55 protein-coding genes, 3 tRNA genes and 2 CRISPR repeat arrays are annotated in these 47,139 nt (G+C 49.8%); of the genes, 13 read left to right on the top strand and 45 right to left on the bottom strand.

Annotation, left to right across the window (positions count from 1 at the left end; translation table 11 throughout):
- From QXT17_RS08830 to QXT17_RS08745, 18 genes are all read right to left on the bottom strand, one after another.
- Positions 1–656 (bottom strand): putative RNA uridine N3 methyltransferase (locus QXT17_RS08830; protein WP_342815817.1); only part of this gene is annotated, 656 nt, incomplete at its 3' end.
- Positions 657–825: 169 nt separating this feature from the next.
- Positions 826–1,038, bottom strand: a complete 213-nt coding sequence (locus QXT17_RS08825; RefSeq protein WP_020962108.1) for a FaeA/PapI family transcriptional regulator — start codon at positions 1,036–1,038, stop codon at positions 826–828.
- Positions 1,039–1,137: 99 nt separating this feature from the next.
- A complete protein-coding gene (gene secY / locus QXT17_RS08820; RefSeq protein WP_020962109.1) occupies positions 1,138–2,568 on the bottom strand; it encodes a preprotein translocase subunit SecY in 1,431 nt (476 codons plus the stop codon).
- Positions 2,569–2,570: 2 nt separating this feature from the next.
- Positions 2,571–3,035, bottom strand: a complete 465-nt coding sequence (locus tag QXT17_RS08815) for an uL15 family ribosomal protein (RefSeq protein WP_052885619.1) — start codon at positions 3,033–3,035, stop codon at positions 2,571–2,573.
- A gap of 267 nt (positions 3,036–3,302) precedes the next feature.
- Positions 3,303–3,773 carry a 50S ribosomal protein L30 gene (locus tag QXT17_RS08810; protein WP_052885620.1) on the bottom strand — a complete coding sequence of 157 codons (471 nt, stop codon included), beginning with the start codon at positions 3,771–3,773 and terminating at the stop codon, positions 3,303–3,305.
- 5 nt (positions 3,774–3,778) lie between these two features.
- Complete coding sequence (locus QXT17_RS08805) at positions 3,779–4,387, bottom strand: 30S ribosomal protein S5 (RefSeq protein ID WP_020962112.1); 609 nt, start codon at positions 4,385–4,387, stop codon at positions 3,779–3,781.
- A 43-nt stretch (positions 4,388–4,430) separates the two neighbouring features.
- Positions 4,431–5,021: a 50S ribosomal protein L18 gene (locus QXT17_RS08800; protein WP_020962113.1), complete on the bottom strand. Its 591-nt coding sequence runs from the start codon at positions 5,019–5,021 to the stop codon at positions 4,431–4,433.
- Positions 5,014–5,466 carry a 50S ribosomal protein L19e gene (locus QXT17_RS08795; protein ID WP_052885621.1) on the bottom strand — a complete coding sequence of 151 codons (453 nt, stop codon included), beginning with the start codon at positions 5,464–5,466 and terminating at the stop codon, positions 5,014–5,016. Before QXT17_RS08795 ends, QXT17_RS08800 begins: the two co-directional genes overlap by 8 nt.
- A gap of 5 nt (positions 5,467–5,471) precedes the next feature.
- A complete protein-coding gene (locus QXT17_RS08790) occupies positions 5,472–5,969 on the bottom strand; it encodes a 50S ribosomal protein L32e (protein WP_020962115.1) in 498 nt (165 codons plus the stop codon).
- On the bottom strand, positions 5,959–6,348 hold the full coding sequence (locus QXT17_RS08785; protein WP_020962116.1) for a 30S ribosomal protein S8: 390 nt from the start codon (positions 6,346–6,348) through the stop codon (positions 5,959–5,961). Before QXT17_RS08785 ends, QXT17_RS08790 begins: the two co-directional genes overlap by 11 nt.
- A gap of 13 nt (positions 6,349–6,361) precedes the next feature.
- Positions 6,362–6,526, bottom strand: a complete 165-nt coding sequence (locus QXT17_RS08780) for a 30S ribosomal protein S14 (RefSeq protein ID WP_148681979.1) — start codon at positions 6,524–6,526, stop codon at positions 6,362–6,364.
- Positions 6,527–6,531: 5 nt separating this feature from the next.
- Positions 6,532–7,080 carry a 50S ribosomal protein L5 gene (locus QXT17_RS08775; RefSeq protein WP_020962117.1) on the bottom strand — a complete coding sequence of 183 codons (549 nt, stop codon included), beginning with the start codon at positions 7,078–7,080 and terminating at the stop codon, positions 6,532–6,534.
- Positions 7,080–7,835: a 30S ribosomal protein S4e gene (locus tag QXT17_RS08770; protein WP_020962118.1), complete on the bottom strand. Its 756-nt coding sequence runs from the start codon at positions 7,833–7,835 to the stop codon at positions 7,080–7,082. Before QXT17_RS08770 ends, QXT17_RS08775 begins: the two co-directional genes overlap by 1 nt.
- Positions 7,819–8,217 (bottom strand): 50S ribosomal protein L24, encoded by a 399-nt coding sequence (gene rplX / locus QXT17_RS08765; protein WP_020962119.1) that lies wholly within the window; start codon positions 8,215–8,217, stop codon positions 7,819–7,821. The genes QXT17_RS08770 and rplX overlap by 17 nt, the downstream gene beginning before the upstream one ends.
- Positions 8,218–8,349: 132 nt before the next feature.
- On the bottom strand, positions 8,350–8,745 hold the full coding sequence (locus tag QXT17_RS08760; RefSeq protein ID WP_020962120.1) for a hypothetical protein: 396 nt from the start codon (positions 8,743–8,745) through the stop codon (positions 8,350–8,352).
- A gap of 87 nt (positions 8,746–8,832) precedes the next feature.
- Complete coding sequence (gene mtnA / locus QXT17_RS08755; RefSeq protein ID WP_020962121.1) at positions 8,833–9,876, bottom strand: S-methyl-5-thioribose-1-phosphate isomerase; 1,044 nt, start codon at positions 9,874–9,876, stop codon at positions 8,833–8,835.
- A gap of 23 nt (positions 9,877–9,899) precedes the next feature.
- The gene (locus tag QXT17_RS08750) at positions 9,900–10,529 is read right to left on the bottom strand and encodes a DUF99 family protein (RefSeq protein ID WP_020962122.1); all 630 of its coding nucleotides are present in this window, start codon (positions 10,527–10,529) and stop codon (positions 9,900–9,902) included.
- Positions 10,530–10,535: 6 nt separating this feature from the next.
- Entirely contained in the window at positions 10,536–11,633 is a 1,098-nt protein-coding gene (locus QXT17_RS08745; protein ID WP_020962123.1) for an aminopeptidase P family protein, read from the bottom strand.
- Between the two features lie 144 nt (positions 11,634–11,777).
- On the opposite strand from QXT17_RS08745, the gene QXT17_RS08740 reads away from it, so the two are divergent.
- The 6 genes from QXT17_RS08740 (at position 11,778) to QXT17_RS08715 (ending at position 16,573) form a co-directional block, all read left to right on the top strand.
- Positions 11,778–13,142 (top strand): hypothetical protein, encoded by a 1,365-nt coding sequence (locus QXT17_RS08740; protein WP_020962124.1) that lies wholly within the window; start codon positions 11,778–11,780, stop codon positions 13,140–13,142.
- Positions 13,143–13,147: 5 nt separating this feature from the next.
- Positions 13,148–14,344, top strand: coding sequence for an HIT domain-containing protein (locus tag QXT17_RS08735; protein ID WP_342814497.1), 1,197 nt, complete (start codon positions 13,148–13,150; stop codon positions 14,342–14,344).
- A 37-nt stretch (positions 14,345–14,381) separates the two neighbouring features.
- Positions 14,382–15,149 carry a hypothetical protein gene (locus QXT17_RS08730; protein ID WP_148681983.1) on the top strand — a complete coding sequence of 256 codons (768 nt, stop codon included), beginning with the start codon at positions 14,382–14,384 and terminating at the stop codon, positions 15,147–15,149.
- Positions 15,150–15,174: 25 nt separating this feature from the next.
- Complete coding sequence (locus QXT17_RS08725; protein WP_020962127.1) at positions 15,175–15,591, top strand: hypothetical protein; 417 nt, start codon at positions 15,175–15,177, stop codon at positions 15,589–15,591.
- On the top strand, positions 15,554–16,105 hold the full coding sequence (locus QXT17_RS08720; RefSeq protein WP_020962128.1) for an ATP/GTP-binding protein: 552 nt from the start codon (positions 15,554–15,556) through the stop codon (positions 16,103–16,105). The genes QXT17_RS08725 and QXT17_RS08720 overlap by 38 nt, the downstream gene beginning before the upstream one ends.
- Before the next feature lie 105 nt (positions 16,106–16,210).
- Positions 16,211–16,573 (top strand): roadblock/LC7 domain-containing protein, encoded by a 363-nt coding sequence (locus QXT17_RS08715; RefSeq protein ID WP_187147043.1) that lies wholly within the window; start codon positions 16,211–16,213, stop codon positions 16,571–16,573.
- A gap of 42 nt (positions 16,574–16,615) precedes the next feature.
- On the opposite strand, the gene QXT17_RS08710 is transcribed toward QXT17_RS08715, so the two are convergent.
- The 6 genes from QXT17_RS08710 to QXT17_RS08685 form a co-directional block, all read right to left on the bottom strand.
- Positions 16,616–17,821 carry a pyridoxal phosphate-dependent aminotransferase gene (locus tag QXT17_RS08710; RefSeq protein ID WP_020962130.1) on the bottom strand — a complete coding sequence of 402 codons (1,206 nt, stop codon included), beginning with the start codon at positions 17,819–17,821 and terminating at the stop codon, positions 16,616–16,618.
- 83 nt (positions 17,822–17,904) lie between these two features.
- The gene (locus QXT17_RS08705; RefSeq protein ID WP_020962131.1) at positions 17,905–18,726 is read right to left on the bottom strand and encodes a hypothetical protein; all 822 of its coding nucleotides are present in this window, start codon (positions 18,724–18,726) and stop codon (positions 17,905–17,907) included.
- A 232-nt stretch (positions 18,727–18,958) separates the two neighbouring features.
- On the bottom strand, positions 18,959–19,447 hold the full coding sequence (locus QXT17_RS08700) for a 30S ribosomal protein S11 (RefSeq protein WP_020962132.1): 489 nt from the start codon (positions 19,445–19,447) through the stop codon (positions 18,959–18,961).
- 2 nt (positions 19,448–19,449) lie between these two features.
- Positions 19,450–19,959, bottom strand: a complete 510-nt coding sequence (locus QXT17_RS08695; protein WP_020962133.1) for a 30S ribosomal protein S4 — start codon at positions 19,957–19,959, stop codon at positions 19,450–19,452.
- A 2-nt stretch (positions 19,960–19,961) separates the two neighbouring features.
- Complete coding sequence (locus QXT17_RS08690) at positions 19,962–20,438, bottom strand: 30S ribosomal protein S13 (protein WP_228649193.1); 477 nt, start codon at positions 20,436–20,438, stop codon at positions 19,962–19,964.
- A 140-nt stretch (positions 20,439–20,578) separates the two neighbouring features.
- A tRNA-Ser gene (locus QXT17_RS08685) sits at positions 20,579–20,666 on the bottom strand.
- 104 nt (positions 20,667–20,770) lie between these two features.
- Between QXT17_RS08685 and QXT17_RS08680 the strand changes: the two genes are divergently transcribed.
- From QXT17_RS08680 to QXT17_RS08665, 4 genes are all read left to right on the top strand, one after another.
- Positions 20,771–21,643 (top strand): GNAT family N-acetyltransferase, encoded by an 873-nt coding sequence (locus tag QXT17_RS08680; RefSeq protein ID WP_342783236.1) that lies wholly within the window; start codon positions 20,771–20,773, stop codon positions 21,641–21,643.
- A complete protein-coding gene (gene menC, locus QXT17_RS08675; RefSeq protein ID WP_052887111.1) occupies positions 21,634–22,746 on the top strand; it encodes an o-succinylbenzoate synthase in 1,113 nt (370 codons plus the stop codon). Before QXT17_RS08680 ends, menC begins: the two co-directional genes overlap by 10 nt.
- The gene (locus QXT17_RS08670) at positions 22,728–23,213 is read left to right on the top strand and encodes a hypothetical protein (protein WP_052887112.1); all 486 of its coding nucleotides are present in this window, start codon (positions 22,728–22,730) and stop codon (positions 23,211–23,213) included. Before menC ends, QXT17_RS08670 begins: the two co-directional genes overlap by 19 nt.
- A gap of 89 nt (positions 23,214–23,302) precedes the next feature.
- On the top strand, positions 23,303–24,613 hold the full coding sequence (locus QXT17_RS08665; RefSeq protein ID WP_020962138.1) for a Cdc6/Cdc18 family protein: 1,311 nt from the start codon (positions 23,303–23,305) through the stop codon (positions 24,611–24,613).
- Here QXT17_RS08665 and QXT17_RS08660 read toward each other — a convergent pair.
- From QXT17_RS08660 to QXT17_RS08645, 4 genes are all read right to left on the bottom strand, one after another.
- On the bottom strand, positions 24,604–25,869 hold the full coding sequence (locus QXT17_RS08660) for a replication factor C large subunit (protein ID WP_020962139.1): 1,266 nt from the start codon (positions 25,867–25,869) through the stop codon (positions 24,604–24,606). The genes QXT17_RS08665 and QXT17_RS08660 overlap by 10 nt on opposite strands.
- 6 nt (positions 25,870–25,875) lie before the next feature.
- The gene (locus QXT17_RS08655) at positions 25,876–26,853 is read right to left on the bottom strand and encodes a replication factor C small subunit (RefSeq protein ID WP_052887113.1); all 978 of its coding nucleotides are present in this window, start codon (positions 26,851–26,853) and stop codon (positions 25,876–25,878) included.
- Between the two features lie 80 nt (positions 26,854–26,933).
- On the bottom strand, positions 26,934–27,536 hold the full coding sequence (locus QXT17_RS08650; protein ID WP_342814498.1) for a 30S ribosomal protein S7: 603 nt from the start codon (positions 27,534–27,536) through the stop codon (positions 26,934–26,936).
- Positions 27,537–27,593: 57 nt separating this feature from the next.
- Positions 27,594–29,042 (bottom strand): RtcB family protein, encoded by a 1,449-nt coding sequence (locus QXT17_RS08645; RefSeq protein ID WP_020962142.1) that lies wholly within the window; start codon positions 29,040–29,042, stop codon positions 27,594–27,596.
- Positions 29,043–29,115: 73 nt separating this feature from the next.
- On the opposite strand from QXT17_RS08645, the gene QXT17_RS08640 reads away from it, so the two are divergent.
- Positions 29,116–29,505 (top strand): helix-turn-helix domain-containing protein, encoded by a 390-nt coding sequence (locus QXT17_RS08640; RefSeq protein ID WP_288006524.1) that lies wholly within the window; start codon positions 29,116–29,118, stop codon positions 29,503–29,505.
- Positions 29,506–29,511: 6 nt separating this feature from the next.
- Here QXT17_RS08640 and QXT17_RS08635 read toward each other — a convergent pair whose 3' ends face one another.
- From QXT17_RS08635 to rpsB, 4 genes are all read right to left on the bottom strand, one after another.
- On the bottom strand, positions 29,512–29,949 hold the full coding sequence (locus QXT17_RS08635; RefSeq protein WP_020962144.1) for an archease: 438 nt from the start codon (positions 29,947–29,949) through the stop codon (positions 29,512–29,514).
- A gap of 18 nt (positions 29,950–29,967) precedes the next feature.
- Positions 29,968–31,062 carry a type 2 isopentenyl-diphosphate Delta-isomerase gene (gene fni, locus QXT17_RS08630; protein WP_342783235.1) on the bottom strand — a complete coding sequence of 365 codons (1,095 nt, stop codon included), beginning with the start codon at positions 31,060–31,062 and terminating at the stop codon, positions 29,968–29,970.
- An 18-nt stretch (positions 31,063–31,080) separates the two neighbouring features.
- On the bottom strand, positions 31,081–31,950 hold the full coding sequence (amrB, locus tag QXT17_RS08625) for an AmmeMemoRadiSam system protein B (protein ID WP_342783234.1): 870 nt from the start codon (positions 31,948–31,950) through the stop codon (positions 31,081–31,083).
- 61 nt (positions 31,951–32,011) lie between these two features.
- Positions 32,012–32,656, bottom strand: coding sequence for a 30S ribosomal protein S2 (gene rpsB / locus QXT17_RS08620; RefSeq protein ID WP_342765591.1), 645 nt, complete (start codon positions 32,654–32,656; stop codon positions 32,012–32,014).
- Positions 32,657–32,826: 170 nt separating this feature from the next.
- Positions 32,827–33,182: direct repeats of the CRISPR family, unit length 25 nt; unit sequence CTTTCAATTCTTTCTGAGTTGCATC.
- 394 nt (positions 33,183–33,576) lie between these two features.
- Here rpsB and QXT17_RS08615 point away from each other — a divergent pair.
- Positions 33,577–33,651: transfer RNA gene (locus tag QXT17_RS08615), tRNA-Val, on the top strand.
- 20 nt (positions 33,652–33,671) lie between these two features.
- Here QXT17_RS08615 and QXT17_RS08610 read toward each other — a convergent pair.
- Positions 33,672–34,418: a hypothetical protein gene (locus QXT17_RS08610; protein WP_342783233.1), complete on the bottom strand. Its 747-nt coding sequence runs from the start codon at positions 34,416–34,418 to the stop codon at positions 33,672–33,674.
- 61 nt (positions 34,419–34,479) lie between these two features.
- Between QXT17_RS08610 and QXT17_RS08605 the strand changes: the two genes are divergently transcribed.
- Positions 34,480–34,722 carry a DNA-directed RNA polymerase subunit N gene (locus tag QXT17_RS08605; RefSeq protein ID WP_342783232.1) on the top strand — a complete coding sequence of 81 codons (243 nt, stop codon included), beginning with the start codon at positions 34,480–34,482 and terminating at the stop codon, positions 34,720–34,722.
- A 178-nt stretch (positions 34,723–34,900) separates the two neighbouring features.
- On the opposite strand, the gene QXT17_RS08600 is transcribed toward QXT17_RS08605, so the two are convergent.
- The 12 genes from QXT17_RS08600 to QXT17_RS08545 form a co-directional block, all read right to left on the bottom strand.
- Entirely contained in the window at positions 34,901–35,299 is a 399-nt protein-coding gene (locus tag QXT17_RS08600; RefSeq protein WP_020962150.1) for a 30S ribosomal protein S9, read from the bottom strand.
- 6 nt (positions 35,300–35,305) lie between these two features.
- Positions 35,306–35,764, bottom strand: coding sequence for a 50S ribosomal protein L13 (locus QXT17_RS08595; protein ID WP_342783231.1), 459 nt, complete (start codon positions 35,762–35,764; stop codon positions 35,306–35,308).
- Between the two features lie 14 nt (positions 35,765–35,778).
- Entirely contained in the window at positions 35,779–36,141 is a 363-nt protein-coding gene (locus QXT17_RS08590; RefSeq protein ID WP_020962152.1) for a 50S ribosomal protein L18e, read from the bottom strand.
- A 45-nt stretch (positions 36,142–36,186) separates the two neighbouring features.
- Complete coding sequence (locus QXT17_RS08585) at positions 36,187–37,059, bottom strand: DNA-directed RNA polymerase subunit D (RefSeq protein WP_342783230.1); 873 nt, start codon at positions 37,057–37,059, stop codon at positions 36,187–36,189.
- 6 nt (positions 37,060–37,065) lie between these two features.
- Complete coding sequence (locus QXT17_RS08580) at positions 37,066–37,509, bottom strand: 30S ribosomal protein S12 (RefSeq protein WP_148681985.1); 444 nt, start codon at positions 37,507–37,509, stop codon at positions 37,066–37,068.
- A gap of 91 nt (positions 37,510–37,600) precedes the next feature.
- A complete protein-coding gene (locus QXT17_RS08575) occupies positions 37,601–38,050 on the bottom strand; it encodes a NusA-like transcription termination signal-binding factor (protein ID WP_020962155.1) in 450 nt (149 codons plus the stop codon).
- Positions 38,047–38,358 (bottom strand): 50S ribosomal protein L30e, encoded by a 312-nt coding sequence (locus QXT17_RS08570; RefSeq protein ID WP_020962156.1) that lies wholly within the window; start codon positions 38,356–38,358, stop codon positions 38,047–38,049. The genes QXT17_RS08575 and QXT17_RS08570 overlap by 4 nt, the downstream gene beginning before the upstream one ends.
- A 5-nt stretch (positions 38,359–38,363) precedes the next feature.
- A complete protein-coding gene (gene rpoA2, locus QXT17_RS08565; RefSeq protein WP_342783229.1) occupies positions 38,364–39,566 on the bottom strand; it encodes a DNA-directed RNA polymerase subunit A'' in 1,203 nt (400 codons plus the stop codon).
- Complete coding sequence (locus QXT17_RS08560) at positions 39,559–42,225, bottom strand: DNA-directed RNA polymerase subunit A' (RefSeq protein ID WP_342783228.1); 2,667 nt, start codon at positions 42,223–42,225, stop codon at positions 39,559–39,561. Before QXT17_RS08560 ends, rpoA2 begins: the two co-directional genes overlap by 8 nt.
- A 9-nt stretch (positions 42,226–42,234) precedes the next feature.
- Positions 42,235–45,624: a DNA-directed RNA polymerase subunit B gene (locus tag QXT17_RS08555; RefSeq protein ID WP_342783775.1), complete on the bottom strand. Its 3,390-nt coding sequence runs from the start codon at positions 45,622–45,624 to the stop codon at positions 42,235–42,237.
- The gene (locus QXT17_RS08550) at positions 45,621–45,863 is read right to left on the bottom strand and encodes a DNA-directed RNA polymerase subunit H (RefSeq protein ID WP_020962160.1); all 243 of its coding nucleotides are present in this window, start codon (positions 45,861–45,863) and stop codon (positions 45,621–45,623) included. The genes QXT17_RS08555 and QXT17_RS08550 overlap by 4 nt, the downstream gene beginning before the upstream one ends.
- A gap of 82 nt (positions 45,864–45,945) precedes the next feature.
- A tRNA-Lys gene (locus QXT17_RS08545) sits at positions 45,946–46,038 on the bottom strand.
- 220 nt (positions 46,039–46,258) lie between these two features.
- Positions 46,259–47,139: direct repeats of the CRISPR family, unit length 25 nt; unit sequence CTTTCAATTCTTTCTTAGTTGCATC.

Genomic DNA, 47,139 nt, shown 5'->3' with positions numbered 1-47,139 from the left:
CCGAAGAGTACTAGGAGTGTTTCTGCTGTGGCTATTTTTGTTTTTAGCTGGGTGGCTAGGGTGTTTATTGGTGTGCCTTTTCTGGATGTTGCTATGACGAGTGTTTTTGGGGTGGTGTGGTTTTGGAGTGTTTGTTTTAGTGATTGTTGGCAGGTTACTGTGTAGCCCCAGTAGACTGGTATTTGTTCTCGGTCTATGTATTGCCAGTGACCTTGTTTTTGTGTGAGTGTTACTCGTGGCCCGAGGCCTGGTGGTACCTTTGCTTGGACTGGCTTTTCTAGGCCTATGTCTACTATTGCCTTGTCTCCTGTGCGCCTCAATATGTAGCCTTCGCGGTATGGGCTTTGCTCGTCTCTGAGTAGGTGGCTTGGGGAGCGTAGGGGCGGGGCAGCTCCGATGTAGCGCAGGTGCCTGGACTTTGGAACTAGGTATTTTCTCAGGTACTGTGGTGCTTCTAGGGCTTCGAGGACTGTCTTTATTGGTGTGCAGGGCTTGTTTGACTCTTTGTAGATTATGATTTGTTCTACGCGGAAGATGGTTGCGGCCCGGGCTAGGAGTGCTATATGTAGTGTCCTTGCTGGCTCTTTGAGGTTGGAGAAGTTAGAGGAGGCTATTGCTATTATTCTTTTGGGCTTGGGTTTTGGGGGAGGCCACATTAGAGAAAACCGTCTGGGGGACTAAAAAACTACTTTGTTTGTGATTCTTTGCCCTTTTTCTCTCTTAGCTCCTTTTTCTTTTCTAGGAAGATTGATGTCCTCTGTCTTCCGCCCATTTGTTTTCACCTGTGTCTTGTAGGTTGCCTTTGTTTATATGTTTTTGCCACGCTTATTCGAGGGCGACCCAGTAGGCCATTTTGCCTCTTCTTTCTTCTTTTACTTTGCCCTCCCTGAGGAGGAGCCTGAGTATGTAGAAGACTTGGCTGTGTGAGAGGCCGAGCTCTCTTACGAGTTCGACTGTGGGCATTGGGCCGTGTTTTTTGAGGAAGTCGTGGATGAGCTTTTTCCTCTCGATTATTTTGTCTGTTACCTTTCTGGGCATATTTGGTCAATGTATTTTAAATTGTGAGTTATTAAAATTTTATCCATTTTATTGTGTAAAAATGTAGATAGACTAAAAGGTTTTTCGTTAAAAATAAAACTATTCTCCTATGAGCCTCGCTAGGGACGGGTACATTTCTAGTGCTCTTTCACTGGCGAGTATCGAGTAGTACTGTATTATGATGCCTACGAGGAGGAGGATTCCTGTGCCTCCGCCCATCACCCTGAGTAGGTCGCTTAGCACTGCTATTACTCCTATAATGATGCTACTGAGAATGGTTAAGCCCCAGATGTAGCGCCTGAGCATCGACGCTATGACTTTTTCGCTTTTCCTGAAGCCTGGTATCTGGAGCTGTGCTTCTACTAGCTGCTCTGCCTGTGTCTCGGGGTCCATTCCCGAGGTGAGGATCCATGCGACTCCGAAGAGGACTGCTAGCCCAATGTAGAGCAACGCGTAGACAACTAGGTGGACGGGGTCGTGTAGAGCGGATGCGAGGGATCTTGGGGGCGAGATGTAGTAGACGAGTGAGCCTGGCAAGGGGACGGGGCCGTACTCTGTGTAGTTGTATCTTGCTATGATGTTTAGCCAGGGGTTCTGGTTTCCCGGGTTGACCCTCGGCCATAGAACCTGGGTGAACATTGCTATGTTTGCGTATAGGGCGCCGACCAAGATGACTGGCATGACTGAGACGTAGAGGAACTTTAGGGGTATGCGTGTCTTTACTCCTCCGAACCTGGTGCTGGAGACTGGTATGAGTATCTTCATTGACTCCATGTAGGTTAATACGAGTAGCATGGCGATCATTCCTAGGAAGCCTACGAGGTCTGGGTATCCTGCGGGCCTAGAGATAGCGTACATTATGAGTGTAGAGTTTCCACGGGCGAGCGCGACTACGAGGGACGGGAAGAATCCGTAATATAGCCCGTCGGCTAGGGGGCCGATGGGGCTGAAGAGTTCCCAGAATATTTGCTGTGCCACGCCAGCGGCTATGAAAAGGGAGACGGCGCTTCCAATGCCCCAGCCTTTTTCTAGCATGTCGTTCATTAGGATAATGAATGTGCTTGCTATGAAGAGCTGTATGAAGACTAGTATTTGTTGTTGCTGTGTTAGTGCACCGTATACGCCGCCCCATATGTAGGCGAGTGCTTCAATGGCAGCGAAGAGGAAGGCTGTGAGCTTTTGGAGTCCCGCGAATGTTTTTCGTCCTTCTGGGGTTGTGAGGTCTAGGTTTATGAGTTTGCTTCCTACTAGTAGTTCCCACACGATGCCTGCTGTTACTATGGGCCCGATGCCTAGCTCGATTAGGGTTCCTCTTTTGGACGCCATTACTATTCTCAGGAACTCTAGTGCACCTATGCCTCCCTGGGTTTGTCTTGGTATGCCGTAGAGTGGTACTTGTCCCATTATGAAGTAGATTATCAGGATGACGCCTGTCCAGAGCAGTCTTTCGCTTAGGCTTGGCTTCCTGGCAGGCCTCGTGACTTCTGGCAGGATTCTAAAGAAGCTGTTGAGTGAGTCTTGGAGGCTCAACCTTATTCACCGGTTGCTGGTTTTTCTGCGAGCAGTATGACGTCGCCTCCGGCCTGCTTGATTTTTTGGACTGCGTTTTGTGTGGCGAATGGCACTTTAACGATTATCTTGTTTCTGACTTGTCCTGTGCCTGTTAGCTTGTTTATGCCTATCTTTGTTAGGTCGACTACGTAGGCGTCGCCCTCGCGTGTAGCTATGCCTTTCTGGTACAGGTCAGCTATCTTCGAGTCAAGTACGCCGACGTTGATAATGTTGAATTGTGTGACGAGTGAGGGGTGGCGTGTGAAGCCGTGTTGACCGTACCAGTCCGGGGCATATTTTACTGTCCACGACCACTTGTGCTTGTGGTATCCTACGTATCCCCTTCCGCCCCTGCTTCCAGACTTCCTGTGTTGCCCCGTGCGTCCATAGCCGTGAGTCCTGCTTCCACGGTAGGATCTAGACTTCTTTTCGCGCCTTATGACCAATGTTGACACCTTTTCGGCTTATAGACATTCGACTTTAAAAAAATTTCTGAAGGGTTTTCTGGCCGATGCAGTGAATTGACAGGCGTTTTTCTTTTTTGTACCTCGGCGTATAAGTAGAGTCTGCAGAAGGAGTGTCAAGTTTGAAATCTGCAGGGCTGTTAACTAGGATTCTGGGCAAGAATATAATGGATGTATAAGAGACTCTGGCATAATTTGGGGTTGTTGAGAAACAAGCCAAATAAGGTAATAGTAAAGAAATGTGTTGGTCTAGAGCATTTTTCTTATGAGCTCGTTGATTTTTGGCCCCCTGTAGCCTGCTTCGCCTCCGGCTTTGACGTTTTTCCTTATTGTCCCCCTGAATCCGCCGCTTGGGGGCCTTAGCCTGAATACGGGCTTTACGCCGGGTAGCTGGTCTAGCGTCACTTTACCTGCTAGTAGGGCGTCTGCTAGCTCGTCGAAGCTGTTGTAGCCTAGTTTTTTGAGATCTTCCTCGGTTATCTTCTTGTTCCCGGTCATTCTGCCGCGTTTCTGTAGGAGCTGGACTAGTGTTTCTTTGTCTATTTCTCCCCATGTTACGACTGTGGAGAGGGTTTGGGTCAGCATGCCCCTAATTGATGGCGTGTCTTGGACGAGTGTAGCGTGGTAGGTCTTGTGGAGTCTTAGTAGTTCGAGGGCTTTTTCTTGTTCTGGCGTCCTGTCGGGGGAGCCTCTGAGCCTTAATACGAATAATAGTGTCATCTCAATCACCAGTCGGACGGTGGGTAGAATTCATATGTCTTTTTGAGTGCATTGTAGACTGCTTTTGCCATGTTGTGGGTTGTCCTTGTCTCGCCGTAGGACCTTGACCACACATCGCTTATTCCTGCTAGCCTGAGGACTGTTTTTGCCACGTCGCTTGCAACGATTCCTACTCCCCTCGGGGCGGGTATGAGCTCGATCTTGACGCTGCCTGCTTTTCCTTCCACCTTGTATGGAATGCTGTGTGGCTTGCCGCAGAGGCACTCCCAGCTTCCGCATCCCCTCCTGACTGGTATGATGTTTAGTTTGGCTCTCCTGGTTGCCTTCTCGATTGCTATTCCGATCTGCCTGGATTTGCCCATGCCTACGCCGACGTAGCCGTTCTCGTTTCCCACGACAACTGTTACCTGATACTGCGAGACTTCGCCCGAGTCTGTCTGGCGCTGTACGAATCCGACGCTTATGACTTCTGATTTGAGGTCTGGGAGGAGCGTGTCAATTATTTCTACTTCTTTTATTGGGATGTTTTTGGCGAATATCTCGTCTATGGACTTGATTTTGCCTTCTAGCACCATTTTTCCCAGGAGTGTTCTTGGTTGCCATTCCGACGCCATACGTCTCACCCATCTAATTTACAGGCATATTAAAACCTTCATGCTACTTGACTGACTCCTCGATTTTCTTCTTTATCTCTTCGAAGTGGGATGGCAGGTCTTCAGGCTTTAGCCCGTTTTGTAGGTACTGGGAAAAGAACGCCTTGTAGGCCTCTGGATCCTGCTCGGACATCTGCTTCGCGTAGGACGCTATGTGTTCTCCCTTTATTCTCTCTTCGCTTGGAAGCATCTCTTCGCCGACTGGCACCTCTAGCCCAGCGTCTATCGCGCCTTTTACCGCCGCGAACACGCGTGAGCCCTTGACGGGCCTGTGTAGCCCTATGTCTAGGACGGCTTCCTTTATGCCCTTCTTTGCCGCCTTTAGGCCTGCGAGGTATCCTAGGAGGTAGAGGGCAGTGGTGTTGCGTCCGTATCCTTTCCAGCCGAGCTTCTTTAGCTCGTTTGAGTGTGCAGAGACCAATATTATGTCTCCTTTGGGCGCCGGGATCGCTACCTGTACAATTGCCGTCTTGGAGAGTACCCTGACTACTAGTCTAGGCTTCTTTGAGAGGATTAGCTTTCTACGCTTGTAATAGTTTGTCTTGCCTTCGCGTCTCCTCTTCAACGCGACCCTATAGTGTGAGCCTCTAGCCATGCTGTTCCACCTTTAGTATCTTGTGCTGCGTCATGTATAGCTTGAGGTGTGCAAGGCTCCTGAACATTCCTCCTTTGACTAGCCTGTATAGCTGGCGGAAAGTCTTGGGGTCGATTTGTCCCTTTTCCTTTAGGTACTTGAGGTAGCGGCGCTGAACCCTGACTTTAGCTATCCAGGCCCTCTTCTCGTCTGTCCTGGGCCCCTTCTTGCTTCCTGGGCCGCGCCCCCTACCCTTCTTTCTTTTCTCCCTCTTGATTCTTATTCTCCCCCTAGACGGGGTGCTCGGCGGGAGGACCTTTATGACTCCACTCTTGATAAGCCTCCTAACATCGCTACGGCTTATGGCTGTTGATACCTCGTCGAGTTTTTCGGGGTCTATCCAGATCCGGCTCTCGCCTACTCCAAGGACTTCGGCCGCGAGCCTCCTAGCTACAGATACGTCCACATTTATCACCCGTTAAGGACCCTTACACCTATTTCTTCGGCCTTTTTAATTATTTCTGCCCTCTTGCGTCTGCCTACCGTGCGGGCTATGCGCACGGCGTGGCGTTTTGGGTCGACGTTCTGGAGGTCTTCTACGTTGTAGACAACTACTTCTTCGAAGCCGGATGGGTGGAGACCCCTGACGAGCTTGGGGCCCCTGTAGCCGATCTTGACCAATGGTGGGAAGCCTTTCAGCTGTTTCCTTATTTGGTTGTCTATGGATGTTCTCGGGCTTCTCCAGGTGTCTTCCAGTCTCTTGATGCGCCAGGAGTTCATGCGTATGAATCTGGGCCTGTACCTAGATATTAGCTGTCGTAGCTTCAGCATCTTCTGTTGCTCGGCTGTGAGGGTAGGCTTGTATATTTTCTTCTTTTCTTCTGTGCTGGCTTGTGCTTCTGTTGTTGGGGCTGTGGCTTCTTCTTTTGGGACGTTTTCAGTATTTACCTGTTTTTCCTCAGTAGACATATGCGAGTAACACCCCTCCTATACCTTTTTGTTTTGCCTCTATATGTGACATTACTCCTTGTGGTGTAGAGACTATGAGTAGCCCTATTTCTCTTGAGGGCAGGTATTCCCTCTCCCATGCCTCAAACTCGTCCTTTTTAACTGGGAACCTGGGCTTTATCACGCCGACCTTGTTTATCTTGCCTAGTAGCTTGACTACGACTTTTCCTCCTTTTCCATCGTTGATTAGCTCGTAGTCCCCTATGTATCCGGCCTTCTTCATTGTGTTGAGGACTGCTATGATTAGCTTTGAGGACGGGTAGATGACGCATTCCGTTTTTCCGCGAGACTCGTTGTTCATTATTGTTGCGAGGGCGTTTGCCAGAGTGTCGAACATCATTTTGTCATCACCCCTAGCTGTACTTTATGAATCCTATTTCTTCTGCGACTTCGCGGAAGCATCTCCTGCACAGGTTTAGCCCATATGCGCGTATGACCGCCTCGTGTGTGCCGCAACGAACACATCTCCTGCTGCCTTTACCGTATTTCCTCTTTTTTGGTGGATGAATCTTCGCCATTCACATCACCTGCGTGTCTTAATGACTTTTACACCTAACACCTTTTCTAAAAACATTATTGTTTCCTCTTTTGTGACCCTGTGCCTGTTGGGTATCTTGGACTTTTTGCGGCGCCTCCTTGCCACCCTGTAGCCCGGCCTCTCCATCGCGATAATGACGTCGAAGCCGAAGATTCCCACTTCTGGGTCGTACTTGACTCCGGGGAGGAGTATGTGTTCCTTGATACCAAAAGAGACGTTGCCGTGCTTGTCTATGCTTTTCTCGGGGATCTTGTAGTCTATGGCTGCGAGCGCCCTCTTCAGGAAGTCTATGGCCTTTTGGCCCCTAAGTGTGACCATTACGCCTATGTTTTCTCCCTTTCTCACTCCGAATTCGCGGACAGTCTTCTTTGCCCTCCTAAGGGAAGGCTTCTGGCCCGTGAGCTCTTCTAGTAGCTTGGCGGCGCGTGCCAGCCTTTCACCGCCCTCGCCGATGCCCATGTTTACTACTACTTTGCCTATGAATACTCTCCGCATTGGGTGGTCTGTTTCCAGGACGAGCTTTGTCTTCGCCATTAGACCTTCACCGTTACGAGTGGTTTTTCTGTTCCTACTGGGAGCACGTACTGGAGGATCGTCCTAGAGATTTCTCCCTCTGGGGACTTTAGCTCTACGAGTGAGCGCGCCCTCTTGAAGACCTGCTGTATAGACTGTATTGTTCCAAGGAAGCCGACGTTTCGCCCCTCGTATACGATGGCAAGTGTGCCTTTGTCGAGTGGTATGTGGGTCTGTAGTGTTTGCTGGGGTATGGTTATTAGTAGGGCGTCGTATGTCTTAAAGGAGAGGGCCTTCTGGTATAGGTCTGAGTCCTTTTTGACAAGAATGTTCCTTCCGTCGTGTAGCGTGAACTGTAGGTTCCCATTGCTTACAGTCATTTTCCTCCTGATCTGGGCTATCTTGAGGCCGGCCTCATCCGGCTTTATCTCTGCCAGCCTGAGCTTCCTGGCCGGGTCGGGTATCACCCTAAAGTATTTGTCTTCAGCTGGAACATGGATCACGTCCATTAGCCCAACTGGGAACTTGTAGTCCTTTACTGGCTTTCCGTCGACGATGATTTTTCCGGAGGAAATTATTCTCCTTGCCTCCTTCATTGTCTGAGCGTAGCCGAGGACGTCCCTGACGATTATTCCTAGTGGTATCGAGTTGTCTAGAGGGTGTGGGCCTGGGGAGGGCTTAACTGTCCAAGTGTATTCTTTTCGCTTTATTGGCCAGAAGGGCGGCGCTACGCTTCGTCTCAAGTGTCTAAGTGAGGCTTTAACTCGTCTGACCACTTACCACCACCTGTTTCTTTCTTTCTACTAGTTCTTTTCTCCTGGGGTCAGATAGGTCCAGTTCTAGGACAACGACCTTTGATGGATGTATTGGGTATGGCACCTCTGTGCCGTCTGCTTTTCTGAGCATTGCACCCTCCACGTGTATCCTGCCCCTTTTAACGTCAACCGAGGTGATTTTTCCCTCGTGTCCCTTAAAAGAACCGCGAACAATGAGGACCCTGTCGCCCTTCCTTACACGTATTCTTTTCAATCCGAGCTTTTGGGACAGCTCTTTGGATAGAGGGGCGACTAGCCTCTTAGACCGGACGTGTAGCTGGGCTGTATATATTTCACGCTTTCGTACTTTTCTCGGCTGCGAGGATACCTTATCACTACTCATATAGCACTACACCAACGCGAAGTTAAGGGTAAGTAGGGCAATATAAAAACATTTTTTCAGAAAGAGCAATCAAATTTGGCAAGGGAGGCCTGGGAAGACTCTCTGCGTAAAAATGCAGTAATTATAAGACAATTACTGGCTTTGTTCCTCTTTAATTATGGATTTTTTCTCTTTTTCACGCTTCTCTTTTGCATGCTGGTTTCTAAGCTCGCTGAGGAGCTGTTTCTCGGGGAACACGTTCTGGTACTCCACGTCAATTATCGGGATTATTGTGAAGCGTGTGTCAGATGTCCATTTGTCTGTGATGTCTACTTCTCCTGTGAAGTTGTTGAAGAGGAGGAATTTTCCTTCGAGTCTGCGTTCGTTCTCGTAGAAGTATATTATGCTGGAGTCTGTACTGAGAAAGAATGGTATAAAGTAGATGTGCCTCGAGTCTAGTGCGAGGTGATGCACTATGGGGACCTGTACCACGTTTAGGACGTGGATCAGGTCTTCGAGCCGTTTTAGCCTTATCAGCCTGATGTCCATCACGGAGCCACTGTTAGGGATATATCGTTTCTGGTTAAAATTTGAATCGTTTGTTTTGTAGGGTGCGAGAAATTCTAAATTTTAAGTTTAATTTTTCCCAATGATTCTTTTTATATTCTTCTCGTAGGGCGGATATATTATGCCCTTCTCTGTGAGTATACCTGTAACGAGTTGCGGCGGGGTAATGTCGAAGGCATAGTATATCGCCTTCACGTTTTCAGGGGTTATCCTCATGTTTCCAATGTAGACTACCTCGTCTGAGCTACGGATCTCTATTTCTATGTCCTCGGGGCCCCTGGCTTTAAGGTCGAATGAGCTTGACGGGGCCGCCACGTAGAAGGGTATGTTGTGTACACGCGACATGAGCGCTAGGGGGTATGTGCCGAGCTTGTTTGCCACGTATCCTATGCTTGTTATCCTGTCGGCCCCAGTGATTGCGAGGTTTATCTTTTCTTTCATGGCCAAAATGCCTATGCTGTTGTCGGTAGCCACGACGACGTCTATGCCGGCCATGCTTAGCTCCCAGGCCGTCAGCCTCGCCCCCTGGAGGTAGGGCCGGGTCTCGAGCGCTATAACGCGGAAGCTTTTACCCTTTTCTTTTGCCACGTAGAGTGGGGCTGTAGCAGTGCCCCAGTAGCTCGTGGCAAGGGAGCCGGCGTTGCATACCGTTATGACCGTGTCTCCGTCCTCTATGAGTGGCTCGCCTAGTTCGCCTATCTTCCTGTTTGCCTCCTCGTCCTCCCTCTGTATTTTTAGGGCTTCATCTAGGATGAGCCTCCTCGCCTCCTCGACGCTTGTCGCTGTTTTTGCAACGTTTTTTACCCTTTCTACTGCCCATGAAAGGTTTACCGCAGTCGGCCTGGCAGTTGCAACTATCCTGGAGACTTTTTCCAGGTCCTGCATGAATTTTTCTAGGTTTTCTCCGTCATACTTGTTTGCGAAGAGGGCTACCGCGAAGGCGCCTGCAACCCCTATTGCGGGTGCGCCTCTAATCTCCATGTCCTTTATTGATTTTACGACTCTTTCCCAGTTGTCCGTCTCGATATATTCGAGCTTGTGTGGCAAAAGCTTCTGGTTGATAAGTTTGACCCTGCCATTTTCCCAGACAATTGTCTTGGGTAGGTTCAACATAGTGATTTCTAAGCTGTCTGGATTCAAATATTCTTTTCGTGCATGCCTGTGTCTGGGGGCTGTATTCCTAGTAGAAGGGGGTCAGCCGCTTCTAGGAACGTGTGGACGGCTCTGGCTATCATCTGGGATATCCTTAGGGGCTCTGGAACCTTGCCTGTCTTCGTTGTGGCGTCGAGTATTTGTCTAGCCTCCTCTAGGGATAGCCCCTCAGCTCTGACATAGACATATGACCGTGTAGGCCTGACGTAGACGAGCTGTCTTTGCCCGAGCTCCCGGTAGGCTTTTATTCTCTGTGTGTCGCCTGGGAAGTATTCCCTTATGTATTTTTCTATCCCCTTGGACTCCTCGTAGCTTACACATATAACTGGGAGGCCTGTTTCTTTGTTTAGCCTCTTTAGGTCGACAATATTGAACCAGGAAATAATGCACCCGTTAAGCATTATCACATTGATGTCTTTCCTGTTCATGGACTTGTAGAGGCCTAGGATCGAGTCTGTTGCATCCATGCCTCCTATACTTGTAAATGTAAAATAGACCCCGTCCAGATAGCCGTCCCGACGATAGACAATGGCTGCCAATACAGACTTCTTTGCACGTTTCCTGAAACACTCCGAGATTCCTAGAACCCTGAAGGCCGGCTTTGAAATAAGCATGGCGCACTATAGGGCTATGTCCTTGGTAAAGAATGTCAGTGTCCTGCTTGTTCCACGCTGAACCAGCAACATGTCCTCTATTCTGACACCGCCGTACCCAGCCAGGTAGACGCCCGGCTCTATCGTGACCACGTCTCCGACTATGAGTTCTGTTTCGCTCTGCGAGTTTAGGTAGGGCTCCTCGTGTATGTCTATGCCTACCCCGTGGCCCAGACCGTGGTTAAAGTATGCAGAGAGGCCTTCCTCCTTTAGGACATTATATGCAATCATGTGTATGTCTTTAGCCTTTACACCCTCCTTTACAGCGTCGATGGAGGCTTCTTGCGCCCTTAGAACAGCCCTATAGATCTTTTTCTGTTTCTCGGACGGGTCTCCATACACGAATGTTCTAGTCATGTCGGAACAATACCCCTGGTACTTTGCACCGAGGTCTATCTTTACTAGGTCTCCTCTCATGAGTTTTTTGAGGCTTGGCTTTGCATGTGGGTGTGCAGAGTGCTCTCCAAAGGCAACTATTGGCGGGAACGAGGGCTCTGCGCCTGACGAGACTATTACCCTTAGTATTTCTCCGGCGAGTTCTGACTCGGTTACTCCGGGCTCGATCAGGTCTATTGCTCTTCTCAGCGCCTGTTCAGCTATTCTAGAGGCTTGCTCCATAAGTCTTACTTCTTCGTCGTCTTTAGAGCGCCTCAGAAGGTAGAATTCCTTTGTATAGTCTGCTAGCTCTCTGTTTAGCTTGCCTTTGAGCTGGTCTTTTAGCTCGAGGCTACCGCCAACTATTCCTATCTTCTCGCCACTGCCAACGATTTGGGCTATGGCTTCGTACAAGTCTCCCTTTATTATCTTCTCGTACTCGCTTACCTCGTCCTGCTTCGTGAATGCATATGCCTCTCCTAGCCTCATTTCGGATACTGCCCGAACATATTCGAGCCTAGTGACCAGCGCAGAGACTTCCCCGTTTTGAGATATCACCAGTGCTGAAGGCGCATCGGAGCCTGTTACATAGAAAATGTTGGAAGGCGAGAATACTAGGAGAAATGACAAGCCATTTTTATGAAGAATCGACTCGATAACATTTTCCAAGTGCTTTTTGTAGTTGATCACGACTTTTAAACCGGGGGTCATCTTAATAAATAATACTCTTTTATCCCCCTAGGCATGTGCCAATTCGACATTAAGATTAAGGAGACAAAGTAACCAGCGATACCCTTTTACATTGGTGTGTACCTTTCCACTATTAGTGAAGCTATGAGTAGGGTCGTGGCTAGAAACCTCCTGGCTGGGGTCAGCACCTATATAGCAGTGACACTTTTCCTCAAATTAATCGAGGAGCCCCCTAGTCCATTTTCTCTTGTCCCACTTATAGCTTCTCTTGGGAGCCCAACGCTGGGCGTAGCCTTTGCCACGCTTTTGCCGGTTCTGGTCAGCTACCTTAACGGTAAATATGCATACGCCTTGATTTTTCTCCCTGCATCGCTTTTCATCCTTTTCAAAAATGTCCAGAATTGGCGCGGGGCCGTTCTGATACTGTTGTCTTCTCTTTTGGCTGTGCTTGCTCCAGTAACTCTCCCCTTTGTTTTGGGTGTTTTGCTTAGCCAGGTCGCGGGGGAAGATTACCGGGAGGCTGTTTCCTCTGGACTAGTTTTCTCCTTGGTGTTGTTTGTTTTCTCGGGGGTCAGGGCTGAAAATACATTTGTTGATTACTTTCTCCTATTGCCTGGCGGTATATACTCGAGTGTTTCTTCCAATAATCCCATAAGCGCGGCGAGCCTTTTTTACCTTGTGCTCTTCGAAGAGATAATGAAGAACCCCTTCCTTCTGGCAAGCCTGCTCGGCCTTATCTCGGGTTTCATCGTCGCCTCTGTTTCTGGCAAGAGCGGGAGGCTAAGAGGCATAACGTTGGGAAGCCTAGTTGTCTTCGTTCCCTCTTTCGCGTACACTTTAAACTATGTGAGCTCAGTTGCTGGCCTGCTCTTTATGGCTGGGACTGGTCTAGGTATAGCTCTTCTTGGAGGATTCTCTATTCCAAGAATTTCATTTTCTACGCGAAGAAAGAAGGGGGAGGAGAAAAGACCTAGGCCCGCTGTAGACATTGTATTTAGGGATATTTCAGCTATATTGAGGGGGGCCGAATCCGAGGGCATACTTAGGAATATTTCCAATGTAGTAGTGATGGGTCTCTGTTTGAAAGACGAGGAGTACGTAGCGGGTTTAGTCAGGAGGATGATTGGTGAAAATGTGCATGTTTACTTGCTTCACCGCGAAGACAAGGAAAGGATTGTTTCTTTGCCGAAGGACCAGACAATTGTTGTATATGTTTCGCCGTTTTCGCCAGAAGAATACAGAAGTGTTCTGGCACAGTTGACCCGTTTCCCCCCAGAAGTCTTTGAAACAACAACGCCAAGCATAAGAATGACTGTGCCACGTATGTGCAGGTCGCAGTTTGTAGAGGTTGCCTATACAATGCTGTCTCTGGTCGAAAAGGGTTATACAGCTAGGAGGGCGTTTGAAACAGCTATGAGTAGTCAGAGGCCCTCAGTTGGTGAGGAATTCTTTTATTTGCTTGAATATTTATCAAGTGAATACGTGGTGTTAGGCTTCAGGCAAAGGTGAATAATGTGGCCAGATTGGCAATGAGCTATGAAGATATTCCCTTCATGCATTGGGGCATAGTTTCGAGGTTCAACTTTTCCGATGACAAGGCTAGATACGTGCCTAGGAAGAGGTGGGACCCCTTATCTGCGGCCGAGATAAGGCTTGTCGACGAGAAAACTGGGAAAGTTGTAGCTATCGGGAAGTGGAAAGGCCACTTTAGCTACGTTAGCCCTGTTAGGTCGTATAGGCCAGGCGAGTCTAGAGAATCAATTGTTAAGGACGCTTTCAAGGATATATTGGAGGGAAAAGACTACGTTATCCCAGTAACGCTGAATGACCAGCCTCTGGACTCGCCTTTCAGTGTTGAGCCTATCCTCTGTGACACTCTTAAAAACTACACCGCAGTCACGATAATTAACCGTTTCCCGGCGATGGTCCGCCACATAGACCCGGAAATAAAAGAAAGAGTCGAAAGGATGGTTGAAGACAGGTACACAAAGATAGCGCTTGGGATAAACCTGGTTACTTTTCCTACGGGGTACTATGAGACCCTAAGAGATGTCCCAGTTGAAGTCCTAGCCGCTATGCTTAGCTCGATGAAGAAAGCTATACAGTTTTCTGTGGAGGAAAGCTTCAGGAGGGGCTTTCGGCTGATACCTGTCTACCCGTTCTTCAACATCGGTAGGCTGGCGGGAGGGAGCCAGCCGCGTCTCCACTCTCAGGTATACTTTGACCTCAACGAGGACGGCCACGGCGCATTCATGGAGTCTATTCTTCAAGCCTTTGAGGAGATGCGTAAAGAAAACGACTGCCACCTCTGCACGTCGCGCCATGACGGGAGAATGTTTTACGAGAACTCTACTTGGATAGCTTGGGCTACATCGTCTCCCCGCCGCAACTACCATGTGAGACTTGCACCGAAGAGGCACGTAGCTAGGTTTACTGACTTGACGAGTGACGAGATTAGGGGACTTGCTGAGACATTGAAGCTTGTTTCAATAGCCATGGACAAGGTAGGAATAGCACGTGACCGCAACGTGTTGTTCTACAGCTTGCCCTTTGGCTACAGCTCCTATTTCCACCTCTTTGTAGACGTGATCCCGTTTGAAAGCATAGGGGGGATAGAGATGCTGGACTCTGTACGTGTAGCCCGTGTGGTTCCAGAGGAGGCGGCTAGCCAGCTTCGAGAAGCACTTTCCTCTCTACAGCCTGGTTTTTAGCAATAGTGATAAATATTTCATAAGCAAGTGTTTCTTGATGATGTCTCTAGCTACAAGTCCTTTGACGCTTTATCAATTACCCCTGGACAGTTTGATCCTAGTTTTCATAGCTGTTGGTTCTCTCGGCCTGTCGATTGGTTTACTGATTTCATTTATTTATTTTTTGAAAACTTTTTCTGGGAGGGTTCCAAAAGAGAAAGAACACGAAAAAGAAGAAATTTTCCTTAAGATTTCAGCAGAAGTAAACAGTATCGAGGAGAAAGTTTCCCAGTTACAGAAAGAAATCGAAACTCTCAAAAAAGAAATACTTCCCCCGTTGCAGGACAACATTGTCCAACTTACTACAAAAGCGTCTCAGCTCGAGACAAAGGTTCTTATACTCGAAAAAAGAGTATCACGTGAACCCACCCTACCCAGACCCGTACAGCCGGCCGTACGACCGACACCCACCGTGGTAAAAGAGGTTGAATTGTCAAGCCTTTCCGATATACCTCTTCATTTCCCAGAAGTCAAGTTTGCCTGTATCATCACGTCTCAGGGCTACACTGTTGAAACATTTGGAAAAAGTAGTGAAGAGCCGGCTGTCCTTTTGGATGTTTTAAAGCTCTATAATTCTCAAAACGTGTCGCTTGTGAGGGGTGGAAGGAAGGCTGAGGTCTTTTACTTGGGCGAGGTTAAGGATCTATCTGTCTACGGCATCCTAGAGTTCTCTGACGCCGAGGAAGTCCCTAAGGAAACCGTAGAAGCCGCTAAAAAAGCGATAAGCAAATATTTCGCGAATGTTGTAAGCAAGAAAAGCTTTTAAAAATATGTGAAAATGGTGTAGTCGAATGAGTGAAGTAACTAGAGAGCAACTTAGAGGTGTGCTGGCAAAAATAGTAAAGGAGACACATGACGCAATAGTTTCTATTGTCTTTGCTTGGAGAGATGGTATACCAGTTGCATTTATAGCTCCTGACCAGCCCCAAGCAGAGTTTTTGGCGGTAGCCTCTGCCGCGGCCCTAGGCTCGCTTGACGCTCTTGGAGACATCTTCAACTCGAAGGTAAAGAGGGTCGACGTGGAGTTTGAGAATGGAGAACATATCGTGATTTCTTCTATTAACGGCTCCTTTATTGCGCTTTCGACCTCACCCAAGCCTAACCTTGGACTAATACACCTTGTTCTTAGAAAATACGAGGAAGACGTAGTTAAGACTGCCGGTGTTGGGTATGTTGGGCCATCAAGGCTATCTCAAAATCCTGGTTAGCGGCGCGTATGCAAGCGGCAAGACCACGTTTGTGAAGACAGTCTCCGAGACCATTCTCACGACAGAGGTTCCAGTAACCTCGCCAGGGGAACAAAAGGTAAAAGAATACACCACAGTGGCCTTCGACTATGGAAAAGTAACAGTGGACGGAATGCCTGTCTATTTGTTTGGGACTCCTGGACAGACAAGGCTACAGTTCATGTGGAGAGTACTAAGCTATGGAATGCATGGCTACATTTTCCTTGTAGATGGAAGCAACATGATGGAAGTCTACAGGGCGAAGCCATTGTACTTGTATATGAAGAGCCTCGGCAATTACCCACACATTATAGCTGTGAACAAGCAGGACGTTAAAGGCGCAGTACCGCCACGCCAAGTTGCGCAGATACTTAGTGTTAGTCCAGAAATTGTCTATCCACTCGTTGCACGAGACAAAATAGTAGCTCTGGGAGTCCTGAAACAGCTAGTAAACCTTATAGTAACTACAAAGCCCAGCATAAAAACAGACCATTGATAAAGAAAAATTGTTTCCATAACAAATTGTATCATCTTATCGCTATTTTAAACGAATAAAAAATATACCCGGAAAAATACATTATCTATTGAAAAGGTGAGAACATTGAGCTTAGATGTAGAAGCTATTAGACGTGTTGTTGAGGGTGTTACTAGGGTTAGCGGTGTTGAGGGTTTTGTTGTTTCGAGTAGTGATGGTTTGCCTTTGTTTAGTAGCCTTGCTGACAAGGAGCTTGAGGAGAAGGTCGCAGCTTTGACTGCTGTGCTAAGCGAGGTCGGCAACAGGGCTAGCACGGAGCTGGGAAAGGGAGAGGCAGAATGGATCACGGTCAACGCCCCAGACGGCTCAGGAATAATATACACCAAGCTAGGCCAAATAGGATACCTAGCAGTCCTATTCAACAAAGACACACGTCTAGGAGTACTACTATACACACTAAGAGACATAAAGAAGAAAATTGGGGGATAAACCCCAATAGCAAATGCTTAGCGAAAAAATGTTTAACAGTTTTTACATATAGCTGTAGACGTACGCGTTCATTCTCTTTAATCCTTCCTCTATTCTCTCTTCCGGTTCCGAGACAAAGGTCATCCTAACGTGGCCCTTACCCATTTCTCCAAAGTATTTGCCTGGAATAACTACGACGCTTTTTCTGTAGAGGAGCCTGTTTGCGAATTCCTCGTCGTCGCGCTCCATAGCCTTTAGATATTCCTCCAGGTTTACGAAGAAGTAGAATGCTCCCTCTGGGAGTGATGTCTTGGCCTCTGGCAAGTATTCCTGTATGCATTTATACATAAAGTCGCGTCTTCTCTTGTAGGTCGGTAATACTATCTCGTTGAGGTACCTATCCTTTATACCGCTTTCCAGGAACTTTATCATAGCTATTTGCCCGGGTGTGTCCGGCGCAAGCGAAACGTACTGTTTTAGCTTTTCCATGACCTCAATTGCCTCGGGGGGACCCGTGATGTATCCTAGTCGGAACCCTGGAATAGAGGCTTCCTTGCTGAAGCTGTTAATTGTGATCGTTCTTTCCCGGGCACCCTTAAATGAGTCTACCCATGGCGTAGGCCTGCCATAGCTTATATGCTTGTAGACCGCGTCGAAAATAATCCAGAAGTCGTGCTCCACGGCTAAGTCTACGAGGTCCCTCACGAATTCCTCTGTGACCACTCTGCCCGTCGGGTTGTCTGGGCTAAGAAGGATAAAGGCCTTCGTTAGTGGAGAGATTACCTTCTTGACGTCTTCTATTTTTGGCTGGTACCCGTTTTCCACGCTGACTGGGACTGTGCGGACTCTCCCCCCGAAGAGCTTGATTGGCTCGTGGTAGCCGAGGTATGTTGGATCTAGGACGATTACCTCTTCGTCTTTTTCGAGTATTGCTCCCAGCGCTAGGTAAATGCCCTCGGTTCCCCCGTTGACGATCATTATTTCTTCCTTTGGATCATAGCTTACGTTCCAGTATTTCTTTAGGTCTTCAGCTATTAGCTCCCTAAGCTCTATCATCCCCCTAGTTGCGCCGTAGCCTACGGCCTTTTGCGGGTAGCTCTTTATGTAGTTGATTAGGTGATCTATAACTTCTTGTGGTGGGGGCAGGGAGGGGGCACCACCTCCAAAGCTGATTATGTCACTTTTTCTACGTGCTTCGTCTAATAGAGTAGCTATTCGCCTAATCGGAGAAGCGGTTATTGTTTGGGGTTTACTTGCTAATCTGGGCATTGTCTCTCGATTAATTTATGCGTCTAACTCATAAATATATTTTTAGCTATCAATCTTTAAAAACATAAAATCAGCACGAAAGATTAGTTAGGGGCGATACCAATGTCTCTAAAAAGTTTTTCGAGCGCTTCTTTCTCTTGCCTGTTAGCCTTTTTGAACTCGTAGTACTCGAGTAGAGATTCTTTAAGCTTCTTTTTAAGGGGTTCAGGCGCCGAGCTATACACTTCTTTTATCTGTTCATACATTTTTTCCTCCGCGAGTAGAATAACGAGCCGGGGGATGGTTACTGTTTGCAATTTGTTGCCTACCATTACTATTGCTAGTCCCGCGTCGTAGTCAACCTCGTATTTTATTTCTTTTTTCTCTTTTTCTAGGAGCTTTTCTCGGACTTCACTGGATAGTATTTTTGTGACTCCGTAGACTGACGCTGCTTTCTCGACTTTTTCTATGTATTTTTTACCCATCTTTTCGATTTTTGCTAAGTCTTCTAGTGTTAGTGGTAGGTCGAAGATGTTTCCAGCGATAATTATCTGGCCTTTTAGCCCTTTGACCTTGTTTGTTGGCATCCGGACGTCTAAAAAAGCGTCAAACGTGTAGATTGGAATTATTCGCTGAGAACCGTCTGGAAAGATAATTTTAGCACCCTCGTCCCACAGTTTAGCGGAAATCTCTCCGAGAACCAAGTGGGGGCCGCTTTCGAGAGAGAGGCAATTAAAAGTATGTGACATTTCCTCTGCGAAGCCTTCTATCATCCCGAGAACCTCGAAGACAAGGAATGGTACCCATTCGTCTCCGACTTGTACCTCTAGCTCAATTTTTCTTACGTAATGGATGCCATTTTCCATTAGATATTTCTCGATATCTTTTTCCTCTACGCATCCCTTGCGAAGCCCGATCCAAGGCACTTTTCTACACCACGAACTATGACAGCTAATTATAATGTGCCAAGAGTATATAAAAGGATACCCATCTTTTCTTCGGGAACAATAGGCACAAGATTTAAAATCCACGAAGAGGAAAACATGTATAGAAATGATGACCCATTGCAGCACAGATAGATGAAGAAAAGGTTTCCGGCCTGATCCCTGCAAAAATATTCTCAATAAAAAGAAAAAGGACTTTGAGAAACAACGGCGGCTAGACGCGTCTTCCTCTTCTGCCGCCAGGCTTCCTAATGCTGTCCGTGGGTAGCGGCGTGACGTCCTCTATCCTGTCTACCATTAGCCCAGCTCTTACAAGAGCCCTTATTGCTGGCCCAGCGCCTGGTCCAGGTGTCTTGGGGCCGTAGCCTCCTGGAGCCTTTATCTTTACGTGTACAACTTTTATGCCCTTGTCAAGCGCGGTCTTAGCCGCCTTGATGGCCGCCTGCATTGCTGCCCACGGGGAGGGCTTGTCCCTGTCTGCCTTTGCAACCATTCCTCCAGATGCGAAGGCAATTGTCTCAGAACCAGAGAGGTCGGTAATGTGGATAATGGTGTTGTTGTAGCTTGCATAGATCCAAGCTATGCCGACGTCTCCCCTTACCTGTTTTGAAGAGCGCTCTTCGCGTTTTTCTTTTTTCTCCTGCTTCTCGGCTGTTTCCTCTACTTTTTCAGTAGTTTTCTCGACTTCTTTTTCTTCGGCCATAGTTACGCACCTGCCTGAACCTGTTTAGCTATTGGTGAACCCTCATAATAGCCTATTAGGTTTTCTTCTTCCCTACTGACGAGGTAGCCTGGGCTCCTCACGCGGCGCGAGTTTATAGCAATGTGACCGTGCGTAATCAATTGGCGGGCCTGCCTGATTGTCTTTGCAAGCCCCTTCCTGTAGACTATTGTTTGGAGCCTGCGCTCCAGAACATCGCGGACAGTTAGGCTCAGGACGTCGTCCAGGCTGGCGTCTTCGCTTGGAACCAGGCCCATTTTGTATAGCCTCGAGATCAATGGTTTCTCGAGCTGTATCCTTTCTTCTTGTGGAAGTGCAAGAAGCCTTCTTGCCTTTGCCCTTATCTCCCTGAGCAACGAGCGGGCTATCCAGAGCTCCTTTTTGTTCCTGAGGCCGTACTCACCTACTAGTTGCATTTCTTCCATTAGGGTTTCTTTTCTCCATGGATGTGTTGGTCCCTGCCACTTCTTCCTTGATTTCTTAGGGTCACCCATACCTACTCACCTTTCTTCTGCTGTTGTGGGGTTTCTTTTCCACGCTTTACACCCACTGTTAGACCCGTCCTACCAGTTGTCCTTGTCCTCTGTCCTCTAACCTTCAAGCCGAGCATGTGCCTTGTGCCTTTATAGCTCTTGATCTTCTTCATGAACTCGATGTCGTTTCTAACTGTTATGAGGAGATCCGAGGTTATTAGGTGCCTGTCTACCCCGAGGAACGGGTCTTTCCTACGGTTAAGCATCCAGGCCGGTAGTCCAAGCTTCTCGATTTCCCTTAGTGCATTGGACAGTTTCTCTATTTCCTCGTCGGAGAGCGTTCCAAGAAGCCTCTTGGGGTCTAATCCAAGCTTTATGGCGACTGCTTGTGCGGTTGACACGCCTATACCTTTTATGTCGGCTAGCGCATACGCTAACGCCTTGTCTCCTGGGAGGTCTACCCCAGCAACACGGACTATGTATTTGAACTCACTAGACATACATTCCCTTAGCTTTGATTTATCTATAAATAAAAATTTTTCTTTTTCTTTTGTCTTCCCTGGGAAACTGCTCTATGGAAAAAGTCCTGAAAATTAGTCTAGGAGTGAAGCGTTGAGCCAAACATTTGGGAGGACAAGAGTGGCGCCGGGGCCGGGATTCGAACCCGGGCACCCTTTTGGGGTAGTGGATCTCAAGTCCACCGCCTTGGTCCACTCGGCCACCCCGGCTATGAATAAGCTTTCTCTGGATACTTATTAAGTTTATCGCGTCTGTATGTTTTTCAGTGTCTGGCGGGAAACATTTATCCAGCTCGACGCCATAGCTAGATGCAATGGAAAACGTGGTATTCCGCAGGACATCCACCATTGAGGACTACAAAGGCGTCGTCGAAGTTATGCGTGAGGCATGGTCCATGGAGACAAGCGAGATCGTCCCGGTACATGTTCTTAAGGCTGTAGACGAGAGTGGAGGATTTTTGCTCCTGGCAGAATCCAATGGAAAAGTCGTTGGCTTCGCTCTGGGGTTTATAGGGTACAGCGAGGAATATGGATACTATCTATACTCGCACATGCTCGGCGTTTTGCCCGAGTATAGGGGGACGGGTATTGCCAAACAACTAAAATTGTTACAGAGAGAGTGGGCATTGTCGAGAAAATATGACCTCGTCACTTGGACATTTGACCCTCACCAGGGCAGAAACGCCAGGTTTAACTTTGGGAAGCTCGGTGTCATTGCACGGAAATTTTACGTGAACTATTATGGCGAGCTAAATGACGAGCTTAACCGTGGATTGCCGACTGACAGGTTTATGGTGGAGTGGTGGATTAATAGTAGGAGGGTTAGGGAGAGGCTAAGTGGAAAGTATACGCCTCCATCTTTTGATGAGATTGCTGGGGAAGCATATTTTCCCATAAAAACGGCTAGAAATGGCGTGGTGAGGAATGCGACCAGCGTCGAGGCTACGGAAAGAGACCTTGTTGCACTAGAGTTCCCATACGACATTAACAAGCTTAGGGACATTGACCTGGAGTCTGCCATAAAGTGGAAGCTCCTTTTTAGGGACGCTGTCCGCTTCTATCTTTCCCGGGGATACATAATCTGTGAACATGTTCTGGGAAACATAGACGGCGAACCACGTAACTTTTATCTTGCAGTAAAGTCTAGTCTAGACGAGGTTTTAGAGGGGAATTGTCTGTGGAGATAAGGAGGCTGGAACTATTTTATCTCAGGATGAAGCTCCGAGACGAATTTAGGACCAGTTTCGGAAGTGTCCAGGAGAGGCCCGTTGTACTTGTACGTGTGGAGGAGAAGGGGGGCGAGGAGGGCTGGGGCGAGCTCGTCGCAGACCATGGGCCATGGTATAGCTATGAAACATACGACACATCGTCAACTATTATCCGCAACTTTATTGCTCCAATCGTCCTCCAGAGAGAAATCCAAGACGTCTACGATTTTCACGCGGCAGTGTCGAGGATAAGGGGCTACCCGATGGCTAAGACGGCTGTCGAGGAGGCTCTCCTCGACCTTTATGGCAGGCTTGAGGGGAAAAGCATTGCAGATATCGTTGGTGGGGTTCGGAAAGAGATAGTCTCAGGTGTAAGTATAGGCATAAAGAGGAGCATTGGCCAGCTCGTCTCAGAAGTTGAGACTAGGCTTGAGGAGGGCTACAGGCGTATCAAGATAAAGATAGAGCCCGGCCACGACGTTGAGCCAGTAAAGGCCATCAGGGATAGGTTCGGAGACATACCTCTACAGGTCGACGCCAATGGGGCCTACACGTTGAGGGACGTGCAGGTCTTAAGAAAGCTTGACAACTATGGTTTACTCATGATTGAACAGCCCCTTGCATGGGACGACCTGGTAGAACACAGCATCCTAAGCCGCAAGCTCACTACACCTATCTGCCTAGATGAAAGCATCAAGACGCTGGGAGACCTCCTAGTAGCATACAAGCTGGGCTCATGCGAAATAGTTAACGTAAAGCCTGCAAGGGTAGGCGGGATACTGAGGGCAAAAGAAATCCTAGAAACCGCGGCGAGGCTGGGCATCGGTGCGTGGATAGGCGGAATGCTGGAAACAGGAGTGGGGAGAGCTTTCCTAGTGGCGCTAGCATCCCACCCGGCAGTCAATTACCCCAACGACATCTCTGCCTCAGACAGGTACTGGGAAGAAGACATCGTTGAGCCCCCGTGGAAACTGACAAGCAATGGGACACTGGAAGTCCCAAGACAGAAGGGAATAGGTGTAGAGGTTAGAACAGACCTTATTGAAAAATACTTGGTGGAGAAATGGTCTGCCACGAAGTAATCGTCAGCGTTGAAAGTGGCCACGAAAACAGGGTTGCAAGAGACTTGTTAGACTTGTTATTCCCATACGACACGTCGGTCAATCTCAAGGAAAAAAAGGCCGGAAAAATAATCCTAAACACATGTATAGACGCAGAGGCTCTAGCTAGTGTTCTCAAGAAATATCCAGTTAGACATTTACTCAAGGTAAAATTCGTAGTTAGGCGGATAGCGGGTAGCGACATCAACAAGGTTGTCGAAGAGATAGTGTCTTTCTTTATACAAAACAGGGTTCCTGTTGGGAAGATATCCGTAAGGCTTGGGAAACTAGAAGGGTGGAAACAAGAATTTTACACACAGATAATGGAAAAACTAAGAAAGGCTGGACTCCTAAACACGAACAAGGATACCTATACCATCGAAGTAGATGAACACGGCGACGTCCTGCTCACAGAAGTGGTATACACACGCCAGAGTCCAAAAACATAGGAGCTCCTCTAGATTCTCTCGTACCAAAACATTAATTATCCTATGCATTCCTTTTTTCTGGGAAATATCTGTTTAGGAGAGACGGATAGATGTCTATGAGTTTCAATGGCTACTTTAACGGTAGAAGGATAATACTAGACGAGCGAAAACTTAGCAATGAGTATGTCCCAGTCAAGCTTCCACACAGAAGGACACAGATCGAGGAAACATTGAGTATTCTCCAGGACGTGTATAGGGGGCAGAAGAAAATCCTAAGGACGGTTATCTATTCGGGACCCTCGGGTACGGGGAAGACAGCCGTTGCGAGAAGCATAGGTAAAGAGATCAAGGAGAAATCTGACCAGGGAAAAATGCCTCCAATACTTGTAAGCTACATAAATGCGCATGAATATCGAACAAAGTTCCAAGTATTGAGGAAGCTTGGAAACGATAGTGGTCTAGATATCCCGAGAAGGGGATTCTCATCTGAAGAGCTAACACAGTATGTCTTAAATTTCATCGATAGGCGCGGCCACAACTTAATCATTATACTCGACGAGGCCGACATTATCGCAAAACTGGGGGACGGAAACGACTTGCTATATGTCTTTTCACGTCTAAACGAGATACTGCCAGAAATAAGAATGGGGGTGGGTCTAATAGTTATCTTTAGGCAACTAGAGGAAAGCCTCGAATACCTCGACAAGGCAGTTGTTAGCTCCTTGTCTGCAAGGGTAGTCCGTTTCGACCCGTATACTTCGAGCCAGCTCGAAGACATACTGTGGTCCAGGATACAGGCTGACAAGGCGATCAAAGAAGAGGCCGTCTCGGAGGAAATCATATCCATGATTGCGGATACCGTTGGATACGTTCCAGAGACAAAGACGGGTCTAGGCGACGCGAGGATATCGCTAAAGATCCTGTATTATGCCGCACTCAAGGCAGAGGAAGAGGGCAAAGACGTAATCCTGCCTGAACACGTTAGATACGTTATGAATAAGGGTGTTCTCCCTAGCTATATAGACGAAGAGATGATAGAGAAATTGTCTCTACACGAAAAATTGATCCTCCTAGCTGTAACTGAGCTCCTCTTGGCCGAAAAAGAAAAAGCATACGTAAACATGGGAACCGTGGTTCTCCAATACGAGGACGTATGTAATAGGTTTGGCGAAAAACCATTGAAATATACCAGGGTATGGGAAACCGTTCAGATGCTCAAGAAGCTGGGATTCATAGATGCTAGGATCGGCAGGAGCACGTATAGGGGCAAAACCACGCTGATTTCGATTCCAAACGCCAGCGAGAATAGCGAGGTCGGGATAAACAGGATTCCTCTAAGCGTACTAGAAAAGATACTCAGAGATTCTATCAGTAGAGAACTCAATGCGAGGCAACGGGGAGAAAAGCCTCCTCAAGAATGAGCCTTTTCCTCTGTTTTGAAAACAACGTTTATCTTGTTTTCTGGGATGCCTAGGCTTCTCAGAATCATTTTTCCTTCTTCTTCGTCTTCCTCTAAAATTACCTGGAGATATGGCTGGACTTCTGTCCGGAACTTTGAAGTGGACACATGTAGCCTGCTAGACGCCTCCCTTACTACTTTTCTGTACTCTTCAAACTTCTCTTTTTGACGCGCAAGGATCCTTATTTTTTCTGGAAAAGAGTACTTGACAAACTTGAATGGTGGGCGTTCCCTAGAGCTAGACACTCCGGCTGTCATAAGTTCAAGCGCATATGAGAGGAGGGACCACTGTTGTTCACGTTTCATCCTTGACAACATTATATCTGCCCACGAGAGTGCATTGTAGGCGTCTGCAATGGCTTGGAGGCTTTGTTCGTACTGGTATGGGATGTTTTCGCTTAGCCACTGGAGGAGCATTTCATAGTCAAGAGACGGCAACCTCGTCACGCTTAGAGCCTGTTCAGGGCTCTTAGCTGTTAGGACGGTCCTAACTATCTCGAACATGTTTTCCTGTTCAGCCCTGTCGCCCAAAACCTGTAGGTCTGCAACGCTTAGGGTTTTCTTGCCTAGCGCTATAGACTGCAAGTCATTGATTGCAGCCCTTAGGTCGCCCTTAGAGTTGTCGGCTATAGCTGAGAGAACCTCTTTGGGGCACTCGATTTTTTCCTTTTGGCATATCGATTCGAGAACCTTTACCACGTCTCTCTTCCCAATCTTCTTGAACTCAATGAGCTCGCATGCGTCGCGGAGTGTCCTGAGCTTGGGGTCCCAGGGGTCATTGGCTGTCAGAACGATGGGCCACCTTGTTTTCTCTATTAGCTCTAGGATGGCCTGTAGCCCCCCAGCGTCTTCCCGGGTGGATATGCCGTCAACCTCGTCTAGGAGTATGATTTTTCCCTGGTAGCCGAAGACGGAGCCCGTGTCTAGGGCTCCCGAGACCCTTTGCCTCAGAGCCTCCCTGGACCTTACGTCGCTTGCATTTAGCTCGATTAGTTCCCAGTTGAATTCGCGTGCCGTCGCGTGGACTATGCTTGTTTTGCCGCTTCCAGGCGGCCCATAGAGTAGGGCGGCTTTCTTCTGGGGCTTGCCTCTAAGCCAGGCATTAATCCATGCCACATATTTCTTTTTGGCGTCCTCGTTGTTTACTACTTCGGCTATCTTGCTTGGACGATACTTCTCGACCCATGGAACCTCTAGTCGAGGCTCACTGGTAGACATCTCGGCTTATCCCTTCTTGGACTTGTTTGCAAGAACTGCAAGCTTTGACAGCAACGCCATTAATTGTATCTCGTCATCTGAGCCCTCGACAATCCTGTAGTTTGCCTCGGCAACTAGGACGAGCAGATCTGCTAGTGTTGCCTCGTCGAGCTTGATTGATTTCTGTGAGAGAACCTCCCTATGTATATACCTTATGATGTCGATTCCCGACAATCCGTAGTTGTAGAGGAGCACCCTTAGCTTGTCTCTGGCACCTATAATGTCTCCCCTCAGGGCGCTTTCGATCATTTCCTTGACTTCCCTAGGCTTTACACGGCCCAGCGCCGCGTATACAACTTCCTCGGTGACGTTCTTGCTTATCGCTGACGCCGCCTGTAGCGTGTTTATCGCTTTGCGTAGGTCTCCCTGGCTCTCCTCCCATATCGCTTCAAGGGCCTGCTCGTCGACTGTTATCCCCTCATTCTTCGCTATCCATTTCAGCCTGTTGAAGGCGTCGCCCTTGGGCAGTGGCTGGAAGCGGAAAACCGCGCATCTCGACTGTATAGGCTCAATAATTTTGGACGCATAGTTGGCTATCAGTATGAAGCGAGTGTTCTTCGAGAAAAGCTCCATTGTCCGCCTGAGTGCCTGCTGGGCGTCCCCAGTCATGTTGTCGGCTTCGTCAAGTATGACGAGCTTGAATGGGACGTCTCCTAGTGGGAGTGTACGCGCATAGTCCTTGATCCTGCTCCGGATCACGTCTATGCCTCTCTCGTCGCTCGCGTTGAGCTCGAGGGTATTGTCGCGCCAATAGTCCCCGTAGAGGTCGTGGGCCAGCGCGAGGGCGGCAGTGGTTTTTCCAGTACCAGGCGGGCCGGCAAAAAGGAGGTGCGGCATGTTTTTCTGTTTGACAAATTCTTTCAGCCTCTTCACGATTTCTTCTTGGTCGACAATTTCGTCGAGACTTCTCGGCCTATATTTTTCTACCCAAAGCTCTTCAACCATAAACGCTCACACTGATACGTATGTTGGTGAAAAATATAAGTATATTACACAAAAAAAGGCTGAAACTCCTGGAGAAGCTTTTACCTTGCGGCTAGTGCTACACGCTCGATTTCTTCCTTCTTGCGTATCGCGTAGCTGTTGGCATCTCCGTATGCCGCGGCGACAATCTCGTCGGCTAGACACTCTTCAATTGTTTTGGGATTGTTCATTGAGCAGGCCCTTGCGCCTTCAGAGATAAATCTTAGCGCTAGGTCTACCCTTCTCTGCGGCGAGACGTCTACTGACACGTGGTAGAGGATACCACCGTAAACAACTCTGGTTGTTTCTTCGCGTGGCGACGCGTTCTCAATTGCCCATACAAGGACCTGTATGGGGTTCTTGCCCGTCTTTAGTTCGATGATTTCAAAAGCCCTTTTCACAATGTTGAGCGCGAGCATCTTTTTGCCTGCGTTTCTCCCGGGCCTCATCAGGTTGTTGGCAAGCCTCTCGACAACTGATACCCTCGACTTTGCGAATCTCTTCTTTGCGTGTCTTCCCTTTGTGTGGGGGACAAGGACAGGCTTCAGTGATAGGTACCTCTTTAGGCTTTGGTCCCTAATTTCTACGTCACGCGTGCTCCACTTGTCAAATATCTTGATTTCCTCGCCGTCAAGCGTTGATATGAACTGGTCGCCTTCAGCCATTTACTCTCCCACCACTTGCATTTTGAGAAAAATATAACTTTTTCGCTTTGACGCACGTTACCCCTTAACCACAGCTATCGGCGTCATCCTCACTACTTTCTTTACGAACCCAACAGCGTCTGCAACGGCGACAACCCTGTCCACATCCTTGTATGCGTCTGGCGCCTCTTCCGCAACGACGGCCAGGCTCGCAGCCCTAACGACTATGCCCCTGTTCTCGAGCTCGGCCTTGATCTCTTGTCCCCTGACCTGCCTCCTAGCCTCTGCCCTGCTCTGCATCCTGCCGGCCCCGTGCGGCGAAGAGCCGAAAGTCAGCTCCATGGCTTTGGGCGTCCCAACAAGTATGTAGCTAGCTGTGCCCATTGATCCAGGGATAAGGACTGGCTGGCCTATAGTCTTGTAGTCCTGTGGGATCTCCGGGTGACCGGGCGGGAAGGCGCGGGTCGCCCCCTTCCTGTGGACGTAGACCTTTACACGTTTCCCATCGACAACGTGTTCCTCGAGCTTAGCAATGTTGTGTGCAACGTCGTATATGATTTTTAGTCCGAGCTTGTCTGGATCAGTCTTGAAGACCTGCCTAAAGCTTTCACGCACCCAGTGAGTGATCACCTGCCTGTTTGTCCAAGCGAAGTTGGCGGCTGCCTTCATTGCCGCGAAGTATTTTTCGGCCTCGGGAGCGGTTGCGGGGACAGAGACTAGCTCCCTGTCTGGGAGCGGCATGTTGTATTTCCTGACGAGCCTCTCCATTATCTTGAGGTAGTCGCTGGCTACCTGGTGCCCTAGGCCCCTCGAACCAGTATGGATCATCACTGTTACTTGTCCCTCTCTCTCGATGCCAAAGTATTTCGCGACCTCGGGGTCGTAAATCTTGTCTACCCTTTGGACTTCGAGGAAGTGGTTGCCACTACCCAGGGTTCCAAGCTGGTTGTTGCCCCTCTCCTTTGCCTCGTTTGAGACCGCGCCGGCGTCTGCACCCTCCATTCTGCCGCGCTCCTCTATGTGTTCGGGATCCTCTGGCCAGCCATAGCCCCTCTCTATGGCCCATTCTACTCCCTCTTCTAGAACCCTGTCTAGCTCTGAAAAGCTGAGCCTCAAGCCACTTGTGCTTCCCAGACCAGATGGGATCTTCCTGAAAAGTGTCTCTGCCAGCTCGCGTAGCTTTGGCCTAACCTCCTGCTCCATTAGGTTTGTCGCGAGAACCCTCACTCCACAGTTTATGTCGTATCCGACTCCTCCCGGGCTCAACACGCCCTCGTTCGCGTCGAATGCCGCTACGCCCCCAATGGGGAACCCGTAGCCCTGGTGGCCGTCTGGCAGAACAATCGAATACTTGTATATGCCCGGCAAGACGGCCACGTTTGCCACTTGTTCGAGTGTGAGGTCTTCCTTCATTTTGCCTATTAGCACTTCGTCAGCTATTACGAGACCTGGGACCCTCATTCCAGGCTTGTACTTCTGGGGGATCTCCCACAAGTAGTCAGTTATCTTTCTTAATGGTGGAGCCATATTTTTCACCTAGTATCTCTAGCTGGCAATAAACATAAACATTTTTATCCTGACATGATAAATTTTTCCTATAATGATAAAGGTCTACCTCGAGAGAAAAATTACACGGGACGACCTTGCCCCCGGAAACCTCGAGAAACACCCTGAACTACGAGAGCTGTACTCCCTCTACGAGGAGGAGGGGGACTTCACTTATACACGGTACATAAGGGAAGAGCTACCTCCACACGTCGCAAGAAAGATTCTAAACACGAGAATCCTCGAGCTTCTAGATTTCCTGTCGAAGAACAAGGACATAGGGGTAAGCGAGCTTGCTAGAAGCCTCGGGAGGTCTGCGCCAAACGTTTCCCGGGATCTAAGGTTCCTCGCAAGGTGGAAACTGGTAAGGCTGAACGAGCAGGGAAAAAAGAAAACAGTCGAAATCACAGCTAGAAGAATCGAGATACTTTTCGCAGAGAAATAGATACCCCTAGATGTCGGGTGTATACTCGACTACGTAGAGGCCGCCTTCTTGATAGATACGCATCCCGTGGTAGGTAATGGCCTTTACGAGTACCCTGGACTCGTGCCTCTCTGGGTCGAAGCGCTCCCCCGAAACAGTGGCCTTGACAATGTATCCGTCCGGTTGGGGCTCTATGGCTATGTTGTCTACGCGGGAAACAAGGAACTGCTCCGTGTCGAACAGGAAAAGGATTTTTTCGAGAAAATTGTAGAGCAGGTTTTCTAGGTCGAAGCCTTCTGCTGTGACCTCTCGTTTTTCCCGGGGCTCGATGCTCTCCACGTTTGTCATTACCCCGAATAGCCCTATGACCGCGTAGGCGAAGGCCTCCTCTAGGCTCCTTCCAACCGCTCTCACAGTTATGTCGGCAGTGTGAGGCAACAGCTCGAAGCCGATTTTTTTCTCCATGGCGCGCATGCCCCCTGCCTATTCACTTCTAATTATGAGTTCACGCTGTATAATCCAGTCCTTGAGTTTCCCAGTCACGATTATTGGCGCCTTCTTTAAGTCTTTGAGATCTTTTCCCCCGACGAGGTAGACCGCTATCCTTAGCTCCTTCAGGGTTTTGTCCAGGAACCTTCTGCCCCCTGGGACACCGCCTGAGTAGACGCTCCTAACCACTGGCAGGGCCATGCCTGCAAAGTCTGCCCCTAGCCTAATCACTTTGGCTACTTCTACGCCGTTCCTGACGCCACCGGTGGCTATGAGCAAGATGTCTGGGAAAACCGACCTGACCTCGAGTATGCTGGCGGCCGTCGGTACACCCCAGTCGGCAAAATCTCTAGCAATCTCCTCGAGAACATCTAGCCCCATGAGCCTCGCCCTCAGGCCCTCTATCACGGCGAAGGACGTGCCCCCCGTGCCGCCCACATCTATACCCTTTATGCCGATACCAACGAGCTTCCTCGCTGACTCCCTCGCGAAGCCTTCCCCGGTCTGCTTCAGGATAACTGGGACACTGACAGAGCTGACAAGTTTTTCGAGGCCTGCCAGGAAGCTTCTAAACACTGGCTCGCCTTCGGGCTGTAGAACTTCTTGGAGTGGGTTCAGGTGGACGGCAAGGACGTCTGCGTCGATCATCTCGATGAGCTTCTCTGCGTCGCCCACAGATAGACCCATGGATACCTGGCTCGCGCCTATGTTAGCGATCCTGGGAACGTCGGGCGCCTTTTCCTTTACAACCCTGAACGTGTCTGCGGCTGATGGGTCCTTGAGGCCCGCCCTCTGGCTGCCGACACCTATTGGTATATGGAACTCCTCGGCCAGCTCGGCGAGCATGGAGTTTATTTTTCCGGAGAGAGGTGTGCCGCCTGTCATACCGCTTATCACTAGTGGGGCGTTTACCTTGTGGCCAAAAAACTGGGTGGACACGTCTACTTCGGAAAAGTCGTGGTCTAGTATCGTCTGGTGGACAAATTTCACGTCTTCGAGCATAGTAGTGGCCGTGGACTCTACTTTTTCTTTTACAGCGAAGATTAGGTGCTGGTCCTTGCGCGAGAAAATCAGTTCCTCGTTATTCATTCTATATCCACCATACCCCTATTTTTCAAACGAAAGAGACGCATAGGCAACAACACTGCTCTTGTCCCCAGTAACCTCGCCGGAGTCCGCGTACTTGAGAAGCCTCACATTCGTATATCCTAGTTCACGTGCAACCTGCATCAAGACCATTACTGGGCCGGGCCCACACATCGATATGTCCTCCTCTATAACAGTGTCGTACAGCCCCTCTACGTCTAGGGCCTTTATCTTCTCTATTGCCTTGAAGTCCTTCTCCCTCGCTATCCTGGCCTCGACATAGTGGCTCATGTCGCTACTCGCGATAACATACGCCTTCAGCCCCTTGTTCTTGATAAGGCTTGCAATCGCCTTTCCAACCCTGACAGCAGCCTCGGGAGTCTGGAGCATCATCGAGATCGGTACAATCCTCGGCGTCTCTGGAAAAGTGAACTGTAGAAATGGGATCTGGACCTCTATCGAGTGTTCGTAGAAATGCGCCTGATAGTCGAACAGGACTATGCGTTCCAGCGAGGAGAGCTCCTTCGCCAATTCCTTGTCGACCATTACCTGGCCGAGCGGGGTCTCCCAGGCGTCATTCTCGTCGACAGCGATTGGAACCCCAAGCGCGTGGTGGTTAGGCCCCAAAATGAATACAACGTCTGGCCTGCCGGCGTCTGAAAGCTCGAGATACGAGTGGGCTGCGACGTGACCAGAATAGACATAGCCCGCGTGGGGCGCAACGACCCCTATCACTCTACCAGTGTATTCACGTGGAGCCTTCTCCGGCAACCTTCCCGGGCCGAGCCTATGTAGGAAGCTGGCCCTGAGAGTCTCGGCGAGCTCGCCTGGGTTTGCGGGGTAAAAATAGCCAGCGTTAACTGGGGAGCGTACCCTCACTCCTGAAGCCATACCACTCCATGAAAATGGGGACTCCGAGCTATAAAAACTTACACTAAAAACTGTGGACAGCCTAGACTACTTCTCCGGTCGTCAGGATTCTGGCCTCAAAGTCTGAAAGAGGCACTGGCAACTCGGCTGTAGGGGCAAGTTCGCCCCTCGCCCTGAGAACCTCCCTAGCGAGCAACCAGAATACGAGGGCAAGCGCCTTGCGGCCCCTATTATTCGTCGGAATAATCAGGTCGACATAGGATATGGGCGAGTCCGTGTCGCAAAGCGCAACAACAGGGATACCCATCTGGCCTGCCTCAGTAACGGCCTGCTCGTCCACGCGGGGGTCAGTGACGACCAAGAGGTCTGCCTCAGTGAAGTGTGCTAGAGCCGGGTTTGTGAATGTCCCAGGCAGAACCCTTCCAAGAATAGGTTTACAGCCAACAAGCCCACAGAACTTCTTGACAGGCCTGTGACCATACTGGCGCCCAGAAACCACGACGACCTTAGCCGGGTCATACCTCGCGATAAACTTCGCGGCTATCCTTATACGCTCGTCAGTCTTCTTCACGTCGAGCAGGTAGAGCCCGTCAGGCCTAGCACTATAGATAAAAGGCTTCATGAACTTGCTCTTCACCTTCGTGCCAATCCTTATACCCGCTGCCAAGTACATCTCCAAGGGTATCAGCAACTGTCCCTCAAGAGACTTCAACTCCTCCAGACTCATCAGCAACGCCTCCATACCTTTTCAAAAAACACTATATAAACTTGTCCCTCCTGCACAAAACAAACACACCAAAAACCATCGATCCTTTCTAAGTTGCATCTATTGGAGCGCGCGCTTTCTGAGTTGCATCGATACAATCTGAACAAAACGGAACCTACCTTGTCCTATTACTTTCAATTCTTTCTGAGTTGCATCCGACAAATTTATCCGCTCACACATGCAAGGCGTGAGGGTAACTTTCAATTCTTTCTGAGTTGCATCAGCGTGAACGTCTAGCTTACCAGTCCAGAAGACAAATATTCTTTCAATTCTTTCTGAGTTGCATCTAGGCTAGACACGAGGCATGCACCAATGATAAAGAACAACTTTCAATTCTTTCTGAGTTGCATCCTAAGCGATACATTAAAGCGGATTTTCCGCTCTTTCTTTGCCTTTCAATTCTTTCTGAGTTGCATCACAGACATAGGGGTCGATGGGTCGCTGACATCGTTGAGCCTGATACTTTCAATTCTTTCTGAGTTGCATCCGAATTTTTCTACTCGTGGGGGTTTATATGTTTAACGTTTGGGTTTTATCAAGAAGTCTGCAAAACTGCCCTAGCACTAAAATTTACACATTGGAAGCTTCTGAAACTTCCCAATCGGGAAGCTTCCCGAAACACCCCGTTTGAAGTCGGGAATTTTTCCCGTAATCTCTTTTTAAAATAACCTTCCCGTCGAGAAACTTCATAAACAACTTTTAGTTTTCCTAGAAGGAAAACATTGACAAAATAGAAATGCTTTATTGATGTAAGCTAGTTAATGATGGGGCGTGTTTCCTGTTTTGTGCTGGGTGTAAAGCTTGTAGATCCTTGATGCATGATTTGTGCTTTGGGGAGAAAAATTTATTACCCATTAAGCTCTACTAATCTGCGACGTCTAGGGCCCGTCGTCTAGCGGCAGGATGCCTCCCTGACGCGGAGGTGGTCCTGGGTTCAAATCCCAGCGGGCCCACCATTTTCCCTTCGTGAAACGTTTCATGATAGCTTTATTCTGCTTATTTTGTCGGTGTCTTGGGCTAGGAGTATTGTGTCTGGCTTTTCTTCATATAGGATGGCTAGGGTTTTGGGGCTAATGTTTGTGAATATGAGTTGGCTGTTTTGGAATATGTATGTGAAGGCGGGGTCGAAGGGTATTCTGCATGGCTTTGTCAGGAGGAATACCTGTGCGGGGTCGAATGTTTGGGTGTGGGTGTAGAGTTCTAGCCATTGCCTGCATGTGAGGGTTATGAATGTGGATGCGGGCGCCATGGAGGCTTTTGATGCCAGCAGGGCGTGGACGAGTACGGGGTGTGTGGTTGATGTTATTGTTAATAGCTGGACTGGCGGCTCTTGGCCGCATGTTGTCTCCGGTTTGACTTGGCTTGTGGAGGCTATTTCTAGTAGGGTCTTGTATATCCTTTGGTTTTTTGGGTCTTCTTGTGCTAGGAGGATTGCGGCTTCTCTGGGGTTCTTAGCGGTGAGTATTTTCTTTGCGAGGCTTGGGAGCATTGGGTCTGCTAGGCGGCTCTCGAGGCTCTTTGTGAATGTGTCTAGCGTGGGGCTGTCTATGCATAGGGGTTCTGCGTTTATGACCTGTTTTACCCAGGAGGAATAGTTTTCTGAGAATGCTAGCAATATGTTTGTCTGTGCCTTGAGGAGGTTTCGGAGCTGGTTCTCGAGGAAGTGTAGAAGGTTTTCGTGCCGGAGCGAGACGACTAGGGGTCTCGGCGCTGAACTATACACGGGTCTATGGGGTTAGGAAAAGTTAATAAATATGACTGTGGAAATGGGCTGTTGAGGATTCATGATATTCCCTGTCAGGTGCTTTACGTGTGGCGCCCTTATCGGGGACAAGTGGAGCGAGTTTGCCACGCGTGTAAGTAACGTGGAGGACCCCGGAAAAGTCTTGGACGACATGGGTATTACTAGGTATTGTTGTAGGAGGATGTTTTTGTCCCACGTCGACGTGATCGACAAGGTCATAAAGTACGGCACGATAGAAGAATTTGTTCAGCCTGCCCCGCCGACGCGTTCACGCCAACCCTAATAGCTTAGGTTCCCTGCGTCATTTTTCTCGGAACAAAAATGCCCGGTAAGTTTTGTTTGTGAAAATTCTACGTGCCAGTCACGAGTCATGAGAATTTAGGAGGTATGGGGAGAGACTGTCAGCCGGTCGCCTATGGACTTGTAAAAATGAGAAGAAGAGAATGGAGAGCTGGACCCGTTTACCTGTAGCTTTTCTGTCTCTTTGCCCTTGCTGACCTGCCCCTGGGCTTCTTGGGCTCTGTTTGGCGTGGATCCTCTACGAGTAGCCTCCTGTCATATGTAAGGTAGAGCTTTTTGAGTTCCTCGCTTCCGCTCCACTCGACTAGTGCCCTGGCGATCGCGGTCCTGATGGCTGAGGCTTGTCCAACTATGCCTCCGCCCTCTGCTTCGGCGTAGATGTCTACTTGTTGGACAAGTTTGCCTGCGAGCTTTACTGGCTCCATTATTTTTAGGCGTATGACTTCGGGTTCTAGGAGCTCGAGCGGGGTCCCGTTTATGAATATTCTTCCTCTGCCCTCGCGGAGTATTACCCTTGCCCTAGCGGTTTTTCTCCTCGCGGAGGCTAGCACCATTTTCATGTGGATCTACCCCTCTATATCCTTGTTTGTTAGGCTTTTATATAGTTCGCCCAGCGTTATGTATGGGACTAGCTCGTTCTTGTAGAGGGCGGCGGGTATCTTTACCTTATTTGCGTCTGCATACTCGGACGGGGTACCAATGTAGACATAGAGCCTCTTGAGGGCCTCTCTGCCCATGGCTTTTTCCTTCGGCAACATCCCCCTAACCATCCTCTTGAAGAGCCTGTCAGGCGTCTTTGGATATTTTGGTCCCCTCATGTCGGGGTTGTAGTATGTCTTCCACTCTACCCATCTCTTCCTGTACTTCTCTACTACCCTCTGGGGCTTGCCGGTTAGGATTATTTTTTCGGCGTTGACTACGACTATTTTTTCTCCTTTTAGGAGCTCCTTAGCTATTACGCTGGCCAGCCTCCCAGCTATGTGGCCGGCCCCATCAATAACTATAACTTTTTCCTGTGTCGCCATTCTACATCACCTTTCTACGCGATTATTTTTACACCTTTTCCTTCTGGGTTCTGTTCAAGGAGCTCTTCGATAGATAGAAGCTTCACGTTTCCGTCGAGCCTGCGGGGGACTGAGCGGCTGAACCTCCAAGCGGCTATGGTAACGTTTGTTTTTGTTATTGTTCCTCCGCCTAGGAGCTTGCCTGGTACAACTACTACGTCTCCCTCATTTATGTACCTGTCGATGTCGCCAAGGTTTACTTCTACCCGTTTCCTCCGCGGCCTCTCGAGGAACTCTGCGACGTCTCTCCATACTGGGGCATTATACATCCTGCTGTACTTTCTAAGCTTGCTTATCAGCAGTCTTAGATGTATGTTTGTGGGTCCTGTTCTCTTCATATCAACACACCTCTTTATTCAAAAAAACAGTAGATAAAAACTTTCTCATTGGGGTTGAACCTCTCCTGCCAGAGCTTGTTTAACGGATTCTTCAACTAGATGGCTGAACCTCTCAGTTTTCTTTATTAGGACGTCGATTGCTGTCTCAATGATTTTTTCGGGTGGGAGGGTGCCAAGCGTCTCCATGTTGAACTGTATCACGTTGGGGTTATACGTGACCTCGACGGCTTCTGGAAATGCTTCTACGCATTCCCTGCAGAGCGAGCATGCCCACTCGTTTAGGACTACTAGTTTTCCAGAATTGTAGCCGAAGACCCTCCTGGGGCAGGTAGCTATAATTTTAGAGGCATAGTCCTCGGGGAGATCTTCCTTTAGAACCCTTATGACTGGCTTAAACTTGTAGCCTACGGGGCCTACGGGCTGCCACTTCGCGTGTTCCTTTCCTGTCCCCATCCTTGCAATGGCAGTCAAGACGAGCCTCTGGCCTTTGGCCAGCTTTGCGATGGGGATATTCTTTGAGACTGGCTCTATGCTTGATGTTTCACTTGTGATGACTGCACCCTCGACGCCTTCGAATCTGAGGTGTCCGCTGAGGACGGTTTTCGGCCTTTCCACGGCCTCCTCGTCGAGCGTAAAGATTACCTGTGGGTCTTTTCCCTCCTCGTAGAGTTCTCTCAGGGCGTCATAAGTCTCAGTGTCCACCTTGAGGGGAACCATTGCCAGTCGGTGGGCGATCATTTCGTCCCATAGAACGCTGGTATTTTCCTGTATTATTACTTCGTCTATTGCCAGGGAGGGCGTCTCAGATATTATTGCGCGGCGCAGTGCGTTGGCAAACGCTGGGGTAGCGTCTTCAAGCTGGAATATAACCTTGTTTCCCTTCTTGGATAGAAGGCGAAATTTGGGGAGATTAGACACGAAGCCTTACCTCGTTGGTTTCTGCTTTCTGCCTCTGAGTATCTCTTTCAGCGAGACGCCGTTAACCTTGATTACCTTCCATCTTACTCCTGGCAGGTCTCCATATGCCCTGCTTTCTGGTCCACCGATACCCTCGATTATTACCTCGTCGTGCTCGTTTACGAAGAGGAGCGCGCCGTCGCCTGGGAGGAAGGCTGTCACGACTTTGCCGTTCTTTAGTAGCTGTACCCTGACACATTTACGTACAGCGCTGTTGGGTTGCCTGCTCTCGATACCCACCTTTTCTACGACTATTCCCCTGGCCTGTGGGGCTCCCTCGAGGGGGTCTACTTTCTTTTTGAGCTGTAGCATGCGCCGCTTGTATTCGAGGTCGCTCCACCTGAACTTTTTCCTCTTGAGTTCTAGTTTCCTAGCAGCAAACATTCCACGAGGAGACTTACTTCCTGGCAATCTATACACCTCGACTTTCTTTAATTGGGCTTTTTATAAAGTTTTTTGGTCAGGCCCCTGGAGAAACAAGAAGTGTAGAGACAATGGGCCTTCAAGCGCTTGGCTGAACCCTTACCTCTGTTACACCGTAGTATCTTCCAAGGATGAGCCGCGCTCGCTGAACGTTCCTGCCGTTTCTGCCGATAGCTATGCCGACCTGGTCAGGCGGGACAATTGCTATGACTATTTTCCTGTCGCCCTCCTCCTTTAATTTTACCTCGACAACCCTCGCGGGGAAAAGAGTCGACTTTACGAGCTCCTCTAGGTTTGACCCGTCCTCGACGACCTCTACGTCTTTTTTGAGAAACTCTTTGAGCATCCTGATCTTGGAGCCGGCTTTGCCCACTGCGAGGGGTGCCAGGCCCCTATCAACGAGGAAAATGTATCGCTGGAAAGCCTCGTCGTAGAGAAGATCCTTGGGCGGTATCTTCGTGATGTCCTCAAAAAAACTCATCAACTGTAGCTCTTCGTTTGTTAGACGCCTGTTCGCGCCGGCGCTCATGCTTGTCCCTTTACGAGGTCTAGTAGCCCGCTCTCGCCCTCGTCTATGACGGCTATAGCCGAAACAAAGAAGGGCTTGTTACAGGCTGCGCCGAGGTCTTTGCTTGACCCCTCGAACACGTATAGCGGTGTATTTGATATTTTCGCCTTGTACTTTATTTCCTCGGCCACGATTGTGGGGGCGTTTTTGGCAAGGATGACTAGCTTTGCTTTTCCAGTTGAGAGTAGCTTTATCGTCCTCCTAGAGCCCAGTACGACCTTGCCAGTGTTTATGGCTGTCTGTAGCTCCCTTATGAAGTCTGCACCCATACCGATCACTGTTTGGGAAATTCATACCTCATTTTTAATTTTACTGCGCCTGTACCCAGGGGTATAGGCCTGCTACCAATTATAACGTTTTCTATGACTCCCCTCAGCTCGTCCACTTCGCCCCTCAGCGCGGCCTCGACGAGGTTCTTGACTGTTACCTCGAAGCTTGCCCTCGCGAGTACGCTTCCCTTTTCGCCTGCCACGCCGTGCCTGCCGACCTGCCTAACCTTGCCAGAATAGGTCATCGCGTCTGCAACCATCATGATGTGCCTGTAGTCCACGTCTAGGCCGTGGTCGTCTAGGACCCTCTTTATCTCCTTGATTATCGCGTTTCTCGCCGCCTCGATGCCGAGAACCTCGTATATCTCCATTATGTTGTTTGTAGTCGTCCTGGTCGGGTCGACCCCCTCTATGCCTAGAACAGCCTTCAGGTTGCTTCCCTCTGTCAGAATAACGTACTCCACGAGCTCGCCGTTGTCGTCCCTCACAGGCTTGACAATCGCGTGTTTTATGCCCTTTATTCCCTTTATCCTGAGCCCCAGAACCCTGTCATACATCCTCCTTAGCTTCGTCAACTCTTCTAGGCCCGTGTAGAAGATCACCGTGTTGCCTTCCCGCTCGATTTTGCCCTTCTTGCCCTTTACCTTTTCAAGCGCGCTCTCTACGTCTTCGAAGGTTACACCCCTGTTCTCCATCATCTCTGGGTCAAACTCCATGATGATGGCGAACTGGTAGAAGTCTATCGTGATCGTGTTGCAAAGGTTCTCGATTGTGGTCAGCTCTATCTCCTTCGCAATCTTAAGCGCGAAGTCGAGGTCTTTGGCGTGGCTGGGGTCAAGATAGATCTCCATCAGAGGCGTCGACGGCTCGCGCCTCAAGTCGACTATTTCTATGAGGCGCGGCAGTCCGAGCGTCACGTTTAGCTCTCTTACTCCTGCAAAGTGGAAAGTTCTTAGGGTCATCTGGGTTGCAGGCTCTCCAAGGGACTGGGCGGCAACCATTCCTACGGCTTCTCCCGGCGCAACGAGGCTCGACAGGTATCTGCGTATCGCCTCGTTTATTACTTGTAGTGCCTCGTCCCTGGTCAGCTTTGCGTCGAGTATTTTCTGGTACAGCTCTTTGCGTAGGGAGAGAGGCAACGTTTCGTGGTATTTCTCGATCTCGTTCCAGAGCTCCTCTGGAGACATAACGTTTGCTTCCTTACTCATGCCTTTCACCCCTCATCGCGAGAACCTTCTTAATCAACTTGTCTACGTCTACCGGCTTCCCGTGGTCACTCCTAGACGGGTCGACGCCGTCCTCGCCGTACCTGTACTGTATCACTAGGCCCTCGCTGTTCCTCACGGTGCCGTCGTAGGACACGTAGAAGTCCTGCATTGCGCTCTGGAGCCTGCGGTACATGTATCCGGACTGGGCAGTCCTAACGGCCGTGTCTACCAGTCCCTCTCTTCCAGAAATCGCATGGAAGAAGAACTCTTCTGGGGACAGGCCCCTGCGGAAAGAGCTCTGGACAAAGCCCTTGGCCTGTGGAGACAGGTCGTTGACAGGGAAGTGTGACAGCGTCCTACCGCTGTAGCCCCTCTCTATCCTCTTGCCCCTAACCGACTGCTGTCCGACAATCGCGGCCATCTGTGTCAGGTTCAGCATGCTTCCCCTTGCTCCCGTCCTAGCCATTATGACCGCGTGGTTAAGTAGTCCGAGGTGCCTGCTAACTATTTCTCCAGCCCTCGTCCTCGCCTCCGCCAGCACATTCATTATGAGGTCCTCGAGGGTCTCCTTACGAGTCTTGCCCGGCATCGGCTGGAGCTCTCCAGACCTGTACTGCTCTATGAGCTCCTGGACCCTCTTTTCTGCCTCCCTTACTATTTCCTGCACGTCCCTCTCTGCCTCTGGGGGTATCTCTACGCTGTCGACACCCATCGTGAAGCCGTACTTGTCGAGGTACTCGATAAAGACCTTAAACATGCCGTCCATTAGCTCCCTGGCCTTTTCCACGCCGTATTCACGTACAATCTCGTGTAGGACGGTTCCATGCTTCTCTGCGCCGATAGCCTGCTTATCAAAGACTCCTAGCAGGAGCTTGCCGTCCTTGATCAGGATGTAGCCGTCGTTCTCACAGTACTCCTCGTCGCATTTCCCAGAAGAGGGTGCAACACTTGCGCGTCCAACATAGTTGAGGCCCTTCGGCAGAAACATGCTGACTAACTGCTTCCCAGTCCAGTAGGGCCCCGGCTTGAGTATCGCTGGCTCAACTAGGGGCTCAGAGTTGTTTCCGAGGTAGAGCAGCCTTAGGGCCTCCTTCTTGTCTAGGAGCGTGTCCTTCCTAGTCAACAGGTAAGCCCCAGTAATATAATCGTGTAGACCACCGATGATAGGCGCCCCATATCGCGCCGTCATGATATGTCTCTCCACGAGCATCAGCTCCCTTGCCTCGGCCCGGGCCTCCTCGCTCTGCGGCACGTGTAGGTTCATCTCGTCACCGTCGAAGTCCGCGTTGTAGGGTATAGTTACGAGGAGGTTTAGGCGGAAAGTCTTGTATGGGAGAACCTTCACCACGTGCGCCATTATTGATATCCTGTGTAGCGAGGGCTGCCTGTTAAACAAGACAATGTCGCCGTCCATGAGGTGCCTCTCAACAATGTAGCCCGGCGCCAGGGCCTGGCTGAGCTCCTCCCTGTGCTTAGCGAAGCGCAGGTCAATCCTGGACCCGTCCGGCTTTATGATGTAGTTAGCGCCTGGCCAAACGTCGGGGCCATTAATGACGAGCTGCCTCATTTTCTCGATGTTCCAGGAGGTGACCTTTTCGGGCACAGTCAAAACCTTTGCAACGTCTATCGGGACACCGACCTCGTTAATGCTGAGGTTAGGGTCAGGAGAAATGACCGTCCTGGAAGAGAAGTCTACACGTTTCCCAGCAAGGCTCCCCCTAAACCTTCCCTCCTTGCCTTTCAGACGCTGTGCAAGGGTCCTAAGGGCCCTTCCAGACCTGTGCCTAGCAGGCGGTATGCCTGGAAGCTCGTTGTCGAAATACGTCGCGACGTGGTACTGGAGAAGGCCCCAGAGATCCTCGATAACTAGGGATGGGGAGCCAGAGTCAATGTTCTCCTTGAGCCTCTGGTTGACACGGATAATGTCGACAAGCTTGTGTGTCAAGTCGTCTTCCGAGCGGTCTCCAGACTCGAGCGTGATAGATGGCCTAACGCTCGGGGGGACAACGGGGACCACCCTTAGAACCATCCACTCGGGCCTAGCCTCCTTGGGGTCTATGCCTACTACCTCGAGGTCCTTGTCGGGTATCCTGGAGAGGCGCTCCCATATCTCTAGGGGCGTCAGCCTGACAAGGCCCTCCTCCCTCTCCTCGTAGAACGTGTAAGGCTTGTCAACCTTGATCTTGTACTGCGGGGCATGACAGTGGGGGCACTCCGTTGCCTTTGCCGCCTCTTTTAGCAACGTGTTGGCGTACTTTATCTTTAGGCTGGGCCACTTGCGTGAATAAACCTCCATCCTTTTCCTGGCCTTCTCTATGCGCTCCTCGTCGAGCTTAAGCCTGCCACACTTGCTACAAGTAGCCTTCAGGAGCAAAGCGATATACGGGGTGAACTCTGGGTGGACGACGGGCCTGGCCAGCTCGATGTAGCCAAAGTGCCCGGGACAATTCGTGAACCTATTGCCACACGTCTGGCAGACAGCTCCAGGCTCTATTGAGCCCATCCTCCTGTCCATCAGGCCTCCTGGAATCGGGAAGCCCTCGTCGTCGTACAGCTCGCTTGTCTCTATCCTTAGGACGGCGAGCTTCCTAATCATTTCTGGCGAGAGAATGCCGAACTTTAGCCCGGCAATTATCTTGGACGACTCGCGTGTACTCATACCCATCACCTATGCATGTACCTTGTCTTTTAACAGTATCTTTACTGAGAGGCCTAGACCCTGGAGCTCCTGTAGCAACAGCTTGAACGCATAGGACACCTCTACTGGGTGCAGGACACCCTTGTCCCCACACACTGGGCATACGGGGGCGTTCTTCTTCGCGTCAAACCACCCCATGTAGCCACAGTTCTCGCAAACCCAGATAGTGGTCTTGTCCGAGCTGTCTAGAAGCCTCTCCCTCAGCAACATGGATGCACCGTGGCCGACCAGGCAGTCCTTCTCCATTTCTCCGAACCTTAGACCGCCCTCCCTCGCCCTTCCCTCTGTTGGCTGCCTCGTCAGTATCTGGACTCTTCCCCTTGCACGTGCATGCATCTTGTCGGCTACAAGGTGGTGCAACTTTTCATAGTACACCACGCCGATGAATATCTCTGCCTCAAGCTTCTCTCCGGTTATCCCGTTGTAGAGGACTTCCTTGCCGTCGCTCCTAAAGCCATAGCTCTTCAGTATTTCACGTATGTCTTCCAGCGACGGGGGCTCGAAAGCCGTGGCATCTATACGTGTGCCTTTGAGGGCCGCCGCCTTCCCAGTTAGGGCCTCCAGCAACTGTCCAACGGTCATACGTGACGGGATGGCGTGCGGGTTGATCAATAGGTCAGGCGTTATGCCTTCCTCGGTGAACGGCATGTCTTCTTGTGGGACAAGCATGCCCACTACTCCTTTCTGTCCGTGGCGCGATGCAAACTTGTCTCCAAGCTCTGTCGGCCTCAGGTCCCTGACCCTTACCTTTACGAGCTTTATTCCTTCCTGGCTCTCCATTATTAGGACCCTGTCAACTATACCCTTCTCGCCGTGCCTCAGGGTGACAGACGTGTCCTTCCTCCTAGACATGACCCTCGGCTCGAAAGTGCTCGTATAGAACCTCGGCGGGCTCGTCCTACCAACTAGAACCTGGCCGCCGTGAAGCTCTGACTCCACGTAGGCAATGCCGTCGACTGGGTCAACGTTTTCGTATGCCTGTGCCGACTTTATGTCGAGGAGCTCTTCCTCCATCTTGGGCTTCTCGATCCTGTCCTCTAGGCCGCCCGGGTATCTCCTCTCCTCGACCTCGTACGTCCTGAAGAAGACAGACCTCGTCATGCCACGCTCTATCGCGGCCTTGTTTATGACGACTGCGTCCTGGATATTGTATCCACCGCTCGTCAGCACTGCTACGACCATGTTTGTCCCGTAGGGCAGGTTGTCGAGCGGGATAAGGTCGAAGATGCGTGTCTTTACGAGCGGCTTCTGTGGATAGTACATTACATGCATCCTGGGATCCATCCTAAGCTTGAAGTTGTAGTGGGGTATGCCTAGGGACTGCTTGGCCATTGCCGCCTGGTAAGAGTTTCTCGGGGACTGGTTGTACTCGATGAACGGAATAGTCAAAGCGATTATCCCCAGCATTGCCGCGGGCACAATCTCCATGTGCGTGTGCTGGGGAGTAAGCTGTGAGGGGTCGCTGGCGACAAGCGCGTTTTCCTCTTCCTCCGCGTCTAGGTACTCGACGATGCCGTTCTCTATGAGGTCGCTCCACGTCCACTGGCCCTTCTTAAGCAACTCGACGTGCTCGTGCGTGAGCTTGGGGACACCGTTCTCCACGATTATTAGGGGCCTCCTAATCCTCCCAGCGTCACAGTTAATGTAGACCTCTTCTATTGCACCCTGCACCCCGCCAACATTGTACTCGCTAATGTAGTAGGCCACGTTTATCTCGTGGCTTATCCTTCCCTCCCTCCTCAGCTTCCTAATTGTCCCGGCCAGCTCCCTCCCATTCTCCACGTAGCCAATAAGCCTGCCATTCAGGTATACACGGGCACCAGCCACCCTCTGCCCAATAGTCCTCTCGATCGGCGTAACCCCCAGCTTAGAGACAAGCAGATCGTAGACCTGCTTCTCGTCCGCCCCGTTCGAGACAGTAGCAAGGAGCGCCAGGTTCTTGACCAGCCCACAGTTCTGCCCCTCGGGGCTCTCCACTGGACAGAGCCTCCCAAGCTGCGTAGAGTGGAGCTCCCTCGCCTCGAAGTGCGGCTGCGTACGGGAAAGCGGCGAGACAACCCTCCTGAGGTGCGACAACGTAGAAAGATAGTTTGTCCTGTCGAGGATCTGGCTAACGCCCGTCCTCCCGCCCACCCAGTTGCCCGTAGCCAAGGCGTGTTTAAGCCTGTCAGTAATGATGTCGGGCCTAGCAATACTGATCAGATTGATGTCCCTGGACTTCGTCGTGTGCCTCTCGATAGAATAGGTCATCTCTTTGACAAGCTGCCTAAAGGCCACACGGAAAACCTGTGCAATGAGCTCGCCAGCGTGCCTAAGCCTCTTATTTACAAGGTGGTCCTTGTCGTCTGGGCCACGCATCCCAAGCTTGAGCTCCAGGAGACGAGACACCATCTGGCCAACAAAGAAGGCCTTCGAGACCCTCGCGTTCGGGGTTCTGCCAATGTGTGGAAGGAAGTTCTCGTCTAGAACCTGCTGTGCACGCTCTATCCTCACGTTCTTGGGTTGTCCAGGCGAGACCCTCGAGCCAATGTAGTCCAGCGCCTCCTCCACGCTCGAAGCAATCTTGGTCTGCTCCATCAATACAGGCAGGAACTCCTGCTGGATAATAGGGTCGCCACTAATAGCGTAGACAATGTCCTTGTCCGTCTTCAGCCCGAGAGCCCTCATCAAGACAACTACAGGTATCTTTGTGGGGCACGCGGGGAAAGAAGCATAAATCATGCCGTCCTTCGTCCTCTCGATAGTCAGGGGAGACCTCTGCCCAGAAGAAACACTGAAAACCTTCGCAGTATGCGTGACAGAGCTACTAGCACCACCATAGTCAACGAGAACCCTGTTCACGGCGAGGTCTTCCTGCATCACGATGACGCGCTCAGACCCGTTAACGATAAAGTATCCGCCCGGGTCGTACGGGTCTTCACCATACTTGATGAGCTCGTCCTCGCTGGTAATCGTGCTGAGGACACACTTCTTGCTCTTCACCATTATCGGCAAGTAGCCTATGAAAACGGACTCTGTCCGCCTCTCCTCCCCGTCCACGTAGAGGCTCATAGTCAGGTAGAGCGGGGCAGCATAGGTGATGTTCCTGAGCCTGGCAATCATAGGCGTCAAAGCCACGTCGGAGCCGTCCGCCTCGCGGAAAACCGGCTGGCCAACCTCGATCTTGCCAAACCTGACCTCGACGCCCTGGCTCTCGACCTTTATGCCGCCAACCTCGTTCACTATTTCCTGCAGGCCCCTCTCGAGAAAAGCGTTAAAAGAGTCCAGGTGCTGCCTAACAAGCCCCAGCTCGTCCACGTAAGCCTTGACAAGGGCCCAGCGGTCACTACTAGACAGCCTGGCCACACTTGGTCTACTCATCCCTTCATCACCAGCCTAAAGGCCACAGACTCCCCAGCAGTCGGGCTCTTCCTAATAATCATTACGACGTCTCCAGGCTTAGCCTTAAGCGCCCTAGCGACAGGGTCAGTAGAATAGATCCAGGGCAAGTCAGACTTCTTCAGGCCCATAGCCCTCAGAATCCTTAGAGCCTCCTCCTCAGACAGCAAGACGTGCTTGGGAACCAGCTCATGTTCCAAAACATTGAACTTTTTCGGCATAACAAACCCTTACCGCGTAGCTAGAAACTATTGACAAAAACTTATTTTTTAAACTTTTCTTTCAAAGAAAAACCCAAGAAACTGGCGGGCCGGCCGGGATTTGAACCCGGGACCTATGGGTTAAAAGCCTCGACGTGCAACACGCCATCGCTCTACCTAGCTGAGCTACCGGCCCCACCAGAAACACAAAACACACATCAGGTTTTAAAATTTTCTGCGAAACATCACGGCAATCCGCAGGGGAAAACTCAAGGCACCTCTCCTACACACACCTCAACCAATAAACAAAGACACACATGAAGCCCAGTCACAGAACCCAATAGAAAGACACCCAAGCCTCGCCCAGCTAAATCGCTTAGATACCCGCGCGCTAACTCGATGAGATAAAGGACGAGCTTTCAATTCTTTCTGAGTTGCATCGGTCTTGCACAAATACGAGGCGAGGGGCTTGATTAGGATTCTCTTTCAATTTTTTCTGAGTTGCATCCCGGTAGCAATGAAGGGGGTAGCCGTTGCGTCCCCGATATTCTTTCAATTCTTTCTTAGTTGCATCTGAGCTGGAGTACGATGAGGTTAACTGTACTGAGCATCGAACTTTCAATTCTTTCTTAGTTGCATCGGGATACTCTAACGATTCATGTCTTTGATGGGAAAGAGTGGAAAGCCTTTCAATTCTTTCTGAGTTGCATCAGTGAGATATGGGACGACTTGGTTGATACCATTCGAAAGCGCTTTCAATTCTTTCATAGTTGCATCCTGAAGACGCTCATAGCATATGGATACCTGGACATGACTTTCAATTCTTTCTTAGTTGTATCCATACACCTCTTACCCAGCAGACTCGTGGACACTCAACCTCACCGCCTTTCAATTCTTTCTGAATTGCATCGAGGGTCAGAGCGTATACTTTGGCCCGACACATTGTCAATCACTTTCAATTCTTTCTGAGTTGCATCACGACTATACGATTCCGTCAGGGATAAGATTTGCGGCCTTGCTTTCAATTCTTTCTTAGTTGCATCCATGCACCGAGGTCATCGCATCGTCTATATTTCACAGCTTTCAATTCTTTCTTAGTTGCATCTGGAGAAAAGTCCGAAGCTTAGGGAGCTCGTTGAGACCTCTTTCAATTCTTTCTTAGTTGCATCAAAAATTTCAGAGACAGTCAAGACAAAAGCACTCAATGTCTTTCAATTCTTTCTTAGTTGCATCGCTGTCTGTCTCTGCCTTGAACACGATGAAGACGTTTACCTTTCAATTCTTTCTTAGTTGCATC

The organism is Thermofilum sp. (assembly GCF_038871435.1).
GTDB lineage: Archaea > Thermoproteota > Thermoprotei > Thermofilales > Thermofilaceae > Thermofilum > Thermofilum adornatum.
This window is presented reverse-complemented; position numbering and strand designations above follow the sequence as displayed.

Excerpts from the sequence above, each read along its gene's own strand:
- QXT17_RS08810 (WP_052885620.1), bottom strand. The coding sequence starts at position 3,773 with ATGACACTATTATTCGTATTAAGGCTCAGAGGCTCCCCCGACAGGACG.
- QXT17_RS08550 (WP_020962160.1), bottom strand. The coding sequence starts at position 45,863 with ATGCCGAAAAAGTTCAATGTTTTGGAACATGAGCTGGTTCCCAAGCAC.
- QXT17_RS08660 (WP_020962139.1), bottom strand. The coding sequence starts at position 25,869 with ATGTCTACCAGTGAGCCTCGACTAGAGGTTCCATGGGTCGAGAAGTAT.
- QXT17_RS08690 (WP_228649193.1), bottom strand. The coding sequence starts at position 20,438 with ATGTCTAGTGAGTTCAAATACATAGTCCGTGTTGCTGGGGTAGACCTC.
- QXT17_RS08790 (WP_020962115.1), bottom strand. The coding sequence starts at position 5,969 with ATGTCTACTGAGGAAAAACAGGTAAATACTGAAAACGTCCCAAAAGAA.
- QXT17_RS08645 (WP_020962142.1), bottom strand. The coding sequence starts at position 29,042 with ATGGCTCCACCATTAAGAAAGATAACTGACTACTTGTGGGAGATCCCC.
- QXT17_RS08635 (WP_020962144.1), bottom strand. The coding sequence starts at position 29,949 with ATGGAGAAAAAAATCGGCTTCGAGCTGTTGCCTCACACTGCCGACATA.
- QXT17_RS08570 (WP_020962156.1), bottom strand. The coding sequence starts at position 38,358 with ATGGGTGCAGACTTCATAAGGGAGCTACAGACAGCCATAAACACTGGC.
- QXT17_RS08760 (WP_020962120.1), bottom strand. The coding sequence starts at position 8,745 with ATGGACATCAGGCTGATAAGGCTAAAACGGCTCGAAGACCTGATCCAC.
- QXT17_RS08825 (WP_020962108.1), bottom strand. The coding sequence starts at position 1,038 with ATGCCCAGAAAGGTAACAGACAAAATAATCGAGAGGAAAAAGCTCATC.
- QXT17_RS08650 (WP_342814498.1), bottom strand. The coding sequence starts at position 27,536 with ATGGCTGAAGGCGACCAGTTCATATCAACGCTTGACGGCGAGGAAATC.
- QXT17_RS08595 (WP_342783231.1), bottom strand. The coding sequence starts at position 35,764 with ATGGCGACACAGGAAAAAGTTATAGTTATTGATGGGGCCGGCCACATA.
- fni (WP_342783235.1), bottom strand. The coding sequence starts at position 31,062 with ATGAATAACGAGGAACTGATTTTCTCGCGCAAGGACCAGCACCTAATC.
- QXT17_RS08670 (WP_052887112.1), top strand. The coding sequence starts at position 22,728 with ATGGTCTGCCACGAAGTAATCGTCAGCGTTGAAAGTGGCCACGAAAAC.
- QXT17_RS08605 (WP_342783232.1), top strand. The coding sequence starts at position 34,480 with ATGATATTCCCTGTCAGGTGCTTTACGTGTGGCGCCCTTATCGGGGAC.
- QXT17_RS08805 (WP_020962112.1), bottom strand. The coding sequence starts at position 4,387 with ATGGCGTCGGAATGGCAACCAAGAACACTCCTGGGAAAAATGGTGCTA.
- QXT17_RS08785 (WP_020962116.1), bottom strand. The coding sequence starts at position 6,348 with ATGATGTTCGACACTCTGGCAAACGCCCTCGCAACAATAATGAACAAC.
- amrB (WP_342783234.1), bottom strand. The coding sequence starts at position 31,950 with ATGGCTTCAGGAGTGAGGGTACGCTCCCCAGTTAACGCTGGCTATTTT.
- QXT17_RS08590 (WP_020962152.1), bottom strand. The coding sequence starts at position 36,141 with ATGAAGAGAACAGGACCCACAAACATACATCTAAGACTGCTGATAAGC.
- QXT17_RS08655 (WP_052887113.1), bottom strand. The coding sequence starts at position 26,853 with ATGGTTGAAGAGCTTTGGGTAGAAAAATATAGGCCGAGAAGTCTCGAC.
- QXT17_RS08740 (WP_020962124.1), top strand. The coding sequence starts at position 11,778 with ATGAGTAGGGTCGTGGCTAGAAACCTCCTGGCTGGGGTCAGCACCTAT.
- QXT17_RS08575 (WP_020962155.1), bottom strand. The coding sequence starts at position 38,050 with ATGAGCGCCGGCGCGAACAGGCGTCTAACAAACGAAGAGCTACAGTTG.
- QXT17_RS08725 (WP_020962127.1), top strand. The coding sequence starts at position 15,175 with ATGAGTGAAGTAACTAGAGAGCAACTTAGAGGTGTGCTGGCAAAAATA.
- QXT17_RS08640 (WP_288006524.1), top strand. The coding sequence starts at position 29,116 with ATGATAAAGGTCTACCTCGAGAGAAAAATTACACGGGACGACCTTGCC.
- QXT17_RS08750 (WP_020962122.1), bottom strand. The coding sequence starts at position 10,529 with ATGCTTATTTCAAAGCCGGCCTTCAGGGTTCTAGGAATCTCGGAGTGT.
- QXT17_RS08555 (WP_342783775.1), bottom strand. The coding sequence starts at position 45,624 with ATGAGTAGACCAAGTGTGGCCAGGCTGTCTAGTAGTGACCGCTGGGCC.
- mtnA (WP_020962121.1), bottom strand. The coding sequence starts at position 9,876 with ATGTTGAACCTACCCAAGACAATTGTCTGGGAAAATGGCAGGGTCAAA.
- QXT17_RS08710 (WP_020962130.1), bottom strand. The coding sequence starts at position 17,821 with ATGCCCAGATTAGCAAGTAAACCCCAAACAATAACCGCTTCTCCGATT.
- QXT17_RS08600 (WP_020962150.1), bottom strand. The coding sequence starts at position 35,299 with ATGAAAATGGTGCTAGCCTCCGCGAGGAGAAAAACCGCTAGGGCAAGG.
- QXT17_RS08695 (WP_020962133.1), bottom strand. The coding sequence starts at position 19,959 with ATGGGTGACCCTAAGAAATCAAGGAAGAAGTGGCAGGGACCAACACAT.
- QXT17_RS08700 (WP_020962132.1), bottom strand. The coding sequence starts at position 19,447 with ATGGCCGAAGAAAAAGAAGTCGAGAAAACTACTGAAAAAGTAGAGGAA.
- QXT17_RS08775 (WP_020962117.1), bottom strand. The coding sequence starts at position 7,080 with ATGGCGAAGACAAAGCTCGTCCTGGAAACAGACCACCCAATGCGGAGA.
- rpsB (WP_342765591.1), bottom strand. The coding sequence starts at position 32,656 with ATGAGTCTGGAGGAGTTGAAGTCTCTTGAGGGACAGTTGCTGATACCC.
- QXT17_RS08560 (WP_342783228.1), bottom strand. The coding sequence starts at position 42,225 with ATGAGTACACGCGAGTCGTCCAAGATAATTGCCGGGCTAAAGTTCGGC.
- QXT17_RS08680 (WP_342783236.1), top strand. The coding sequence starts at position 20,771 with ATGGAAAACGTGGTATTCCGCAGGACATCCACCATTGAGGACTACAAA.
- QXT17_RS08720 (WP_020962128.1), top strand. The coding sequence starts at position 15,554 with ATGTTGGGCCATCAAGGCTATCTCAAAATCCTGGTTAGCGGCGCGTAT.
- QXT17_RS08665 (WP_020962138.1), top strand. The coding sequence starts at position 23,303 with ATGTCTATGAGTTTCAATGGCTACTTTAACGGTAGAAGGATAATACTA.
- QXT17_RS08780 (WP_148681979.1), bottom strand. The coding sequence starts at position 6,526 with ATGGCGAAGATTCATCCACCAAAAAAGAGGAAATACGGTAAAGGCAGC.
- rplX (WP_020962119.1), bottom strand. The coding sequence starts at position 8,217 with ATGAGTAGTGATAAGGTATCCTCGCAGCCGAGAAAAGTACGAAAGCGT.
- rpoA2 (WP_342783229.1), bottom strand. The coding sequence starts at position 39,566 with ATGAGTAAGGAAGCAAACGTTATGTCTCCAGAGGAGCTCTGGAACGAG.
- QXT17_RS08800 (WP_020962113.1), bottom strand. The coding sequence starts at position 5,021 with ATGGCTAGAGGCTCACACTATAGGGTCGCGTTGAAGAGGAGACGCGAA.
- QXT17_RS08730 (WP_148681983.1), top strand. The coding sequence starts at position 14,382 with ATGATGTCTCTAGCTACAAGTCCTTTGACGCTTTATCAATTACCCCTG.